Source organism: Kitasatospora sp. NPDC036993 (assembly GCF_055607525.1).
Window position 1 is genome coordinate 1 of sequence record NZ_JBVJRP010000008.1, and the last position, 57671, is coordinate 57671.

Consider the following 57671-nt stretch of genomic DNA (forward strand, 5'->3'; position numbering starts at 1 on the left):
CCCTGGCCAGTCCGGCCAGCCGCTCGAACAGGGCGTCGCTCAGCTCCCGGGCCTCCGACTTCCCCATCCGGCGCAGCTCGGCCACCGTCGGCCTGCGCGGCAGGTCGGGGGGCACGGACTCCCAGTCGGTCGCTTCCCGGTCGATTGTTTCCAGCTGGATGGACACGTGATCGCTCCTGGGCATCGGGGTGACCGGCCACGGACGGCGACGGGCTCGCGCTCGCGCGTCACGGGGCTTCTCCCCCAGGACCTGCGCCCGGCTTCTTCCAGCGAGGCCCCGGCGGCACCCGGGCGGGTGCCGGAGCGGCCGCACCGTTGACACGGTCCGCCGCATAGGGGTTCTACCCGACATACGACATTGAATTCATGTTTCGATCGGTTTGTCGCAGTTCGCGCCGGCAGACCTCAAGGGCGCCCCGCGATGAACGAGCGCCGACCGGCCCACGCACCCGGTCACCGGGCCTGAGGCGGGACGGCGCCGGCAGGACCGACACCCGGCGGCACCGGGATACCCGGCGACACCACGGGTAGGGCTGGAGGCCGGTACTGATCTTCGAGCGGAGGCCTTCGGTGGAACAGCACGGCGCGGACGTGATCGTGGTGGGCGCGGGTGTGGTGGGGAGGTCGGTGGCCTGGGCTCTGGCTTCGGGGCGACCGGGCCTCCGGGTCGTGCTGTCCGGCCGGCAGGGCGCCGGAGCGTCCGAGGCGGCCGGTGGGTCCCCCGGGGTGCCGCCGCCCCGCTACGCGTGCGCCGCGGCGGCGGCCGTGGCGAGCGCGGCCACCTGGGGCTTGCGGATGTCGGAGTGCGCCCCGGAGAACGGCTCGCCCTCCACGTTGTCGATGACGGCGGCGGCGTTCACCCGGTAGAAGGTCCCGGGCACGAAGGCGTAGTCGGTGCCGCCGTCGGCCGCCATCACCCGTTCCTCGGCCGGTGCCACGGCCTGGTACCCGTCCGCGCCCATGCCGTCCCAGCGCCCGGCGACGTCGGCCTCGGAGTCCTGGCGGGCGAGGAAGGAGGCCTTGGGGTACCAGATGCCGACCGCCCAGTCATGGACGCTGAAGGTGGCGACGAGCGGGCCGTGCACCCGGTCCCCGAAGGCGTTCAACGCGCCGGCACTGCCGAAGGGGTTGTCCTGGGCGTGGGCGAAGGACCAGTGCGAGAACGCCCCCTGGATCAGCAGCAGCGAGGCGACCGGGCTGTCGGCGGCCGGGCCGACGCCGGCCAGGGCGAAGGAGACCAGCCGGGCACCGAAGCTGTGGCCGAGCAGGTGCACCCGCACGCCGGGCTCGCGGCCGTGCAGCGCGGCCAGCAGCGGCCCCAGGCCGTTCCGGCCGATGTCGCCGGCCCGGGCCTTCATGACCGAGAACGAGAGCACCCGCAGCGCGTCCTTCGCCCCGTTCACGGCGTTCCCGAACCAGTCGCCGATGCCCTGCGTCGAGGAGCCGGGCGGCGCGCTGCCGAAGGCCTCGGCGGCGGCCTGGTACGACGCCTTCGGATCGGTGTCCAGCAGCAGCGCGGTCTCGCCCGCGTCCTCGAACCGGCCGCCGGCCCCGGGCGGCGGCACCAGGGACCGGATCAACTGCTGGATCCCCACCAGTCGTTGCTCCTTCGCCTGGTCGGTCTCGCCCGGACCGGCCGCCGCCCCCTCGTCGATCAGCCGGCCGATCTCCGTCACCGTCCGCTGCTGTTCGGGGTCGGCGAAGCCGGTGGCCAGTGACGCGGCGATGTCCGCCCCGGAGACGGCCGCCGTTCCGGCGCTGAGGTCCATCACGGCGCCGTCCCCCGCCTGGGGCGCGGCGACGGCCGGCGGCGGGGTCGCCGGCGTGGGCGGGAACCAGAGCGAGGGCCAGAAGACTCCCGCGAACCCCACCGTGCCGAGGCCCGCCGTGCCGCTTCCGGCCTCCCGGATCAGCGGGAACATCGCGCCGTAGAGCTCACGGGCGTGCTGGTCGCTCGTGCCCCACCCGTGGCTGAACACGAACAGCTCCCGCACCCCCTCGGCCGTCACCTCGTCGAGGAAGTCCCCCGCGGCCGGCGCGGTCAGCACCCCCTTCTCGTCGAAGACGAGGTCCCAGACGGGCTCGCCGGTCGGCAGTCGTCTCATCGCACATGGCCTCTCGGAGGGTTTCGATGGTTTTCCGGGTTCTCGGAGGGCCGCCCGCCCGTCCGTCTGTCCGTCTGTCCGTCTGTCCGTCACACGTTCGCCAGCATCCGCATCAGGTCCACCAGGCCCGCCCCCTGCGCGTACCGCTCCCGGCCGAGGTCGGTGGCCGAGGCCGTGAGCAGGCTCTTGACCTGCGACGGCCGGCCGACGAACTCCGGGCGGGCGGAGAGGAAGGCCGCGATCACACCGGAGACGTGCGGCGCCGCCATCGAGGTGCCGGACTGTTCGGCGTACGTCAGCAGGCTCTCCGGCACCGGGTCCCCCGCGGCCGGGGTCAGCCCCGCGGTGGCCCGGACGTCGCCGCTGGCCGCCGAGGCGATCCACTCGCCGGGGGCCACCACGTCGGGCTTCATCCGCCCGTCGAGCGTCGGGCCCTTGCCGGAGGTCCAGGTGACGCCGAACGCGTGCGGCGCCTCCCGGTGGGTGGAGCCGACGGCGATGCAGTCCTCGGTGTGGGCCGGTTCGGTGATCGAGCCCATGACGGCCGAGGTGTTGGCGGTGTCCCTGGACGTGCTCCGGGCGCCGAAGTTGCCCGCGGAGACCACCACGACCACGCCGGAGGCCACCACCTGGCCCACGGCCTGGCAGAGCGGCGACTGGCCCGCGGCGTACTGGTCGGGCCGCCACTCGCAGCCGAGGCTCATGTTGGCGCCGTGCACGCGCAGCACCGCCGGGTCCACGTTGACCTCGGTCCGCAGGTATGTCAGCGCGCGGATGACCGCGCTGGAGGACGTCACGTAGGTGCCCTGGCGGCTGAGCCTCATGACCTTGAGGCTGACCAGTTCGCAGGCCGGCGCCATCCCGGACAGCCGGTCCGCGCCGGCCCTGGCCACGAACCCGCCGTCCCCGGGATCGTCCGGGGTCGCCACCCGCGGTGTCATGCCGTCCGGGGAGCAGCCCGCGATGATGCCGGCGACGTGCGTGCCGTGCCCGCTGTCGTCCACGAGCGGCGACGCCTGGCCCTGGCCGGCCGCTCCGCCGGGTGGCTGCGCCACCGGGTCGTCCGGGTTCACCAGGAAGCTGAAGTCGCGGTGCAGCCGGGCGGTCCGTCCCTGCGGCAGGTCCTCGCCCCGTCCCTCGGCCGCGAGTTCCAGCCGGGAGAAGTGCGGGTGGGTCGCGTCGATGCCGCTGTCGATGACGGCCCACACGATGCCGTCGCCGCGCGCCCCGTAGGCGCGCCAGGCGGCGTCGGCCTTCACGGTGGGTGCCGAGCGGTCGATCTGGGGGTGCAGCGGGTAGTCCGGCCACACCCGGAAGACGGTCGGCGGCCGCCCGCTCCGGGCGGCGGAGCGGCGGTCGTCCTCCACCAGTTCCTGGAGGTCCCCGCGGGACAGGACGGTCTGGTACAGCTTCGGCGCGACCAGTGCGAGCCCCTGCGGCACCTCGGGCTGGACGTGGCTCCCCGAGGTGACCTCCTGCGGCCACCATCCGCGCGACCGTCCCGCGTAGTGCTCCCAGAGCGCGTAGAACTCGTCGCGGACCACCTGGAGCCCGCCGGGATAGCGCAGGTTCAGCTCGATCAGCATCGGCACCTGCTGATCCGGGTCGGCCTCCCCGGTTTCCCGGAGCTCGATCCCCGGCGGGGGCAGGTTGAGGTCGCCCACGATGGGCGACCGGAAGGGGCTCTCCGGCTCGTACGCCATGACCGTTCCCATCTCCCGGGAAGGCGGGGTGGACGGCGCGCCGGCACCGCCACCCCTGCTGCGAGTGTCAGCCGGTCCCCCACCCGCTGCAACTCGCCGGGGCCGTTCCCCCTCGCCCCCGCCGGCGGGCCGGATCCGCCGGCGCGAACTCGTCGCGGCGGCCTTTCACATCGGCGGTGGCGGCCTGCCAGACTGGCGTCAGGGGCCGGTCACGGACGGCCTGCCCGGTGACGGGCGGCCCGGTCAGGGACGGATGGCCACGGCACCCAGGCAGGACGCCTCGATGTCGCTGACCGGCTTGGCGTCCGGCTCGGGGCGCCAGCGGGGGGTGGAGGTGATGCCGGGGTCGAGGAGGTCCCAGCCGGTGAAGAACCGGGCGAACTCGTCGTGGTCGCGGGCGCGGACCGGGTTGCCGTTGTCGCGGTAGGCCCGTTCGATGCGGGCCGCGTCCTCGGGGGCGTAGTCGGGGGTGAGGTGGCTGATCACCAGGGCGGAGCCGCGGGTCGGCAGCGCGCTCTTGAGGGTCTCGGCGATCCGGTGCGCGCCCTCGGGGACGAAGTGGAGCAGGGCGACGAGGCTCAGGGCTATCGGCCGGGTGAAGTCGAGAACGCCGGTGGCGCGGACCGCGTCCAGCAGGGCGTCGGGGTCGCGGACGTCGGCCTGGACGTAGGCGGTGCGCCCTTCGGGGCTGCTGTGCAGGAGGGCCTGGGCGTGGGTGAGGACGATGGGGTCGTTGTCGGCGTAGACGACCCTGGCCCGCGGTTCGACGCGCTGGGCGATCTCGTGGAGGTTGGGCGGGGTCGGGATGCCGGTGCCGATGTCGAGGAACTGGGTGACGCCGCTCTGGGCGAGCGCGCGGGTCGCGCGGTGCATGAACGCCCGGTTGGCGCGGGCCGCGGCCGGTGCCTGCGGGAAGACGGCGAGGGCGTGCCCGGCGGCCTCCCGGTCGGCGGGGAAGTTGGTCGTGCCGTCGAGGAAGTAGTCGTAGATCCGCGCTGAGTGCGGCCGGTGGATGGCGAGGTTGACCTCGGCGCCCGACGGCGTGACGGTGTCGTCGTCGTGCTGCTCTGCTGCCATGCGTTTCCCCCTGCGTCGGCGTGTCGTCATGCCCTCAGGTCGACGCGCACCACGAACCCCCTGGCGCGGTGTTGCGAACCCTGGCGCGGGCCACGGTTCACTATGCCCACACTCCGTCGCGGACAATCAAGAGCGCGGTGACCTGCCCAGCTCAACGCGATGCGTCAAATCTGGAGCCCATGTGGACATTTTCGGTCTGACGTGACTGATCATCACCTGATCAATAGTCATATGTCAGGTCGTATAAGCCTTTTTGTGATCGCCTTCACATCAGGCTTCCCCGAACGATTGGATGTCCGTATGGAGGACGCCCGTTCTCCCTCGCACTCCACCCGCGCCCGACCCCCGGGCCGGACGAGCGCCACCCACGGGGCCGACGAGGAGGACCCTTGACCAGTGACGACGAGTGGGCCGCGGTCCGACCCACGCACCGGTTGTCCTACCGGCCGTTCTGCGACAGCCACGAAGCGACCTGGCGCGGACTGGCCCGGGCACGGCTGCACGACCAGGAACTCGTCGACCAGGCGGTCCGCAGCATCCGCCGGGAGCTGCGGCGGAACTGGGTCTGCGTCCTCAGCCAGCCTGACATCGAGGCCCACGCCTGGATGATCGCGAAGAGGTGCATCGCCGACCGGGAGCTGAGCTGCGGCCAGACCCCGCCCAGGGCGGTCGTCGCGGACTGGATCGTCGCCGTCCGGCGCGCCCAGGTTCAGGCCCGCATCAGCCTGGAGAACCTCGACAACGGCTACGAGGAGCTCTACGCGGCGATCCTGCGTCTGCCGGAGCGCCAGTACGACATGATCGTCCTTCGCTACATGCTGGACATCGACTACCGGATGATCGCCGTCTACCTCGGCATCACCGAGTCCAACGCCCGCACCACCACCAGCCAGGGCCTGGCCAAGCTTCGCCGGTTCCTCGGCGCCGACACCGCCACGGGGGACATGCAGTGACACGGGGACACGACCGCCGGGCAGCCGCCCCATGGGACCGGCACCACGGGTACGACGACGAACCCGACCAGCCGGTCAGGCTGCCCGCCGGCGTGTCCGTTCCGGACCTGCGCCGCCTCGTCCGCGCCCGCGCCCCCCTGGGCGCCGAACACCTCCAGGCCCGCCACGAACTCGACCTCGCCGCGACCCTGATCATCGCCCAGCCCGAGGCCGCCGACTCCCTGAAGGCCCTCACCAACAACCGGCAGCGCATCCACCCCGGTGGCGCGCTCGTCCTGGCCGCGCTGCTCCACCTGACCGGACACGACGACGGCTGCCAGTTCTGGTTGCAGTTCGCCGCCGGCGGCGGCAGCACGACCGCCGCCAGCTGCCTGTCCTTCCTGCACGCCAGCCGCGGCGAGTTCCGCGACTCCGACTACTGGCGCAACCAGGCCGACCAGCTCGCCGCCGAGCCCCGCGACCCGGCCGGGCCGGCCGCGCCCTGGCCGGGCCGGACCCTCCCGGCCGCCGTGTGGGCCGACACCCTCGCCGCCTGCCACGAAGGCCTGACCCTGCGCCTGCCCGCGCGCGTGGCCGCCGTCGTCCACCAGCTGCCCGTCCACTCCGACGACGAGGACCACGGCGAGATCCCCCAGCCCTCCGCCACCCTCGCGGACGACCTCACCCACGCCTCCGGCCACGCCCGGCCCGTCTGAGCCGGCAGCTCCGCGGGCCGCCCGGACGGCCCGCGGAGGGCGGCGCGTCAGACGGCCGGCTTCCCCGCGGAGGCCGGCCCGCCGGTGAGGAGCGCCGTGATCTCCTCGGCGAGGTGCGGGCCGAGTTCGCCCCAGCCCTCCTTGTAGCCGTAGACGCCGGCCAGGGTGCGGGCCTCGTAGTCGCCGTTCAGGATCTCGATGTCGTCGGGCGTGATGAGCGCCGGGTGGGCCACGCCGACGGCCGACGAGACCTTCAGCAGCTCCTTGCGCAGGGTGCGCAGGTAGGCGGCGGCCCGGTCGGCCTTCGAAGCCGGGTCGATCCCGCGGGCCAGCCACGGGTTCTGGGTGGCGATGCCGGTGGGGCACTTGTCGGTGTGGCACTTCTGCGCCTGGATGCAGCCGATCGACAGCATCGCCTCGCGGGCCACGTTGATCATGTCGACGCCCAGGGCGAAGGCGACGGCGGCGTTCTCCGGCAGGCCGAGCTTGCCGGAACCGATGAAGGTCAGGTCGTCCGTCAGCCCCTGCTCGGCGAAGGTGCCGTAGACCCGGGCGAAGCCCATCCGGAACGGCAGCGACACCGAGTCGGCGAACATCCGCGGCGCCGCGCCGGTACCGCCTTCGCCGCCGTCGACGGTCACGAAGTCGACCCCGCGGTCACCGCGCGCCATCAGCGTGGCCAGCTCCTGCCAGAAGCCCGTCTCCCCCACCGCGCTCTTGACCCCGACCGGCAGACCGGTCTCGGTGGCGAGCAGCTCGACGAAGTCGAGCATCGAGTCGACGTCGCCGAACGCGCTGTGCCGCGACGGGGAGGCGCAGTCCTGGCCCACCGGAATGCCCCGGATCCCGGCGATCTCCGGCGTCACCTTCGCACCCGGCAGCATGCCGCCCAGCCCCGGCTTGGCGCCCTGGGAGAGCTTGATCTCTATCGCCTTGACCGGAGCGCCGGCGACGACGTCCTTGAGCTTGTCGAGGTTGAAGCTGCCGTCCTCGTTGCGGCAGCCGAAGTACGCGGTGCCGAGCTGGAGGACGAGGTCACCGCCGTTGCGGTGGTAGGGCGAGAGGCCGCCCTCGCCCGTGTTGTGCATCGTGCCCGCCAGCGCCGCGCCCTTGTTGAGCGCCGTGACGGCCGCGCCGGAGAGCGATCCGAAGCTCATCGCCGAGACGTTCACCACGCTCGCCGGCCGGAAGGCCCCGGCGCGCCCGCGCGGCCCGCCCAGCACCTTGGCCGAGGGCAGCGGGGCCTGCGGGTCGTGCAGGTCCGGCAGGGTGCCGGCGAAGGTGCGCTGCTTCAGGTAGGCGTGCCCCTGGACGTGCTCGACGTCGAGTTCGGTCCCGAACCCGAAGTAGTTGTTCTCCTCCTTCGCCGACGCGTAGATCCAGGTGCGCTGGTCACGGCTGAACGGGCGCTCCTCCGCGTTGGAGGTCACGATGTACTGCCGCAGCTCCGGCCCGATCGTCTCCAGCAGGTACCGGGCGTGCCCGACCACCGGGAAGTTCCGGAGCAGCGCGTGCCTCTTCTGGACGAGGTCGCGGGCAGCCAGCAGTGCCACCGCGGTGGCGGCGGCCGCGCCGATCTTCCGGGCTTGCATGGGCGTTCCTCCTCGGTGCACGGCTCCCTCGCGGGCGAGGGAGCCGTCGTGTCGTGTGGGGCACCGGACGGCGGACGGGCGGGCACCGGCAGACGAGCAGGCGGGCACCGATATCCGTCGAACAATGCGAAATGATGATAGAAGCCCATGTCGACAGGCTTGTCGTCAGGGGACCGGAACAGCCCCACGGTTCGGGACCGGCCACCGGCCGCACACACGGGCGGAGGGCCAAACCCCTGCCGTCACCCCGCCACGGGTGGCACCGTCCGGGAGAGCCACACCCGGATCGCCTCCGCCGTCGTGACCACGTGCTCGTCGAGGACCGAGTAGTGGTCACCCGGCACGTCGCCCGCTCGCAGGTGCAGGGTCGGTACGGTCGTCTCCCCCTGCCAGTCCAGGAAGATCCGCGCGTACGCGCCCAACGCCGCGAGGCCGGGCTCGTCGAGCCTGGTCGCGCTGCGGACCGCCAGCTCGGTGAGCCACTCCTCGTCCCGGACCGGGTGGGTGTCCACCAGCACCACCGCCTGCGCGCCGACCCGTTCGGCGACGGCCTGCGCGACCAGGCCCCCGGTGGAGCGGCCCAGCAGCACCACCGGCCGGCCGAGCCGCCCGATCGAGGCGGCGTGGGCCCGGACGAGGGCCTCCACGTCCTCCGGGACGGGGCCGCCGTCGTAGCCAGGGTGCGGAAGCACCCACAGGCCCGGCAGCTGCCGGGCGAGCAGACCGTACTCCCCGGGCGGGGAGGTGAAGGCGGGGAAGCAGACGACGGCCGGCCCCTCGCCGGTGCCGAGCCGCTGCGGGACGGCGGACGGGAGCGCCGCCGACGACGGCAGCGCCCACGACGCGGAGACGAGCAGGTGCATGGCCTCCCGGGGCCGGCCCAGCTCGCACAGCCTGCGGTACAGGAACGCGAGGCTCCCCGGGAGCGGTGCCGGGCGCAGCTGCTCGGCGAGCGCCCTGGGCGTGGGGGCGTCGAACACCGCCGTGGCGGGCAGGCGCAGGCCCAGCCGTTCCTCCAGCCGGTTGCGCAGCTCGATCGAGGTCAGCGAGTCGAAGCCGAGGTCGGGCATCGGGGTGTCCGGATGCACCTCCGGGTAGCTGAGTACGGCGGCGACTTCGGCGCACACCGTCTCCAGCACGCTCGTCCGCGGCGCCGGTTCCGGCGTGCTCCGCGTCGCCGGCCGGGGCGGGCCGCCGAGCGCGATCGGCACCAGCACCGGCTCGTCGGTGCCCAGCGCGGCCTCCAGGAGTGCCACGCCCTCCGCGGGTGTGAGGGGCACCAGGTCGGGCGGGGCGCTCCGGCCGGCCATCATCCCGACCGTCCACGGGCCCCAGGCCAGGGACAGCGCGGGCAGCCCCAGTCGCCGCCGGTGCCGGGCGAGTTCGTCCAGGTAGCGGTTGGCCGCCGCGTAGTTGGCCTGTCCGCCGTGGCCGAGCACGCCGGACGCCGAGGAGAACAGCACGAAGGCGTCCAGGTCCCGGTGCGCGGTCAGCTCGTGCAGGTGCCGGGCGGCTTCGGCCTTGGGGCGCCAGACCGTCTCCATCCGGGCCGGGGTCATCGACGCCAGGACTCCGTCGTCGAGCACCCCGGCGGTGTGCACGACGGCCCGCAGGTCCTCGATCGAGTCGACCAGCGCGGCCAGCGCCTCCCGGTCGGTGACGTCCAGCCGGGTCTCACCGCTGCGGCTCGCGACCACCACGCGCACCCCCTTGGCCCGCAGGTGGTCGGCGACGGCCCGGCCCAGCGCGCCGCCACCGGTGATCAGGACGGTCCCGCGCCAGGTGAAGGCGCCTCCCGGCACCGGGACCAGATCCGCGCGCTCGGACACCGTCCAGGCCTGCCCGTCGGTCTGAGCCTGCCCGTCGTTCCTGGCTTGCCCGTCGCTCTGGACCTGCCCGTCGTTCCGGGCTTGCCCATCGGTCCTGGCCTGCCCGTCGCCGAGTTCGGCCAGGGTGAACCGGCCTGGGTGCTCGGTCTGCGCGACCCGGACCAGGCCGGCCACCGCCGCCCCGGCCAGGTCTCCCGGCCGGACCAGCACGGTGAGGTGCTCGTGACCGGCCTGCAACTCCCGCAGCGCGAGCGCCAGGGCGGCCGGCGCGTCGCCCGGCAGCACCTCGTGGACCCGGCCGGGCGGCAGGCCCGGAGTCCGCCGCCACTCCGGGCGGAACAGCGTGCCCCGGCCCGTCCCGGTCGCCCGCACGGTGAGGGATTCGACGCACGCCACCGGCCGGCCCGTCTGGTCGGCCACGTCGATCCGGCCGCCGCCGATGCGGACCCGCAGCCCCGTGGCGCCCCGCGTCAGCAGGCGCACTCCGCGCAGGGCGAACGGCACTCCCTCGCCGAGCAGCCGCGCCGGGTGCAGGGCCGCGTCGAACAGGGCCGGGTGCAGCGCGAACCGCCCCGCGTCCGGGAACTCCCCGCGCACCTCGCCGAAGAGCTCGTCGCCGCGGCGCCACATCCGGTACAGCCCGCGGAACGCCGGTCCGTAGTCGGCGTGTTCGACCTCCAGCTCCTCGGCGGCCGGCGGGGGCCAGGCGCCGAGGTCCACGTACGGCGCGGGCCGGGAGTCCAGCCGGCCCTCGGCGCAGCGGACCCCGTTCGCGTGCACCTCGAAGGGGCGCACGCCGGCGGCCTCCGGGCGTACCACGATCTCGACGCGCCGCGTCTCGGGCAGGCGCATCGCCGTGTGCAGGACCAGTTCGTCGACGGTGTCGCAGCCGGCCCGCTCCCCCGCGTACAGGACCAGCTCCAGGATCGCCGTGGCCGGCACGATCGCCGTTCCGTCGACGACGTGGTCGCGCAGCCACACCGGGGTGAGGTCGGCGACGCACACCACCTCGCCGGAGCCGGGCACCACCGTGGTCGACTCGACCAGCGGGTGCTCGACGGTGCGGTCGAGCCAGTAGCGCCGGTGCCGGAAGGCACGGGTGCCCCGCAGCCGGGCCGCCGCCCGCTCGGGGTCGGCGGCGGGGATGACGCCCTCGACGAGCCCGGCGAGCGTGTCGCCCGGACCCAGTTCGACCAGGGCGGCGCCGTCGACCAGGGCCGCCTGCTCGGCGAGGCCGGCCGTCTCCTCCAGGTACCGCGCCCAGTGGTCCGCGCCGTCCTGGCGGGCGCCGACGACCGGGATGAGCGGCGGGTGGTACGTCAGGCTCCGTGCCAGCTCCGCGAACTCCGCCCGGTCGCGGGCGGTGATCAGGGCCGCCGCGTCGGGCAGGGACAGTACGCCCGCCACGTGGGCGGCCGCGATCCGCCCGGTGGCCTGCCCGATCAGCGCGTCCGGGCGGTACCCCCAGGACTCCAGCAGGCGGAACAGCGCCACCTGGTAGGCGAACAGGGCCGCCCGGGCGATGTCCGGCCGGTGCACCAGGTCGGTGTCGACCGCCTCCCGCAGCCCGGGATCCAGCAGGGCGCGGGCCTGGTCGAACGCCGCGGCGAACACCGGGTGCCCGGCGGCCGGGTCCCGTCCCGTCCCGCGCTGCTCCGCCCCCGGCCCCGGGAACAGGAACGCCACCCGGAGCTGCTCGTACTCCTCGACGATCACGTGCGCGTTGGTCCCCGAGATCCCGAAGGCCGACACTCCGGCGCGGCGCGGACGGTCCCGCGCCGGCCAGGGCGTCGGCTCGGTGACCAGCCGGACCGCGCCGGCGGACCAGTCGACGTGCGGGCTGGGCTCGTCGAGGTGGAGCGTGGCGGGCACGGTGCGGTGCCGCATCGCCATCACGCTCTTGATCACGCCCGCGACCCCGGCGGCGGCCTGGGTGTGCCCGAGGTTGGACTTGACGGTGCCGACCAGGACCGGATCCGGCCGGCCCTGGCCGTACGTGGCGAGCAGCGCGGCCGCCTCGATCGGGTCGCCCAGGGCGGTGCCCGTTCCGTGGGCCTCGACCACGTCGACGTCCGCGCCGGTCAGCCCGGCATCGGCCAGGGCCTGCTGGATCACCGCCGCCTGGGCGGGACCGCTGGGCGCCGTGAGGCCGTTCGACGCCCCGTCCTGGTTGACCGCGGAGCCGCGCAGCAGGGCCAGGACCGGGTGGCCGTTGCGCAGTGCGTCGGCCACCCGTTCGAGGACCAGCACTCCCACCCCCTCCGACCAGACGGTGCCGTCGGCGGCGGCGGAGAACGGCTTCACCCGGCCGTCCGGGGCCAGGCCGCGCTGCCGGCTGAACACGACGAAGCTGTCCGGCGTGGCCATGACCGTCGCGCCGCCCGCCAGGGCCAGGTCGCACTGGCCGGCCCGCAGGGAGTCCGCCGCGAGGTGCAGGGAGACCAGTGACGAGGAGCAGGCGGTGTCCAGGGTGAGCGCCGGCCCGTGCAGGCCCAGGCCGTAGGCGATCCGCCCCGAGGCCACGCTTCCGGCGGCGCCCAGGGCGATCTGGGACTGGAGGGGGTGGGCGGTGCCCCGGAAGCGACTGGCGTAGTCGTTGTACATCAGGCCGACGAACACCCCGGTGTTGCTGCCCCGCAGGGATTCGGGCGCGACGCCCGCCCGCTCGACCGCCTCCCAGGCCGTCTCCAGCAGCAGTCGCTGCTGCGGGTCGGTGGCCAGGGCCTCGCGCGGCGACATGCGGAAGAACGGGGCGTCGAAGTCGGCCGCGTCGGTGAGGAAGCCCCCGCGCGTGACGTAGCTGGTGCCGACGTGGTCCGGGTCCGGGTGGAACAGCTCGTCCACGGGCCAGCCCCGGTCGGTGGGGAATCCGGTGATCGTGTCCTGGCCGGCGGCGAGCACCCGCCAGAGGTCCTCGGGGGAGGTGATCCCCCCGGGGTAGCGGCACGCCATGCCCACGATCGCCACCGGTTCGGTGGCCCTGCGGGCGGGCGGCGGGCTCGCGGCGGCGCCGGTGAGGTGGTCCGCCACGGCGCGGGGCGTGGGGTGGTCGAACACCAGGGACGGCGGCAGTGCGACGCCCAGCGCCGCGCCCAGCCGGTCCCGCAGGCGCACGGTGCCGAGCGAGTCCAGGCCGGCTTCGGCGAACGGCTGGTCCGCCCCGGGCGGCCGGCCCGTGATCCCCGCGGCCTCCCGCCGGACCGCGTCGAGCACGTACTGGAACCGGAGCCGTCGCCGGGCCGGTTTGCCCGAGGACGTCTGCGGAATCCGGCTGACCGGGCGGATCCCCTCCGGCACCCGGTGCGGTGGCAGCAGGCGGCGGCAGAAGGCCAGCAGCGCCTCCGGCTCCACGTCGCCCACGACGTAGGCGACCGGCACCTCACCGAGCACCGCGTCGGGCTCGCCCGCCACGACCGCGTCCTCGACGCCCGGGCAGCGGGCCAGCACCTGCTCGATCTCGGCCGGGTGGATGTTCTCGCCGCCCCGGATGATCATTTCGCCGGCCCGCCCGGTCACCACCAGACGGCCGTTCTCCTCGTGGCCGAGGTCCCCGGTGACCTGCCACCGGTCGGCGCCGGGCATCCTCAGCCGGATCTCGCCGTCCACGAACCGGGTCTCGATGCCGGGCAGGACGACGCCGTCGACGGCGACCTTCCCGGACGTCTCGGTGCTGCCGTAGCCGTCGTGCAGCTCTCGGCCGAACCGGCGGCGGAACCTGTCCCGCAGCTCCTCCGGCAGCGGGGCCCCGGCGGACAGGCACCGCTGCGGCAGCGGAGCGCCGGCCTCCAGCAGTTGGGCGAAGATCGTCGGCACTCCGCCCAGGGCCGTGAACGGTGTCCGGCGGAGCAGTTCGGCGGCCCGGTCCGCGGAGAAACGGTCCATCACGTAGGCGCTCGCGCCCAGGGACAGCACGCCCACCAGGCACATCGAGTGCCCGAACGCGTGGAACAGCGGCAGCGGCCACAGCAGGTGGTCGTCGCCGGACATGCCCAGCAGCCCCCGGTAGGCGTGATCGGCCGACCGGAGCCAGGCCTCCGGCGTCGACAGCACGCCCTTCGGGTCCCCGCTGGTCCCCGAGGTGTAGTGGAGCCAGGCGGGCTCGTCCGGTTCCAGGTCGTCACGGGGCCGCGCACCGGCCGACGCGAGCAGCTCGTCCACGGTCACGGTCACCACACCGGCCCCGGCCACCCGCCGGACCTGCGCCAGGTGTTCGCGGTCGGTGACCACCGCTCCGGCGCCGCTGTCCTCCAGCCGGAACCCGAGGTCCTCGTCGGTGCTACGCGGGTCGAGCGGGACGCCGACCGCGGCCGCGCGGCTGACGCCGAGGGTGGCCGTGACGGCGGGCACCCCGCCGGCCAGGTACAGCGCCACCCTGCTGCCGCGCTCGACGCGGAGGTTGCCTGCCACCCCGGCGGTGCGGCGGGCGAGTTCGCCGTAGGTCACCGCGCCGTCGGCGTCGGCGAAGGCGGTCCTGTCCCCGCGGTCCGCCGCGTGACGGAGGATCAGTTCATGCACCTTGCACCTCTGCGGTCGGTCACGGCGGCTGGCCGAAGTCGGGAATCGGGGGTCCTGCTCATGGTCGGCCCCGCGGACCCCCCGCCGGGAACGGCACGGAAGGCCTCCCGCGACAGCCGCTCGGGGCCGGCTCGTTCGCCGCACCCGTCCGGACGCAACCGGCCGCACCGCACGCACCGTTGACACGGCGGAGCACTGACGCCCCATCAGTGCCCACTGTACAGAGCGGCCGGCCGGCAACCGGCCCGGGTGCCGCCGGGCCCTCCGCCGACGGCTCGGGTGGCCGGTCCGGGGCACGGGGCCTGAGCACGAAAACGGCGCCGGCGTGCTCCCGTTCAGCGGATCCGGAGGGCGCTTTCGGTGATGTTGCGGGCCATGCCGCCGAACACCACGGTGTGGAACGGCGCGACGGCCCACCAGTAGGCGTGTCCGGCCAGACCGTGCGGGTGGAACAGCGCCCGCTGCCGGTAGCACGCCCCGTGGCCGCCGTCCGGCGTGACGGAGAGTTCGAGCCAGGCCAGCCCGGGCAGGCGCATCTCGGCCCGCAGGCGGAGCAGCCTGCCGGGTTCGATCTCCTCGACCCGCCAGAAGTCGAGGGAGTCCCCGACCCGCAGCCGGGCCGGGTCGCGGCGGCCCCGGCGCAGTCCGACGCCGCCGACCAGCCGGTCGAGCCGGCCCCGCAGGGCCCAGGCGAGCGGGAAGGAGTACCAGCCGTTGTCCCCGCCGATGCCTTCGATCACCCTCCAGACGTCGGCGGGTGACGCGGTCACGGTGCGCTCCCGGACGTCCTGGTAGAGGCTGCCGCCGGCCCAGTCGGGGTCGGTGGGCAGCGGGTCGCTGGGGACACCGGGCAGCGAGGCGGAGGACCAGCGGGTGGCGACGTCGGCGTCCTTGATCCGGCGCAGGGCGAGCGTGACGGCCTGGTCGAAGCCGGTGAGTCCGGCCGGCGGGTCGGGCACCCAGCGGGCGATGTCGTGCTCGCCGCAGACCACTTCGTGGCGCAGGGACTCGACGAGCGGTCGGGCGATGGAGCCCGGCACCGGGGTCACCAGGCCGACCCAGAGACTGGAGAGGCGGGGCGTGAGGACCGGAACGGGGACGATGAGGCGCCGGCGCAGTCCGGCGATCCGGGCGTAGCGCCGCATCATCTGCTCGTAGGTGAGGACGTCGGGGCCGCCGATGTCGAAGGCCCGGTTCAGCCCGGACGGCAGCTGGGCCGCGCCGACCAGGTAGCGCAGGACGTCCCGGACGGCGATCGGCTGGATCCGGTTGGACACCCAGCGCGGGGTGACCATCGCGGGCAGGCGCTCGGTGAGGTGGCGCAGCATCTCGAAGGAGGCGCTGCCGGACCCGATGATCACCGCGGCGCGCAGTTCGGCCGTGGGGACGCCGCCGGCCCGGAGGATGCGCCCGACCTCGGCGCGGGAGCGCAGGTGCGGTGACAGCTCCGCGGCCGTGTGGTCGGGGACGAGGCCGCCGAGGTAGACGATCCGGGTGACGCCCGCGGCCGCCGCGGCGGCCGCGAAGGCGCGGGCGGCCTCGCGGTCGGTCGCCTCGAACGAGGGCCCGGTGCCGAGCGAGTGGACGAGGTAGTAGGCGACGTCGACGTCGTCGAAGGCCCCGGTGAGGGTGGCGGGGCGGGTGACGTCACCGGTGGCGGTCTCCACCCGGGCCCGCCAGGGCTGGTCGCGCAGCCGCCCTGGGTCCCGTACCAGGCAGCGCACGGCGTGCCCGCGGGCGAGCAGTTCGGGCACCAGGCGGCCGCCGATGTAGCCGGTCGCACCGGTCACCAGGCAGCGCAGCGGGCCGGGCTGCTGCGGATCCATGCCGACTCCTCCTCCGGAAGCCGTGCTCGCGGGCTTCCGCCGGTACCGAAACGACGCCACCAGCATCGCGCAGGACCTTCGGAGCCGGCACCCGGAGCGGACCGGCGGGTGCGCCGGCCCCCGGCCCGCGGGTGAGCGGCGGGGCGGGTTCACCGGTATCGCACATATCACCGAACCCGTGCAGTGATATCAGCACAGTATTTCCATCACCCATTTGGCGGGATCGGCGTTCGAATATCGAAGGCTACGCTTCATTCCTGAGCCCCAGGAAATTTCCTGAGGAAATTTCTCGGGGCGGCCACCAGCATCACCAGGTGTCCGGTCATATTTTTCCGGACTCCAAGAAGTCGAACACGAGAGGGGATGATCGCCATGGCGAACCACTGGAACGGGATGCCGGCCGGTTCGATCGACGCGGTCTGGATCAAGAGCAGCGCGAGCTCGCCGAACGGCCAGTGCGTGGAGGTGGCCGCCACATGGGAGGGGAATGTGGCGGTCCGCAACTCGCGCGACCCGGAAGGTCCCGCGCTGCTGTTCACTCCGGCGGAGTGGGCGGCCTACCTGTCGGGCGCCAAGGCCGGGGAATTCGACCGGATGATTACCGGCTAGTATTCCGACGAGAATAAAGTCGCGAACACGCGGGCCCCGATTGTGAGACGATGAGACCGTTTACTATCTGGTCTTTCTCATCACTGGGGCCCGCGTGTCCGCTTTCAATGCATCCGAGGCATTCAAGGGGTATGTCCCGACCGGCCGGCCGGACGCCGATCCGGAGAAGAATCCCACGGTCGCGGCCGTGGTCGTCAGCGCCAACCTGCGCTCCGCGCGGCTGAGCCTGGGAGCGAAGCAGGGCACCGTCGCAACCGGCGGCAACATGTCGGCCTCGAAGCTGTCCAAGCTCGAACGCGGGCTCGCCCTGCCGCAGCAACGGGACGTCGAGCTCCTGGCCGACCTCTATGACCTGCGCCCCGCGGAGAAGGCGTGGCTCATACTGCTCACCAAGCAGGCCCAGCAGCCGCCGGAGTGGCAGCGGGCGGGCCTCGCCACGCCTCCCCACATGGGCCAGCTTGTCGGACTGGAGCCCGCGGCCGAACGGCTGTGGACGTACGAGGCGGAGCTCATCCCCGGACTGCTCCAGACCGAGGCCTACATGCGGGCCGTGATGGCCTCCAGCCAGCCGCCGCTCGACGCCGGCGAGGTCGAGGAGAGGGTGGAGCTGCGCCTCTACCGGCAGGCGAAGCTCTTCGCCAACCTGCCGGAGTGCATCTTCGTCCTCGACGAGAGCATGCTGCGCCGCCGCTTCGGCAGCCGGGAGACCATGGTCGAGCAGCTGGAGCGCCTGATCGAGGTCGCGGAGAACCCCCTGATCCAGATCCGCGTCCTCCCGCTGGACGGCGAACAGGTCCTCACCGGCGTGTGCTCCATGACGCGTCTGGAGTTCGGCCGGGAGGCCACCGGGCTGCCCTCGGTGATCTACCTGGAGATCGGCGACACCGGCAAGTACTTCGTCAAGGGCGCCGAGCCGGAGCAGAAGGACGCGCCGTCGTTCGAACGGCACAGCACCACCCTGACGCTGCTCCTGGGACGGACCGCGGGCCGCGAGCAGAGCCTGGAGCTGCTGAAGGAGGCCCGGCAGCGGTTCGCCCGCTGACGGGCCTCCCCTCCTCAGGAGATCCGCTGCTCAGCGGACGCGCGCGACCCCGCCGAACTCGACCCACTCCAGGCTCTTCTGCGGTCGGCGCAGATCGGAGTCCGGCCGCCAGTGGGTGACGTCCCCCAGGTACGGCGCGAGGACGGACAGACCGTCGAAGTACCGCCGGACGTCGTGCTTCTCGCGCACCCGCCCCCAGTGGCCGTCCGTACCCTGGTCCATCAGCTCGGTGACCTCGCGCCGGACCCGCTCCTCGTCACTCACGAGCTGGCAGATCACCAGGTAGCTGCCGGGGGCGAGGTGTTCCCGCATCCGCCGGATCATCGCCGCGGGCTCCTCGCGGTCCTTCAGGCAGTGGATCACCGACACGTACAGCGCGGCCACGGGCCGGCCGAAGTCGATGAACCCGCCCTTCGAGGCCTGCTCGACGATCCGCCCGGTGTCGGTCATGCTCGCCTCGATGAACCGGGTGCCGCTGTTCACCTCCAGCGAGGTGCGGCCGTGCGCGATCACGATCGGGTCGATGTCTATGTAGGCGACCCGGGCGCCCTGGTGGACCTCCTGCGCGACCTGGTGCACATTGGGCCTGGTCGGCAGGCCGGACCCGTGGTCGACGAACTGGGTGATGCCGCGTTCGCGTGCCAGGAACCGCACCACGCGTTCCAGGAACCACCGGTTGTTCAGGGCCAGTTCGCGGCTGCTCGGAGCGATCTTCAGAAGGTCCTCGCAGGCCTTCCGATCGGCTTCGAAGTTGAGTTCGCCGCCGAGTAACCAGTCGTACATACGTGCTGCGCTCGGGATGGAGGTGTCAATGGCATGCCCATGCCCACCCTCAGTACCCACGGCGCCCCTTCCGTGGCCGGATCAACCCGGGGTGTTCCCCGGGGAGTTGGGGCCCCATCGTAGGCACGGGCGGGCGGATTCACCACGCCTTCGCATCGGGGGCCGAGGCGTCCGGTGGCGCGCCGTGGCGAACGGGCGCCGGATCTGCGCAGGTCGCACGCCACCTCCCCGCGCCGGAGGGTGTCGCGGCTCCCCCTCAACCGGTGGGCGCCGGGTCGGAAGTGAGTGTCATGTGCGCGCAAGCATGCGAAGTGCGGCGCGCAGCTCCACTTCCACGACGCCTTCGGTGACCCCCATCAACCGGGCCGCCTCCGACGGGTCGAAGCCCAACCGGTAGCGCAGGAGAACCGCGTCGGCGGCGGCCGCGGGAAGCATGGTGTGCAGCCGGTCCCCCGTCCGCCGGCCGGGGGCGGTGCGTCGCGACACGGCATCCCGCAGGAAGGACCAGCACACCGCGGTCGGCTCGGGGCAGCTCAGCACCGCGTCCCACTCGGCCTCGACGTGGCCGAAGGTCCATGCCACCGCCTCCGCGGCGGGCCCGGCGCCGTCCAGCCGCGCCCGCGCGTACCTCCCGTACGGCGACCCGTACAGCTGGACGAAACCCTCGAAGCCGCTGCGCGCCCGCGGACTCCGCACGCGGGCTCCGGATCCCGGTGAACGCACCGTCAGACCCCCCACACCCGTCGGCCCCGGAACCCGGCCGCCCCGGCGCACCGGGGCAGCGCCACCCGGGCCATGCGCGGAGCGGCGAAAACGCCACTCAAACATGCGGCGGCATCGATTACCCCGAACGAGCGCAGAGCCCGGTCCGGCGGGAATTCACTGGTAGCTTGAGCGGAATCCGGGTGCGACGGAATGCGCCGCCGCACGCCGCGGAATAGGTCGAACATGCCTTGTCTCTTCGTTCTCGGTCAGCCGTGTTCGGTCCCGGGCATGGTGGGGCGACCATGCCCGGGGCCTCGCCGGTCGACCGGCATGAACATCAACCTACCGGCGATTCCGGCCCGTACGGCAGTTGAGGCCCAACCGCGCAATTTCCAATTGGCCGCGCGGGGCGATTCGGACCCGGAGGCACCCGGTCCGCTCCGGAGTCGGCAGGCATCGCAGCGTTCCGGTCATATTCTCTTCAAGAATGAAATTCCGGACTCATGCCTTCCCCATCCGGCCGGCCCGATGCGCCGACCGCTCCGCGGGATCGGATCCGCGGGGTCAGATCCGCGTGGACAGCGGCACGGATATCTGCTTCATCCAGGTGCCTGTCGCGAAGTCACGTGCCCTGATGACGACGCGGTCGCGGTGCACGTCCACCTGGAGCCCCTGGTTGAAGTGCCCGGGGACGGTGACCTCGCCGCCCTGGCCGTTGTCGGCGAAACCGGTCTGCACGGCACCGGTGTTGATCACCGAGAAGCCGTCCAGGTTCGCGGTGCCCGGCACGACGCGGCGGACGTACCAGTCCGAGAGGGTCAGGTCCCAGTGGGTGTGGCCGCTGAACAGGAACACGTCGCGGTAGCGCCCGAGGAGGCCGAGGAGGCGGTCCGGCTGGAGGTAGTCGCTCATGTAGATCTTGCCGCGGGTACCGGAGACGGTGTCGGGCAGCGGGTGGTGGGTGATCACCATGACCGGCTTCCGGCGGCGGGCCCAGTACTGGAGGCGGTCCTCCAGCCACTGGAACTGCGCCTCGCTGATCCACACCTCGTCCCACAGGGAGCTGTCGTGGTACTTCATGTAGCGCTCGGTGCCGAGGGTCAGGACCGGGATGCCGCCGAAGGTCGTCTCCGCGTAGATCGCGGACCTCCTGGCGAACCGGTAGAAGCCGCGGAAGAGGGATTCCTCGGTGGTGCCGTTGGGCCAGGTGCTCTGGGCGAGCGTGTTCGGGTCGGCCCACTTGGGGACGTAGAACTCGTGGTTGCCGATGGCCCAGGCCACCTCGCGGGGCTTCGGCCCCTGGTCCAGCACCTTCTGCACGTCGGCGTACTCGAAGTCGTAGCCGCGCGGCGTGATGTCCCCCGCCACGGCCAGGCCCGAGGACTGCGGGTTGGCGGCCTTGATGTCCCTGAGCGCCTGGGCGAAGTCGCCGAGGTCGCCCTGGATGTCGCTGATGACGTTGAACGTGGTCACCAGCCCACCGCCGCCGTCGGCGGGTGCCGCCTCGGCGGTCCCCTGGGCGAGACCTCCGAGCACCAGGGCACCGGCGGTCGCGCCGAGCAGCGATCTGCGTTCCATGGGTCTTTCCTTTCGGCTGTCGCGCGGGATCGAGGCAGCTCGACTCCGCGCTTCGGACCAGACCCGTTATCACTATGCGATCAAGTGGGCGGCCAGGTGAACGGGCACTGTCACGTTGTCGAGGCCGAGCGGTCCTGATGCCCGGTCAGCGTGCCGTACCCCGCCACGAGGTGCCGGCCGGACGCCCGCAGGGCGCGGAGCCGACGGCTCCGCGCCCTGCCCACCGGTCCCCTGACGGCGGGGACGGTGCGGGGTGGTCCGCTCATGAGCGTTTCGAGGAGTCGGACGACGGCCGCCTCCGCTGCAGCCACAGGCCCGTGAGGGACACGGCCACGGTGAGCCCCAGCGCCAGCAGGGCGTCGGCGCGCGAGTCCTGGAGGACGATCATCACCGCGTACAGCCCGAGGAGCGCGAGCAGCGCCGCCCAGGTGAGCCCGGGGAACAGCCAGACGCCGGTACCGGGAAGGGGCCGGCGCCCGTCGGCGCGGTCCCGACGGCCGAGCACCAGGTGTGCCGCGGCGATGCCGATCCAGGTGACGTACACGGTGTCGCCGGTGATGTTGACGAGCCGGCTGAAGGCGCTCGTCGGGTGGACGACCTGGAGGAGCAGGCACAGCGCCGCGAGCGCGGAGGTGAACAGGATCGCCGTGTGCGGCGCCCCGCGCCGGGAGATCCGGGCGAAGACGGACGGCGCGTCACGGTCCCTGGCCAGCGCGAACAGCATCCGGGAGCTGGCGTACACCTGGGAGTTCATCGTGGAGAGCATCGCCGCGAACAGCACGACGTTCAGCACGGTGGACGCGCCGGGCACGCCGAGGTGGTCGAGCGTGGCGGCGAACGGGCTCTCGCCGACGGCCGCGCTGTTCCAGGGCAGGAGCAGGACGACCACGGACAGCGAGCCGAGGTAGAACACGGTGACCCGCCACATGATGGTGCGGGTGCTCTTGCGGATCGCGGCGGCGGCGTCCTCGGCCTCGCCGGCGGCGATGGTCACGATCTCGGTACCGGAGAAGGAGAACATCGCGCCGGAGGTGGCGATCACGACTCCGCTGAGGCCCATCGGAAGGAAGCCGCCCTGGCCCAGCAGGTTCCCGGTGCCCGGCGCCGGCGTGCCCGGCAGCAGGCCGGCGACCGCGACGAGGCCGACGCCGATGAACAGGGCGACCACCGCGACCTTGACCCACACCACCCAGAACTCCATCTCGCCGTAGGCGCGTACGGAGCCGAGGTTGACGGCGGTCACCGTGCCGAGCATCAGCAGGGCGACCAGCCAGACCGGGAGGGCCGGGAGCCAGCCGTGCACGATCTGCCCGGCCGCGATGGATTCGATGCACATGCCCAGCGGCCAGCCGACCCAGTAGATCCAGCCGCTGGCGAACCCGGCCCAGCGGCCGAACGCCAGCCGGCCGTACACCGCGAAGGCGCCGGTGTCGGGGCGGGTCACGGACATCTCGGCGAGCATCCGCATGACGACCACGACGATGGCGGCCGTGAGGGCGTAGGCGATCAGGACGCCCGGGCCCGCCTGCTGGATGCTCACGCCCGAGCCGACGAAGAGCCCGGCGCCGACCGCGCCGCCGATGCTGATCATGGTCATGTGACGGCTGAGCAGGCTCCGCGACAGCTGCGGGCCGCCGCCGGCTCCACCGCTGCCGGCCGCACCGCCGCCGGCAACGTCGCTCGGCGTTCCGGCGCCCGTACGTCCCCTCGTGCCGCTCACGACTCCAGCGCCATTCTCTGCCGGGCGTCCACCTGGGTCAGCAGCGCGCGGAACAGCGGCAGCCGCAGCCCTGAGTCCGGTACCAGCGCCTCCGGGTGCCACTGGACGCCGACGGTCCAGGCCGCCCGCGGGTCGGCGGACAGCTCGACGGCTTCCACGCACCCGTCGTCGGCGCGGGCCGACACCCGCAGCCCGTCGCCCACCCGGTCCACCGCCTGGTGGTGACCGGACGCCACCGCGATCCGGTCGCGCCCGAACGCCCCGGCCAGCGCGCTGCCGGCCGACAGCGCGACCTCGTGGACGGCCCACTCGATCCCGGGCTCCGGGTTGTGCGTGACGGCGGTCGGCGCCATGTCGACGTGGAGGGTCCCGCCGCGGACGATGTTGAGCAGCTGCATGCCGCGGCAGATCCCGAGCATCGGCCGCCGGTGCTCCAGGGCGTGCCGGACCACGGCGGCGTCCAGCAGGTCCTGTGCGGGGTTGACGTCGTACAGCGCCGGGTGGGCGGAATCGGCACCGTACATGGCCGGGTCGACGTCCCCGCCGCCGGGCACCACGAAGCCCGCGCAGCCGGCGAGCCGCTCGTCCAGCGGGCTCTCCTCGGAGTGCGGCTGGAGCAGGACGGGCTCGGCGCCGGCGGCCCTGACCAGGGAGACGATCTCCTCGAAGATGCGGTTCGCCTCACCGATGCGCTCGTCGGCGCCCGGGGCGTCACCGTCGCTGAGGCGTACGGGTATCCCGATCAGGGGTGCCGGGTGGTCGGTGAGGGTCATGGGTTCTCCTGTGAACGGCTTGCCAATGAGATCCGAAATCTAGAAGATAGGTTTCATGGATGGCAAGGGGTGGACTCGACACATCGAGCCGGTGCGTTCGGCGGGGGCCGCGGAGGCCATCGCCCGCCGGCTCGGCGAACTGATCGGCGCGCGGATCCTCGTCGGGGGTGACCGCCTGCCGCCGGAGAAGACCCTGGCCGAGCTGTTCGGGGTCGCCGTGATGACCGTCCGCCACTCGATGGCGGTGCTGCGGGAGGACGGCCTGATCGAGACCCGGCGCGGCCACGGGGCCGGCACCTACGTCGTGCCCGACATCCTCACCCGCATCGGCGAACTGACCGCCCTCCACCCGTACACGCTGGCCGACATCGAGGAGCTGACGGCCTGGCGGATCGCGGTGTCCGGCGAGGCCTCCGCCCGGGCCGCCCTCCGGGCTTCCGAAGCCGGGCTGGCCAGGATGCGCGAACTCGAGTCCGCCGCCGACGTGGCGGTCGCCGACCCGGAGGCCTACCGCACGGCGGACGCCGGACTCCACCTGTACATCGCCGAACTCTCCGGCTCCAGGCGGCTGCTGGAGGCCGAGCAGGGGATCCAGCACGAGCTGACCAGGCTGCTCGCCAACCACCCCGGCGGCACCGGGTCCCGCAGCACCCCCGACCAGCGCCACCGCGCCCTCGCCTCGGCGATCGAGGCCCGCGACCCGGCACGGGCCCGCGAGCAGTTCACGATCCACGCCGAGGCCACCGCCGACCTGTGCCTCCCCTTCGTCCAGCAGCCGCACCGGCCCGCCTGACGCCGGCCGTCGACGACCGCCCCCGTAGAGTTAGCTGAGGCACACCTAAGTCACACAGGCCGTACCCCTTCTCGCCACACCGGCACGGGCGGCCCCCGTCTCCGACGACCGTCGGCGCCGGGGTGTGCCGGTCGAGTGCGTCGGGACGGGGAGAGAGATGGCGAGGGACGGCCAGGAGGCCAGGCGTCCGCACGGCGAGCTGGTCGCGGACGTGCTGGCGGTGTTGTGGGCGGCCGGGGAGCCGATGACGGCCCAGCAGGTCAAGGGCGCGCTGCACCAGGGCCTGGCCCGGACGACGGTGACGACGATCCTCGCCCGCCTGCACGAGAAGGGGACCCTGGAGCGCACCCGGCCGGGGCGTTCCTTCGCCTACGCGCCGGTCTCGGACGCCGCCGGCCTGGCGGCCGGGCGGATGCGCCGGGAACTGGAGAAGGAGCCGGAGCGGGACCTGGTACTGAAGCGGTTCGTGTCCTCGTTGTCCACGGACGACGGGGACGTCCTGCGGCGCCTCCTGATCGAGGCGGTGGCCGAGCCGGCTCCGGCCGAGGGTGCGGCCGCGCTGGAGGCCGAGGCGTGACGCTGCTCCTGGTGATCGTCGCCCTCGCCGTGGTGCTTCCCTGGGGAGCGGCGCCGGCGGCCGGCCGGCTGGCCGGGCTGCTTCCGCCCCGCGAGGCCTCCCTGACGCTCGCGGGAGCGGCGGTGCTGCTCGCGGGCGGCACGGTCGCGGCACTGGTCGGGCTCTTCCATGTGCCGTTCCTGGCGGCGCTGGAGCATCTGCGGCTCGCCCAGGTGACGGCGGACTGGCCGGCGGTGTTGCCGGTGTCCTGCGCCGCCGGGGCCCTGCTCGCCGTGCAGGCGGTCCGGCTGGTGCTGGCCGCCCGCCGGCACCGGGCGCTGCTGTCGCGGGCGTGGGCGCTGACCGGGGAGGGGACGGCCGAGGGCGACGTGCTCGTCGTGCCCGGCGAGGAGGCGGAGGCCTTCGCCCTTCCGCGCCACCGCGGGCGCGCGGGCCGCGTCGTCGTGTCGGAGGGCATGCTCAGGGTCCTCGGACCGTCGGAGCGCGCGGTGCTGCTCGCCCATGAACGGGCCCATCTCCGCGGGCGTCACCACGTGTTCTCGGCCGTCGTCGGCCTGGCCGCCGCGGTGCATCCGGCGCTCGCGCGGCTCGGGCCCGCGCTGGAGTTCCACCTGGAGCGGTGGGCGGACGAGGCCGCCGCCGCGGCGGTGGGAGACCGGAGGGCCGCCGCGACCGCCATCGCCCGGGCCGCGCTGGCCGGGGCGGGTGGGCGCGGCAGCGGACTCCTGTCCGTGAGCACGGGGCCGGTCCCCCGGCGCGTTCAGGCTCTGCTGGAGCCGGAGCCCGCCGGGCCCACGGGGCGCGGGCCGCGTGCGGCCGCGTCCGGTCTCGTCGCCGCGGTGGTGGTGTCGGCCCTGCTGGCGCTCGGCCTCGCCTACGGCCTGCACGAGTACGTGGAGTACGCGGCCAGGAGGATCGTCGGCCACGGACCGGTCTGACGGCGCGGATCTGACGACATCGATGTAGACCAATGATCGGAAGCGTGGGTATGGTGAGCCTCGGCTTGCTTCTTTCGACGCCCGGGGCGTCGCGCTTTTCCGATGATGGGGACACGGTTTGTACGACGGACGGCAGGGATCGTCGAGTCCGTTCGAGCAGTCCGTCTACCTCCTGTCGGAGGCCGGGCGGGCCGTCGACCGTCTGCTGGCGGAGCGGCTGGAACACCGGGGGCTGACCCCGGTCCACCACGCGTTGCTGTCGGCGCTGGCGCAGCTGGGACCGCACGGTCGGCACGATCTCACCACCCGGGTCACGGCGCCCGGGGCCGAGGTGGACCAGGCCCTCGACGACCTCCTGTCGGCACGCCTGCTCCAGTCGATGGTCGTCCACGTCGGCGGTCGGCAGGAGGTTCTGACGATCACCCCCTCGGGCGAGGCCGCCCTGGACGTGCTCCACACCGACGCGTCCGCGACCCAGGACGACCTGCTGGCGCCCCTGACGAAGGGGCAGCGCGCCGAGCTCAACTCCCTTCTCCGGCGCGTGTGCGCGGCCGCCGCCCGCGGCGCCGGGCAACGGCCGCGGCTCCGCGAGGACGACGGTTGGGCACTGACCCGCGGATCCCGGCGCACCTGGGCGCGGGTCCGGGACGGCGTCGGCCCGGCCGACGGACCGGGCGTCGCGACGGCGGGCTGACTCCCCCGCGCGGAGAACTCAGTTCGGCACCGGACTGAGGGCCGCCCGGTGCTTCGTGAGCGGTGCCCCGCCGGCGCCGTCGAGCGCGAGGAGACGGTCCGCGTGGGCCGAGACCAGGGGCAGGTCGTGGCTGACCAGGACGACGGCGAGGCCCTGGTCGGTCCGCAGGCGGCGCAGGAGTTCCATGATGCCGTCGGCGGTGTCGGCGTCGAGGGCGGAGGTGACCTCGTCGCAGAGCAGCACGTCGGGTTCGGCGGCCAGCGCCCGGGCGATGGAGACCCGCTGGCGCTGCCCGCCGGAGAGTTCGTGGGGGCGGCGGTCGGCGTGGCCGGGGGTGAGGCCGACGGCGGTGAGCAGTTCGGCGACGCGGGCGTCGCACCGGTCGGCGGGCCGGGCGAAGTGGAGCTTCAGCGGGCGCGCGAGGGTGGCCCCGACGGTGTGGGCGGGGTTGAGGGCGCCGAGCGGGTTCTGCGGGACGAGCTGGATGCGGCGCCGCTGGTCGCGGGTGCGCCGCCGGTAGGAGGGGGCCAGGGGTGCGCCACCGAGGCTGATGCTTCCGGCCTCGGGGCGGTGGAGGCCGGCGAGGGTGCGCAGCAGGGTGGTCTTGCCGCATCCCGAGGGCCCGGTGATCCCGGTCAGCGTGCCGGGGTGCAGGGTGAGGTCGAGGCCGGAGAGGACCTGCCGGCGGGTCCGGCCGGTGCCGACCCCGGCGTCGAGTGCCTTCACCTCGACGACGGGCTCCGCACCGGCGCGAGCGCGAACCGGCGTGGGCTCCGGGGGTGTTGCCGGCGTGCTCGGGTCCGTGGCCGGGCCAGCGGGCTCCAGTGCGAGCACCTCGTCGGCGCAGCGGGCGACGAAGTCGGAGTCGTGGCTGGTGAGGGCGATGGCGATGGCGTCGCGGTCGGCGAGGTCGCGCAGCAGGTCGGCGATGTCGTCGCGCAGGGCGGCGTCCAGGCCGGCGGTGGGTTCGTCGAGGAGGAGGATCGCGGGCCGGCGGGCGAGGGCGCGGGCGAGGGCGACGCGCCGCTGCTGTCCGCCGGACAGGCTCGCGGTGCGGCGGTGTTCGAGGCCTTCGCCGGCCGGCAGCCGGACGACGCTCAGCAGGTCCGCCACCGGGGTTCGGCGGCGCTGCGGGGAGGTCTCGCCGATGAGCCGGGCGACGCGCATCCGGGGGTTGAGTCCGGAGCCCGGGTCCTGGCCGACGAAGGCGAGCCGGTGGCGGCGCAGCCGGCGCAGTTCCTCGGGCGGGAGGGTGAGGATGTCGTGGCCGAGGACGGTGAGGCTGCCGGCCGCGACGTGCGCGCCCGGGGGGAGGGCGCCGACGAGGGCGCGCAGCAGGGTGGTCTTGCCGGCGCCGGAGGGGCCGGTGACGGCGGTGATGCGGCCCGGGGTGAGGGTGAGCGTGGCGTCGGTGAGCAGCGGGGTGTCCCCGAGGGTGATGGTCAGTCCGGCGGCGCGGGCGGCGGGGTCGGTGGTGCTCACAGCGGGGTCTCCGGGGTGGGCCGGGCGGGGGCGAGGGCTTCGGCGGCGAGGTTGACGCTGATGGCGAGCAGGCCGATGGCGAGGCAGGGGGCGCCGACGGCCCACGGGTTGAGGGTGATGCCGGCGGCGTTCTCGCGGATCATCAGCGCCCAGTCGGCTTCCGGGGGTTGGGGGCCGAGTTGGAGGAAGGCGGCGACGGAGACGATGTAGATGCCTTCGACGAAGCGCAGGCCGAACAGGGCGAGGACGGTGGAGCGCAGGTTGGGCAGGACCTCGTGGACGGTGAGGTGCCAGAGGTTCTCGCCGCCCGCGGCCGCGGCTTCGACGAAGCCGGTGGTGGCGACGGGGGCGGCCGCGGCGGCGACGATCCGTACCGCGTAGGGGATGCCGAGGAGGGTGGCGGCGGCCGCGACGGCCAGGCGGCCGCCGGCGGGCCAGGCCAGGGCGATGAGCATGATGGCGAGGACGGAGGGCAGCAGGATCGTCAGGTCCGCGGCTCGTTCGATCCACCGGCCGAGGGCCGGGCGCAGTACGGCGACGATGCCGACGGCGGTGGCGGCCGCGGTGACGACCAGGGCGATGGCCAGGGCGGTGGCGATCAGGGGTGCGCCGCCGGTCAGGAGGCGGCTGAGGACGTCGCGGCCGAGCTGGTCGCCGCCGAGCGGTGCGTCGCCGCCCGCTTCGGCGTAGGGGAAGGCGACCGGGGCGTCGATCGGGTGCGCGGCGAGGAGCGGTCCGGCGAGGGCGAGGGCGACCAGGACGAGTGCGGGAACCGCGCGGATGAGCACCCGTCGCCTGGTGCGTCGGACGGTGGGCGCGGGGGCCGCTGTCGGGGCGTCGGCGGTCATCGGCGCTCCTCTCCGAGGGTGGTGGTGCGGACGAGGTCGGCGAGCAGCAGGAGCAGGCTGATGGCGGCGCCGGCCGCGGCCACGACTCCGGCGACGAGCGGGGTGTCGCGGTCGGTGATGGCTCCGGCCAGGATGGCGCCAATGCCGGGGTAGTTGAAGAGGGTCTCGACCACGACGGTGCCGCCGAGCAGCATGCCGGCGGAGGTGGCGATGCCGACGGCGACGGCCGGCAGGGCACCGGGGAGCATGTGGTGGCTGAGGACGCGTCGGCGGGGCAGGCCGTCGAGGATGGCGGCCTGGACGTGGGGCAGGGCCGACTGGTCGGCGAGGGCGCCGCGCACGATGCGGGTGTTCCAGCCGATCTGGGGGACCGCCAGGGAGAGCAGCGGCAGGACGATCATGGTCCATGACTCGGGTCTGCCGTCCGGTCCGGTGAGGGTGACGGCGGGCAGCCAGCCGGTCCACTGGGACAGCAGCAGGAGCAGGGCGACGGAGACGACGAACTCCGGCAGGGCGAACGCGGCGGTGGACAGGGCGTCGACGGCGCGGTCGACGCGCCCGCCCGGGCGCAGCGTGGCCCAGCCGCCGAGGGCGAGCGCGCCGACGGTGCTCAGGGCGAGGGCGAGGGCGCCGAGCAGGAGGGTGTTGGGGAAGGGGCCGGCCAGGACGTCGGTGACGTGCTGTCCGCGCGCGGTGGTGCCGAGGTCTCCGGTGGGCAGGCCGGTCATCCAGTCCCGGAACCGCTCGGCGACCGGGCGGTCGAGGCCCATGGCGGTGCGGCGGGCGGTGAGGTCGGCGGCGGTGACGCCCCGGTCGGAGGTCGCGCCGGCGGCGTCGCCGGGCAGCAGCTCGATGGCGGCGAACACCGCCGCGAGCAGGACGACGAGCATGACCAGGCGTCGGGCGGCCTGGCGGGCGGCCCGGCCCGCACCGGGGAGGATGCGGGCCGGGAGGCTGCGGGGCGCGCGGGCGCCCGGTTGGAGCGTGGTCAACGCGCCAGCCAGGTCTTCTCGAGCTGGACGCGGCCGTAGCCGGGGAGCGTGGGCAGGTCGCGGACGGCGGCTCCGGCGAGGTCGATGCCGTCGGCCATGCCCCACAGCAGGTAGCCGGAGCTGGCGAACTCGATCTCCTGGAGCTGGTGCAGCAGCTTGTCGCGCTCGGCGGGGTCGGCGGTGCCCATGGCCTTGCGGTAGGCCTCGTCGAAGCCCGGCTCGTTCCAGCCGGACTCGTTCTGGCCGGCGTCCGAGAGCATCGTCTTGGAGGCGAAGAAGACGACGGAGTCGTTGGTGCCCCAGTAGCTGGTGTAGAGCGTGCCCTTGAGCCAGGTGGCGTCCCAGAACGCCTTGGAGTCCTGCTTCACGACGTTGATCTTCACTCCGGCCTCGCGGGCCTGGGTGGCGAACAGCGTCGCGGACTCCGCCAGGCCGGCGATGTCCTCGGTGGTGACGAGGTCGTACGTCTTCGAGGTGTCGAAGCCGGCGTCGGCGAGCAGTTGCCTGGCCTTGGTCAGGTCCCGGGTGCGCTGCGGGATGTCCTTGGCGAAGGCCGGGTCGCCGGTGCCGAGGATGTCGTTGCCGACGCTGCCGTAACCGGAGAGGACCTGCTTGACCATGGCGTCGCGGTCGACGGCGAGCTTGAGGGCCTCGCGCACCCGTACGTCGGCGAACGGGCCGTCGGCGGTGCGCATGACGATGGGCATCGCCATGTCGTTGGGGCGGCGGACGATCCGGACGTCCTTGCGGGCCTCGGCGGTGCGGGCGGCGACGGCGCCGACGTTGGAGGCGACGTCGATCTGCCCGGCGAGCAGGGCGTTGGCCATGGCCTGGGGGCTTTCGAAGAGGCGCACCTCCACGGCGTCCAGCAGGACCTTGCCGCCGTACCAGGTGTCGTTGCGCACCAGGCGGGCGTTGCCGTCGCGGTACCAGTCGAGCTTGAAGGGGCCGGTGCCCGGGGCGCCGGCGATCGCGTCGTCCTTGGTGTCCTCCTTCATGACGAAGGTGGTCAGGCGGGTCTGTAGCGGCAGGTCGGCGTTGGGGTAGTCGGAGACCAGGACGACGGTCCTGGCGTCCTCGGCCGTGATGCCCTCGGGCTGGATGCCGGGCAGCCGGCTCTTGCCGGCCGGGGTGTTGCGCAGCCGCTTCAGCGACCAGACGACGTCGTCGGCGGTGACCGGGGTGCCGTCGTGGAACGTGGCACCGTCGGCCAGGGTGAAGCGCCAGGTCTTCAGGTCGTCCGACGGCTTCCAGGAGGCGGCCAGGCGGGGAGCGGTGTTGGTCTTGTCCCCGGGTATCGCGAGCGTGTCGTAGATCAGGCTGATGACGAGGTAGTCGCTCTCGTTGGCCTGGGTGCCGTGCGGGTCCCGGGTGACGGCGGAGGCCTTCCCCAGCGCACCGATCTTCAGCGTCCCTCCGGGGCGGGGCTGCTGACCCGTTCCGCCGGAGGCCGCGGGGTCCGTGGTGCCACCCTTGCCGCCGCCGCAGGCGGCGAGCACGCCGATCGCCCCGGCTCCGGCTCCGGCCCACAGCAGCTGTCGTCTGGTGACGCCCACGTTCGATCCTCGTCTCGGTTCCGTGCTCGATTTGCTTAGGGTTACCTACCCTAAATTCGAGCCATGTCGCAAGCCGTCCGGCGGGGCGCGGCCCACTTCCGGCCACGCGCCCCCGACCGCCAACTCGCGTCATGAGCAGGGGCGTTACCCCTGCGCGGCGCGTGCGCCGCCCCCTGGAACAGGGACTACGTAAATGTAGACATCCAGCCGGGTAAGGCTTGCCTAACCTCAAAGTCGTTGTTACGTTTCCTGTCGTCCGGCCGTTCGAGCCGCCCCGGACCACCGCCCCACGCGCAGCTCCCGTCGCCGTCCCGCACCGGCGCGGTGATGCCACGTGCCCGCACCAGTGCTCCTTCTCCTCTCCTGTCCCCGGAAGGTCCCGCCGTGCCCACCTGCCCTGCCCCGGTACGCCGTCTCGACGCCGACGACGTCGCGGAACTCACCACCACCGCCGCCGAGTTGCTGGCCCTCCACGGCTCCGCGACCAGCCCCGCCCTGCTCGCCGACCTGCCCGTGACCTGCGCCCGGCTCGGCGAGCCGCTGCGCCACCGGCTGCGTCCGGTCGACACCCCCGACGGCCTGTTCGTGCTGCGCGGCCTGGAGATCGACGACTCCGGTCTCGGCCCCACGCCCGGCCACTGGTCCACCGTCGGTGACGCCGGCGCGCTCTGGGACGTGGTGCTGCTGCTCGTCTCCACCCTGATGGGCACCCCGATCGCGTGGGACGGCCAGCAGGACGGCCGGTTCGTGCACAACATCGTGCCCTCGCCCGGCCACGAGAGCGAGCAGACCGGCGCCTCCAGCTCCGTCCTGCTCACCCCGCACACCGAGGACGCCTTCCACCCGGGCCGCGCGCACCTGCTGCTGCTGTGCTGCATGCGCAACCACGACGCCATCGCCACCACCGCGGCCGGCGTGCGCCTCGCCGACCTGTCCGACGCCGACGTCGAGCAGCTGAAGCGGCCCGTCGCGCCGATCCTGCCCGACGACGCCTACGAGCAGGCCCGGCAGTTCGGCGGCCGGCCCGCCCCGGTGCCCACCCTGTTCGAGACGCCCGAAGGCCTGACGATGCGCTACGACCCCGCCTACACCCCGCTGGAGGAGACCGACGAGGCATGGCGCGAGGCCTACGGGCACCTCGGTGAGGAACTCGCCCGGGTCTCGGTCGCGGTGAGCCTGGAGCCAGGCGACATCCTGGTCGTCGACAACGACCTCGTCGTCCACGGCCGGGTGCCGTTCCAGGCCCGCTACGACGGCACCGACCGCTGGCTCAAGCGCGCCTCCGTCCGCGTCGGGCAGCGCCCCACCCGCCCGGCCGCCGAGAACGACGAACACGGCTACGGCCAGGCCGCCCTCACCGCCTGGGCCGCCTGAACCACCGCTGCCGCCGCCTCACCACCTCGAAAGGGCACCCTCATGGACCGCGACGACACCACCCTGCGCGTACTGTCCACCAGCGACCTCGCCGGCCTGGACATCAGCCTCGCCGACGTCGTCGACACCGTCGAACAGGCCTACCGCACCCTTGCCGCCGGGCAGTCCGACAACCCGCGCAAACTCACCGTCAAGCCCGCCGACGGCCACTCCGTCTCCTACGCCATGCTCGGCCGCGACGGCGTGCGCAACGTCGTCGCCGTCAAGACCTCGTACAAGCACGGCCTCGACGAGAGCCGCGAGAACCAGCACTACTACACGACGCTGACCATCTACGACGACGTCACCGGCCTGCCCGTCGCCATGATGGACTGCTCCCGCATCGGCTCCCTGCGCACCCCGGCCGTCTCCGCCCTGCTGGCCCGCGAGTGCGCAACCCCCGGCGCGTCCACCGCGCTGGTGATCGGCACCGGCACCCAGGGGCGGCTCGCCCTGCCGTTCCTGCTCACCACCCTGCCCGGGCTGAAGCGCCTCCTGCTGTCCGGCACCCACCCCGACGGCATCGCCGCGGTCCGCACCGAACTCGCCCGGCACTTCCCCGACCGGGAGATCGAACTGGTCACCGACCTGGAGGCCGCCGCCCGCGACGCCGACGTCGTCGTCGCCACCGCCGGCGGACACACCCCGGCCGCCGTCGAGGCCGACTGGCTGCGGCCCGGTGCGGTGGCGATCCTCGTCGGCCACGGCCTGGCTCCCTCCGCCCTCCACCGGGCGGACCGGGTGATCGCCACCAGCGAGGCCCAGATGCGCGTCACCGGCACCGACATGGCCGACGCGGACGGCAGCCTCCCGGCCGTCGACCTGGAGCTGCCCGTCGTCATCTCCGGCGCCTCCCAGGCCCGCACCGCCCCCGGACAGCGGATCTTCGCCTACAACAGCGGACTCGTCGTCACCGACATCGCGCTGGGCCACCGCTTCGCCCAGCTCGCCGCCGGCCAGGGCCTCGGCACCGAGGTGGCGCTGTGGCGCTGACCCTGCCCGCCCACCCCGACCCGCTCGCCGACCGGATCCACGACAGCGGCCTGCTCCACGAACTCGCCCACGGCCTCCGCGGCCCCTTCCACTACCTGCTGCCCGAGCGGTTCGACGCCAACCTCGCCGCGTTCCGCACCGCCCTGGCCGACGCCGGGGTGGAAGGCCGGGTCCACTACGCGAAGAAGGCCAACAAGGCCTCCGTGTACGTCGAGCGCTGCGCCGCGGCCGGCGCCGGAGTCGACGTCGCCTCGCTCGGCGAACTGCGCGACGCCCTCGGCCACGGCGTGCGCGGCGAGGACCTCGTCGTCACCGGCCCCGCCAAGCACCCGGAGCTGCTGCTGGTCGCGGCCCGGCAGGGCGCGCTGATCGCCGTCGACGCCCTCGACGAGCTGGAGCGCCTGCTCCGCCTCGGCGGCGACCGCCCCGTACGGGTCCTGCTGCGCCGGTACCCGCAGGACCAGCCGCGCAGCCGGTTCGGCCTGGACGACGCGCAGTTGCACGAGGCGCTGGAGCGCTGCGCCGCGGCCGGGGACGCCGTACGGATGGAGGGCTTCAGCTTCCACCTCTCCGGCTACGCGATCCAGCCGCGCGCCGACCTCGCCGGGGAACTCGTCGAACTCTGCCTCAAGGCCAGGTCGTCGGGCCTTCCGGCGGACCGGATCAGCATCGGCGGCGGCTTCCCCGTCGACTACGTCGCCGCCGAGGCCTGGGACGCCTTCCTCGCCGGACAGGGGCCCGGGCACTACCACGGCGAGAAGTCCTTCGCCGCGGGCGACTTCTACCCGTACCACTCCCCCGTCGCCGGCGCGGACGCGCTGCGGGCGATCCTCGCCGCCAGCCCCGGCGGCAGTGGTCCGAGCCTCGCCGAGCGGCTGCGGCAAGCCGGCGTGCTGCTCCTGCTGGAGCCCGGCCGCGCCCTGCTGGACCGCGCCGGGTCGTCGGTGTTCCCCGTCCAGGGGGTCAAGGACCGCGCCGGGTACGGGATCGTCACCGTGGACGGCACCAGCCTCAGCCTGTCCGAGCAGTGGTTCAACAGCGAGTACCTGCCCGATCCGGTCCTGCTCCGCGACCGCGGCGAAGGTACCGGACACACGGAACAGCCGTACCCGGCCTGCGTGGGCGGGGCCAGCTGCCTGGACTCCGACCTGCTGACCTGGCGCAAGATCGCCTTCCCCGCCCGGCCCCGGGTCGGCGACCTGCTCGTCTACCCCAACACCGCCGGCTACCAGATGGACTCCAACGAGTCCCCCTTCCACGAACTCCCGCTGCCGCCGAAGGTCGTCATCGACCACCACGGCGACCGCCCGCGCTGGCACCTCGACCGCTGACCCCCGCCCCGCCGTCCCACGGAGCCCCACCATGACCGACGCCCTGAACCGCCCCCCGGTGGTCAGCCGGATTTCCGACCTCATCGGCTACACCCCGCTGTTCGAACTCGCCCGCGCCGACAACGGCGCCCGGCTGCTCCTCAAGCTGGAGATGTTCAACCCCACCGGCAGCGCCAAGATCCGGATGGCCCGCCAGATGGTCCTCGAAGCCGAGGAGCGCGGCGAACTGCGCGAGGGCGGCCACATCATCGAGTCCACCTCCGGCAACACCGGCCTGGGCCTGGCCGTGGTCGCCGCCGAACGCGGCTACCGCTTCACCGCCGTCGTCGACAACCACGCCGCCGCCGACAAACTGCGCGGCATGAAGGCGATGGGCACCGAACTCGTCTACGTCGACGCCGACACCGACGGCGAGGAACTCCACACCGCGGCCCGCGAGGAACTCGCCGAGGAGATGGCCCGCGGCAAGGACAACACCGTCTTCACCGAGCAGCACAACAACCCCGGCAACGCCGTCGGGTACTACGCCGTCGGCCGCGAGATCGCCCAGGCCCTCGACAACCGGGTCGACGTGCTGATCGGCGCGGTCGGCACCGGCGGCGGCCTGTGCGGGACCGCCCGCGAACTCAGGAAGTCCGTGCCCGGCGTCGCCGTCGTGGGCGTCGAACCGAAGGGCTCGATCGCCTTCGGCCCGCCCGCCCACGACTACTACCAGTCCGGCACCGGCACCCCCGAGGGCGCCACCATCGGCCTGCTCGTCGACTACGACCTCATCGACGAGGGCGTGAAGGTCGGCGACGTCGAGGCCTTCGCGACCGCCCGCGTCGTCGCCCGCCGCACCGGCCTGCTCATCGGCGGCTCCGCCGGGGGCGTCGTCCACGAGGCGCTGAACCGCCTGAGGACCCTGGCGCCGGATGCCGTTATGGTCGCCTTCGTCAACGACGGTGGCGAGAAGTACCTGGACACCGTCTTCAACGACGACTGGATGAACGCCCGGGCACTGCTCGACGAGGCCGTGGAGGCCGACATCGACGAGTCGCTCGCCAAACTCCGCAGGCCCTGACTTCCGAGAAACGTGACACCCACGATGCAGCAGCTAGCCACCCTCGTCCGCGACAGCCGCGCCCTCGCCGCGCTGGCCGTCCCGCTCGCCCTCACCCAGCTCGCCCAGGTCGCCCTCACCACCACCGACACCATCATGATGGGCGTCCTCGGCACGGAGGCCCTGGCGGCCGGCGGCCTCGCCCTGGTCGTCTTCAACCAGCTGCGGACCATGGGCGTCGGCCTCGTCACCTCCGTCGGCAACCAGGTCGCGGCCGCCGCGGCCCGGGCCGAACGGGCCCAGGGCTCCGAGAGGGCCGAGGGCACCGGCGACGACGACGTACGGGGCCTGGTGCGGGCGGCGATGGCGGTCGCCACGCTCGCCGGCCTCGCCGGAGCCGTCCTGATGGTCCTCATCGGCCAGGCCGCGACCCTGCTCGGCCAGGACGCCGCCGTCGCCCACCGCGCCCAGGGCATGCTCGCCGCACTGGCGCCGGGCCTGCTGCCCTGCCTCTGGTTCCAGGCGATCCGTCAGTTCACCGTCGGCATGCGCCGCCCCCAGGCCCTGCTGCGGATCACCATCGCCTCCGTCGCCGTCAACGCGGGGCTCAACTGGATCTTCATCCACGGCACCTGGGGCCTGCCGAAGCTCGGACTCACCGGCATCGGCGTCGCCACCAGCAGCGTCTACCTGCTGTCCTTCCTCGCCCTCCTCGGCTCCGCCCGCCGCGACCCGCAGCTGGCGCCGCTGCTGAGCCTGGACTTCTGGCGCGCCGACGCGGCCACCGTGCGCCGCCTGCTCGGCCTCGGCACCCCGATCGCCGCCACCTACGGCTCCGAGGCCGGGTTCTTCTCCGTCACCGCCCTGTTCGCCGGCAGCTTCGGCGCCGCCGCGCTCGCCGCCCACACCGCCGTCAACCAGCTGATCTACATCGTCTTCCAGGTCGCCGTCGGCCTCTCCCACGCGGCGTCCATCAACGTCAGCCGGGAACTCGCCCTCGGCGAGTACACCGCCGCCCGCCGGATCAAGAACACCGCCCTCGCCTGCGGAGCGGTCGTCACCACCCTCGTCGGCATCGCCTACCTCGCCCTCCCCGACCTCGTCCTGCGGCCCTACTTCGACGCCGGCTCGGCGGCCGACCGGCAGGGCCTGGAGATCGCCACCGGTCTGCTGGCCGTCGTCGCCGTCCTCCAGTTCTTCGACTGCGCCCAGAACATCGGCGTCGGACTGCTGCGCGGCCTCGACGACACCAGGAGCGGCTTCCGCATCACCCTGATCGGCTACTGGCTCGTCGGCCTGCCCGCCGCCTGGCTGCTCGCCTACCCGCTCGGCGGCGAGACCCGCGGCCTCTGGCTCGGCCTGCTCATCGGCCTCGCCACCACCGCCGTCCTCCTGCTGCGCCGCTACGGCCTCGCCCTCACCGCCAGGGCCGCCGCCGTGCCCGAAGCGGCCGTGGCGGGCTGAGCCGGCCCGACCACGGCAGCGGCGCGGCCCCCGAGGGAGCCGCGCCGCCGTCATGTCAGGCCGCTGTCACGTCACTCCGCCGGCAGTCGCGGCGTGCGCGGCGGCACCGTCCGCCGGCTGCCGGTCGCCTCGAAGGCCGCGGCGAGGGTCAGCAGGGCGTTGTCGTCGTAGGCGCGGCCCGCGAAGGTCAGTCCGACGGGCATGCCGGTGTCCGTCATGGTGCCCATCGGCACGGTGACCGTCGGGACGCCGAGGTGGCGGGGCACCAGGTTGCCGTTGGCGACCCAGACGCCGTTGCGCCAGCCGAGGTCGGCGGACGCCTCGGAGACGTCCATGTCCGCCGGGCCGACGTCGGCGACCGCGGGGAACACCACCGCGTCCAGCCGCAGGCCGTCCATCCAGAGCTCCAGGTCGACCCGGCGGGTCTCCTCCAGCCCGCGCAGTCCCTGTTCGAGGTGCGGCATGTCGGTGAAGGACGCGTACGGACGCTCGCGCACGAGGCGCGGGTAGTCGCCGATCGTGTCGTCGAAGCCCTCGTAGCGGTCCGGGAGTTCACCCTCCTGCTTGGGGAAGACGCGGTCGCCGTCGACCTCGGCCAGGCCGGCCAGCTCCGGGTCGCCGTTGGCGCGCAGGAAGTCGTCCCACGCCCAGGCGGACAGGTCCTCGATCTCGACGGTGAGGAAGTCGCGGCCGACCAGCCCGCGGGTGAACAGCGAGGGCGCGCCGGGGCGGTCGGACTCGTAGTTGGTCACGACGGGGAAGTCGACCTCGACCACCTCGGCGCCGGCCGCCTCCAGGTCCCGGCGGGCGGCTTCCCACAGGGCGATCACCGAGGGGCGGGTGTCGATCCGCTGACCGGTCTGGCCGCCGATGCCGCCGTCGGGGTTGGTGCCGGCGTCGGGGTCGGCGTTGATGTACATCGCGGGGACGCCGACGCGCTTGCCGGCGAGGGCGGCGCGTGCGCCCTGCGCGTCGGCCGGGGCGAGCGCCGGGTACGAGGCGGGGCGCACCTGCGACGCCGCGGGAATCGGCACCCACGGCTGGGCGCGCCACAGGTCACCGCGCGTCTGCGGGTCGTCGGCGACGACGACGTCGAGCAGTTCGAACAGGTCGGCCATGGTGCGGGTGTGCGGGACCACGACGTCCATCGTCGGCACCAGCGGCCAGTTGCCGCGCACCGAGATGACGCCGCGGCTGGGCGTGTAGGCGCACAGCGCGTTGTTGGAGGCGGGTGCCCGGCCCGACGACCAGGTCTCCTCGCCGAGGCCGAACGCGCCGAACGAGGCGGCCGTCGCGGTGCCCGAGCCGTTGGAGGAGCCGGAGCCGTAGGCGCTGGTGAGCCAGTCGGCGCTGTACGGGCTCTCCGCGCGGCCGTACACGCCGCGCTGCATGCCGCCGTTGGCCATCGGCGGCATGTTGGTCAGGCCGATGAGGACGGCCCCGCCCGCGCGCAGCCGCTCGACGGCGAAGGCGTCGCGCTGGGCGACGAGGTGCTCGAAGGCCGGCGAACCGGCCGCGGCCGTCAACCCCTTCGCGAGGTAGCTGTCCTTGGCGGTGTACGGGATGCCGTCCAGCGGACCGAGGGTCTCGCCGCGCGCGCGGCGGGCGTCGGAGGCCTCCGCCTCGGCGCGGGCGTCCGGATTCATCACGACCATCGCGTTGAGCGCGGTGGCGGTGCCGGGCCGGTCGTAGGCGGCGATCCGCGCGAGGTAGGCGTCGAGCAGCCCGACCGCGGTGGCCTCGCCCTTCTCCAGCGCCGCGCGCAGGTCGGCGATACCGGTCTCCACAACATCGAATCCGCGCGTCATGCGGGTGTCTCCTGGATGGTCGGGTCGGACAGTGCGGACCGCCGGGCTTCGGGCCGATCGCGCGCGCCGTCATGCCACTCAGCCGCATTGACTAGATTTTCAGTCTAGACTACCGATCTAGGACCACGGAACCGAGACGAGGCCATGCCGACGCCAGAGCCCCAGCCCACCCGGCCACAGCCCCTCCCCCCGCCGGACGGCACGCCCGGACCCGCGGCGGACACCGGGCCGCGTACCGCCCCCCGGCCCGCCCGGACCCCGGCCGACCGGAAGCGCCGGCCCAGCGGCGACGAGGCACGGGGAAGGGCGATGCGGGCGGCCATCAGCGCCATCGCCGAGAAGGGCGCCGCGGGCGTACGGATGTCGGACATCGCCGCGCGGGCCGGCATGAGCACCGGCCACATCCTCTACCACTTCGGCAGGAAGGACCGCCTGCTGCTCGAAGTCCTCGTCTGGAGCGAGGCGGACCTCGGCGCCCGGTACCAGCAGGCCGCCGACCGGGCCGCCTCCCCCGCGGAGAAGCTGGCCCTGTTCGTCCGCTTCTACCTGCCCCGTCACCAGGGCGACGAACGCTACGCCCTGTGGACTCAGGTCCTGGCCCAGCACCACGACGACGAGGGGCGGCACCTGCTCACCGAGCTGTCCGACGTCTGGGAGGAGCGCCTGGAAGCCGTCCTCCTCGAAGGCCGGGCCTCGGGACGGTTCGCCGACGTGGACACCGCCGAGTTCACCATCAGGGCGGTGGCCATGCTCAACGGGCTCTCCGGCGACATCATGTTCGGACGGCCGCGCTGGCAGCAGGCCTCCGCGGACGCGTTCGCCCTGGCCGCCCTCGAACGCGAACTGCGCCCGCCCGCCCGGCTGTGACGGCGCGCCCCGCTGCCGCGGTCCGCTGGTCCGCCGCACGGACGCGCATCCGCCGGCGCCACGTCAGGGACGACCGCGGACCTCGCCCGCGCAGCCGGCCAGCGGGTTGGGAACGGACACGAAGCGGGATTCCGTGCCGCCCAGGTCGAGCCAGCGGGAGAGCAGGCTGGCCTTGCCCGGGACCGTGGCCGCGCCGAGGAGCGCGGTGATCTCCGGGACGCCGCGCTCCCGGTCGCATCTCTCGAACTCCCGCCGCGCGAGCGGCCACAGCACGCCCGCCGTCCCCGGGAAGCGGTGCGCGAGGGTGCCGGCGATCTCGCCGAGGTTGTTGACGACGAGGCAGTACACCAGGCGCTGCCAGGCCGCCTCACGGGGCGTCTCGGGGACGACCCTGGCGCCCTCGGTGTCGCGGAAGACGGCCTGGACGGGAACGCCGTCCGCGTCCACGCCGACGAGGGTGTTCTGGAGGTGGCACTCGACCACCACGCCGTAACGGGCGTACGCCTCCAGGACGGGCGGGACGACGTGGCCCAGGTACGCCGACCACCAGCGCAGCGGATCGGTGACGCGGTCGAGCGGGTTGCCGTCGAAGCGCTCGGCGAGCGCGGCGGCCAGCACCGCGGTGGCGCCCGGCAGGAGGTGCCCGTCCAGGCCGTCCCTGACCACGACCGGGAAGGTCTCCTCGAGACCGCGGACCGTACGGTGCCCGGGTTCGCTCAACCAGGCCGCCGGACCGTCCATCGCCGCGAAGGCGGCGGCGGCCAGCGGGTCCCTGCGGCGCCCCTGGCGCAGGTCGTGCAGCCACAGCCGCCGGACGTCGTTGGTGATCCACACCTCCAGGCTCAACTTCAGGAACAGGTCGGCCGGTCCGGGGCCCTCAGGCCTCCCCGGGACGTGGACGGTGCGCACCGACGACGTCGCCCGGGCCTGCCAGGCAGTGGCACCCAGCCGGACGAGACGGCCCCGGGCGAAGGCCGCGCGCACCGCGGGCAGCCGGCGGCTGAGCGCGAACTGCCAGGGATGGACGGGCAGCGGACGGAACCCGGGCGGAGCCTGGCCCAGGGAGTCGAGGACGCGGGTGTCGCCCTCGTCGATCACCGCGTCCGTCGAGACGCCGAGCAGGACGAGCGGGAAGCGGGCGTACGCCTCCGGGGCGTAGCGGAGCCAGGCGGCGGGCGGACCGCCGCCACTGCGTGCCTTGGGAGCCGGGTGGCAGGGGTGGCCCATGACGAGGGCCTGTTCGGAACGCAGCCACAGGTCGTCGGGCGGGGTGGCGCGGGCCCGGGCCGCGAGGACGGCCTCCAGGGCCGCGCGGCTGGCGGTCGCCTCGGTGACGAGCGCGGGGTTGGCACGCCCGGTGGTGGCCCGCATCTCCTGTGCGGCGAGATCGACGAGCCCGGCGTGGCGCAGCGGCCGCCAGCCCGTGCCGGTCCACAGTTCCGGCGAGGAGGGCCGGTGACGGGTGCGGACCCGGAGCAGCCGTCCGCTGGCGTGCAGGCGGTGGACGGTGTGGCCGGCGGGTGTGCTCCCCGCCGGTTCGGCGGCTTCACGCAGGAGGCAGTTGAGCAGAGGCGTGACGGACAGCGCGTCGGCTGCCCGGGCGAAGTCCCGCATGGGCCGCCACCCTACGTGGAACGAGCTGGGTGTGGTGGGAGATCGGGTGTGCGGCAGCGCCGCCGAGCGGCGGCTGGCAGAGCAACTGGGCGACATCCACCCGGAGCGGGTCGATGCCTACCTGGCCGCTCTGCCCGGGGCGCGGGCCGCCGTGCTGGCACGGCTGTGGCGGGGGCTGGTCCACGAGCCGCTGCCCTGGGTCGTGCGGCGGACCACCGGGCGCGACGGCGTCGGGCTGGAGCTGGCGGACGGGCGGCGCCTGCACGGTCCGCCGTCGGACCCGTGGGCGACGGGAACGGCGATCGCCCGCGTCGAACTGGACGGCCGCCCGTTCGACCACCCGGGCCGGTTGCTGACGGCGCTGGCCCTGCCCGGCGGCGGGCGGCTGGCCGCCGAACTCGATCACAGCGCCGCCTCGATGGCGCTCTCGCGCACGGCCCCTCGGCTCGCCGGCCCGCCGGCGGCGCCGTGGCAGTGGGAGCAGCGGTCACCGGACGGGCACCCGTACCACCCCGCCTGCCGGTCCCGTCCGGGCTTCTCGGCCGCCGAGCAGCTGGCGTACGCGCCGGAACACCGGCCGGTGGTGGGGCTGCGGCTCACGCCGGTGGCCGACGCCGTGCTGCGCGGCCCGTGGCCGGCGGATCTGCGCGACGGCCGGGTCACGCTGATCCCGGTTCACCCGTGGCAGGCCGAGCACACCCTGACCGGACGGACCCTGCTGCCCGGGCCGCGGGCCCACCCGCTGCTCTCCCTGCGGACGCTCGACCTGGGAGGGGACGTACACGTCAAGACGGCGCTGAGCACCCGGCTCACCTCCGCGGTGCGGGACATCTCCGCCCACTCGGTGGAGCACGCGCTGACCACCTCCGAGGTCGTCGAGCGTGCCGCGGCCCGGCTGGGCGGCCGGCTGCACATCGCGCGGACCCTGGCGGCGGCGGGCGCCGGCACACCGGACCTGGCGGCGGTGCTGCGGCAGTCGCCGTACACGTACGCCGGGGCGCGGGAGCAGGTGGTCCCGGTGGCGGAGCTGCCCGCGTTCTTCGCGCCGCTCACCCCCGGCGAGCGGTGGAGCCGGATCACCGGGTTCGCGCGGCTGGCCGTGGGGGTCTGCCTGGACATGCTCGACCTGGGGGTGGCCCTGGGGGCTCACGGGCAGAACCTCCTCGCCGTCCTCGACGAGGAGGGGCGAGCCCGGCGGCTGGTCTACCGCGACCTCGCCGACATCCGCGTCAGCCCCACCCGGCTGCTCCGCCACCGGCTTCCGTCGCCGCCGAGCGGCCGACTCGTGGACGACGACCGGCTCGGCCTGCGCCGCCAGGCCTTCGGCTGCCTGGTCACGGGCTCGCTGGGCTCGCTGGCCGGCAGCGCCGCCGCCCTGGGCGCGCTCCTCGAAGCCGCCACCCGGGACCTCCCCGCGACTCCCGACCTGCGGGCCCTGGTGGCGGATCCGGTGCCGGCCAAGGCGCTCACCCTGATGCGGCTGGCCCCGGACGGTGTCCGCTGGGCCCTGCTGCCGAACCCGGCCCGGAACGGCTGAATCCGCCGGAAGCAGCCGTCCACGGACAGCGCCCGGATCCGGTCACCCGCTCCGTTCGGCTCCCCCGCGGGCCGCCGGAACCGGGGACCGGCATCCACGACTCGGCCGCCCGGCCGCCGGGGACGGGGTGCGATCGGCCCCCGGGCCCCCGGGCCGCCGTGGCGGGGCAGCCGGATGCGCCGGGCCGGACCCACGGGAATAATCGATTCGTGGACGACATGCCGGCGCGCACGCCCGTCGCTCCCGACGGCCGGCTGGGGAAGGCCGCCGAGCACCCCGGTTTCAGCGACACACCAAGCCCGAACACGAGCACTGGATGACCAGCGGGTTCGTCGACGGCGACAGCCTGCCCGCGATGGTCCGCTGGGGTGCGACCGCCGAGAACTTCTGGCGGCTGCCCGTCGACCCCGCCTCGCTGCGCGCCGACCGGCTCGACGAGACCCGCGACGTCATCAGCTCCCTCCTGACCGGGCGCGACGCCACCGCCCTGGGCGAAGCGGTCAAGCGCGCCGACCTGAACACCACCTCGGGCCTGTTCGAGATCCTCACCCTGGCGGACGGGCGCTACCAGGCCTCGCTGCCGCTCAGCGCGATCGGCCCGGCCGGCGTCGCGGGCGTCGCCACCGTGGTGCTGTTCCTGGCCGCCGTGCTCACCACCGACCGGCGCGCCGCCGAGATCCGGCTGCTGCTGGCCCGCGGCGGCTCCCGCGCCGGGGTGCTGCGCCGGCTGCTCGCCGAGGGTGCGGTCGTCGTCCTGCCCGCCGCCGTGCTCGGCACGGCCCTCGCCCTGGTGCTGCTGCCCACCCCGCGGTGGGAACGCGCGGTGCTGTCGGCCCTGGTCGCGACCCTGATCGCGCTGCTGGCCCTTCCGGTCCGCGCGGCCCTGCTGCGGACCCGTCAGCGGCAGGCCGGCGGACGGCGCCGACTCGTCGGCGAACTCACCGTCGTGGCGCTCACCGTCGCGGCCGTGGCGGAGGTCCGGCGCCGGGGCGTCGGCCACCCCGGGGCCGGGGTGGACCCGCTGCTGGTCGCTGCGCCGCTCCTGCTCGCCGTCACCGGCGGGCTGTCGCTGGCCCGGATCGAGCCGGTGCTGGTCGGCCGGCTGGCCACCCTGGCCGGCCGGGGCCGCGGCCTGATCGGCTTCCTCGGCCTCAGCCGGGCGGCCCGCGACGGCTCGGGCCGCCGCAAGCCCTCCGTGCTGCCGCTGCTCGCCCTGCTGATCGCCGTCACCACGACCGGCTTCGGCGCCACCGTGCGGGACAACAGCGGGGCCCCGCCGGTCGGCCTGGCCAGGCTGATCGCGGGCAACGCCACGGCCGGCGGCAAGGACGCCCACGGCCTGCCCGCCGGATACACCGTGCACAGCAGCCGGGAGGCCGCCGCCGCACTCGGCGACGACCCGCTGCAGCACGCCGCCGGGCGGCTGTTCCGGTACGCGGCCGCCGCCGGAGCCGGATACGCCCTGCTCGCCGTGCCGCTGACGCTGTTCCGGGCCGCGGCCGACCGCACGGCCCTGCTCGCCCGGCTGCGCACCATGGGCCTGCGGCCCCGGCAGGGGCTGGCGCTGATCCTCACCGAGGCGCTGCCGCAGACCCTGGCGGCGGCCGTCGGCGGCGGCCTGGTCGCGGCCGCGGCGGTCGCCCTGCTGGGCGGCGCGTTCGACATCTCGTCGCTGGTCGGCGCCAGGGTCGGGGAGGTCGTCACCCCCACGCTGCTGCCGGTGCTGCTGCCCACCGCGGGCCTGGCCCTGCTGGTCGGGCTCGGGGTGGTGGTGGAGACACTGGTCGCCGGCCGGCGTCAGGTCGCCACCGAACTGCGGGCCGGGGAGGAGTCGTGACGGTGCCGCGGCTCCGCGGGCGAGGGAATGGAGTGCGGGCCCCCGGGCCGATGGCGCCGGTCACCAGGTGACGGGCAGTGCGTGGAGGCCGTAGACCTCGTTGTTGACGCGGTAGGGCACGTCCTCGGCGGGACACGCGAGCGCGAGGCCGGGCAGCCGCCGCAGCAGCGCGGGCACCGCGATCCGCAGTTCGATGCGGGCCAGTGGTGCGCCGAGGCAGTGGTGCGGGCCGTATCCGAAGGTCACGTGCGACACGGGTGTGCGTGCGATGTCGAAGCGGTCCATCCCGGCGCCGAGCGCCGGGTCGCGGTTGGCCACCGGCAGTTGGCAGACGACCTGCTCGCCGGCCTTGACCGGCACGCCGCCGATCTCGGTGTCCCACCGCGCGGTCCTGGCCAGCGCGGTGCTGGACACGGACAGGTACCGCAACAGCTCCTCGACGGCGGCGTCGATCACCGGATCGCCCTCCGGAGCGTCGCGCAACCGGTCGGCCTGTTCCGGGTGCGACAGCAGGGCGAGCACGCCCAGGCCGATCGTGTTGGACACGGTCACGTGGCCGGCCAGCAGCAACAACTCGACGACACCGGCCAGTTCGGAGTCCGACACCGCGCCGCCGTGCTCCCGGACGAGCATGCCGATCATCCCGTCGTCCGGGCTGCGCCGTTTCTCCGCGACCAGGGAGGCCACGTACGCGTGCGATTCCCGGCCGGCCGCGAGCCGTTCCTCCATGGGGAGTCCGAGATCCAGCGTGATGCGGGACCAGCGGTGGAACTCCCCCTGATCGGGGTCGGGGACGCCGAGCATCGCGCAGATCACCCCGAGCGGCAGCGGCAGGGCGAAGTCGTCCATCAGGTCCGCCGTCCGGCCGCGCGACTCCATGGCGTCGATCAGCTCGTCGACCAGGGTGCCGATCATCGGCTCCAGGGCGCGGATCCGCCTTCCGGTGAACTCCGGCGTCAGGACGTGGCGCAGCCGGGTGTGCTCCGGCGCGTCCATGTTGAGGAGCTCGTTCGGCAGGACCGGAGCGCGCTCCGGGTCGTGCATCGCGAACGTCTCGTGGTCGGCCAGCACGCGCCGCACGTCGGCGTGCCGGGTGACGAGCCAGAACTCACCGTCCCGGTGCAGCCAGAAGTCCTGGACGCGCCGGACCGGTTGGTCCCCTCGCTGGGCCTCGCCCAGGGCCGGGCCAGGGTCGAGCCCGTCACGACGGTAGAAGATCGAGACCGGCGGCACTTCCTGCTCACTCATGGAACCTCCCGTGATCACCCGATACCCACTTCCTGATACCCAGGTGCCCGTGCCGCTGCGCGCTTCGGCCGCGATCCCGTGCAGCGTGCAGGCGCGCGGAGGCCTCCTGCGCGCCCCCTCCCACGGACCGGAGCCGCCCCCCTTCCCCTCTGCTCCCCCGCTGGGTAGCGAACCGCGACCAGCCGGCCCGGACGCGGTTCAGTCGTTCGTCGCGAGCGGGCGGGTCCGCAGCAGGGCCCGGGCCGGCAGGGCCGTCGCGACGAGGCAGAGCACCACGGCCGCGGCGGCCAGCGACAGGGCGGTGCCCGGCGGGACGTACGGCGCGGTACCGGCGAGGCCCCGGGCGATCGGCACCAGGGTGATCCAGGCGATCGCGCTGCCCAGCAGCAGCCCGGCCGCGGCCACCAGCAGGGCCTCCCAGCGCATCATGCCGCGCACCTGGCGGCGGGTGGCGCCCACGAGGCGCAGCAGAGCCACCTCGCGGCGGCGGTCCAGGGCGGTCATCACCAGCGTGTTGGCGGCGGTGATCGCCGCGAAGCCGCCGAGCACGCCCGCCATCACGGAGTTCGCCCAGTCGCCGGCCTCGCGCCTGCGGTCGGCCTGGGCGACGTATCCGGCGCGGTCGGCGACGGTGAGTCCGGCGGCCGTGGCGGTGGCGTTGGCAGTGGCAGTTGCGGCGGCGGCGGTGGTCTCGGCGGGGAGCTTCGCCAACCGGGCGGCGATGTCGGCGCGGTCGGCACCGGGGGCGTCCGCGACCAGGACCTGGCTGTCGTAGGCCACGCCGGCGTGTGCGGCGACGGCCGCCCTGGGCAGCACCAACTGGCCGAAGGCGAGGCCGCGTTCGTAGGTGGCGACGACCGTCAGCCGGGCCTGGGTGCCGTCGCCGAGCCAGAACGAGGCGTGGTCACCGGTCTTCAGGCCGAGCTTGTCGGCGAGGGCCGTGTCGAGGGCGACGGTGTCGGTGCCCCGGGCGAGGTCGGCGAGCGAACCGGTCCTCACCGCCAGGTCGAGGACCCGGGGCAGCTTCGCCGGGTCGCCGGAGACGCCGAGGACGTTGGCGGAGCGGAGCTTGCCGTCGGAGCGGTAGACGGCGCCGCTGCGCAGCACGCCCACGGCGGCGTCGACGCCGGGCACCCGGGCGGCCTGTTCGGCGATGCTGGCGGGCAGGCCGGGGCCGGTGGAGCCGAGCACGTGGTCGGCGGTGATGCCGTCGCGCACCTGCTCGCCGGCGGCGTGCTGGACGGTGCTCTGGATGAACAGCATGGTGCCGCAGAAGGCGGTCACCATCGCGATGGGCGTGAGCGCGGACGTCAGCCGGCGGGCGTTGGCGCGGGCGTTGTCGGCGGCCAGCGAGCCGCTGGTGCCGCCGGCGCCCGCCCGCAGCGGCAGGCCGAGTACCCCGGTGGCGGCTCGGGCCACCCACGGGCCGAGCAGGGCGATGGCCACCAGGAAGCACATGACCACGCCGAGCGCGGTGTTGGCGGCGTTCTCGCCGCTCAGGCCGGCCGCGACCACGGTCAGCACCAGGCCGCCGGCGATGGCCAGCACGCCGAGGACGGTTCGCACCACGCCCGCTCGTCCCACCGCCACCGACGCCTCGCCGAGTGCCTGGCCGGGACGCAGGTTGGAGGGCCGTCGGGCGGCGAGGTAGCCGGCGGCGAGTGCGGCGAGCAGGCAGGTGGCGACAGCGACGAGCGCGGGGAGCGGGCCGACGTCCAGTTCGACGCCCTTCGGGACGGCGCCGCGCGAGGCGAGGCCGTCGAACCACCAACGGGCCAGCGCCACGCCCAGGATGAGGCCGATCACCCCGGCGATGGGGGCCACCAGCACCGCCTCCGTGGCGATGGTGCGGCGGATCTGGCGGGGCGTCGCGCCGACGGCGCGCAGCAGGGCGAACTCGCGGGCCCGCTGGCCGATGGCCAGCGCGATGGTGGACACCACGACGAAGACGGCCGTCATGGTCGCGGTACCGCCGAAGGAGCCGCCGATCGCGATGAGCAGGGTCCGGCCGTCCCCGAGCGCCGGCTGCTCGACGGAGCCCCGGGCGTCGCCGGTGACCACCCTGATCCCGGTGGGGGAAGCCCCGCCGGCCGTCCGGTCGGCGGTGTCGCGCAGCGCGTCGCGCAGTTGCCGGGCGAGGTCCGTGGCGCTGACGCCTTCGCCCGGCTGGACGGCGATGGCGTCGACGCGGCCGGGGTGCCCGGAGAGCCGGCCGGCCGTGTCGTCGGCGAACCAGGCGGTGGGGCCGGCGCTCTGCGGCGCGGCCAGGCCGGAGATCCGGTAGCTGCCGCTGCCACCGGGCGCGACCAGGCTCAGGCTCGCGCCCGGGGCGAGGTGGGCGTCGCGCGCGGTGGCGGCGTCGAGGACGACCTCGCCGTCGGCGGGCGCGCGGCCCTCGACCAGGGTGTCCGCGCCGCCGGCGATGCCGAGCGCCGCGTACCCGCGCCCCGTCAGGCCCGGCGTCGCCGGACCCGGCTGGAGCGGGAAGGCGGAGTCCGCCCGAGCCGCCGCCACACCGGGCTGCGCGGCGATGCGCCGGGCCAGTGCGGCATCCACGCGGGCCCGGTCGGAGACGGGCCGGTCGACGGTCTTCTCCTTCTTCTTGTTGACCTGGCGGACGAACTCGATGTCCGGGTTGGCCGCGACGACCACCGGCGCGTCCGCGTAGCGGACCGGAGGCACGGTGGCGGTGATGCCGGTCTGCAGCATGGTGCCGCAGGCCATGATGACCGCCGCGCCGAAGAGCAGGGCGATGAAGGTGCCCGCGAAGGAGGCGGGCCGGAAGCGCACCGAGGCGCGCGCGAGTCCGTTGCTCACGCCGCCGTCTCCACCCCGGTGGTGGCGAGCGTGACCATCCGGTCGGCGACGGACTGCGGATCGGGGTGGTGCAACTCCCCCGCCAGGGCGCCGTCGGCCAGGAAGACCACACGGTCGGCGAACGAGGCCGCCACCGGATCGTGCGTCACCATGACCACCGTCGCGCCCGTCGTGTCCACCGCTCGCCGTACCGCCCGCGACTCGATCGCGGCCCTGGTCTGGCCGGGGGGCTCGGTCGGCCCGTACTCGGAACGGTCGTGGCGGCGTGCCATGGTGGGCCTTCCCTCGCGGATCGTCGCTGGTCGTCGACGTGACCCAGGCTAGGAACGGCGGGCGGCCCGAACCATGGAGGCTACCGGCGGAAGAGGGGTGGGGTTATCCCCACCCGGGCACTCGCCCGCCGTCCCCCGGCCGGACGGAGGCGCGGACGGACGCGCCGGTGGCCCGGTCCGGGCCACCGGCGCCGCGCTCAGGCTTCCCGGGCGCGCAGTTCGTCCAGGGTCCGGTCCAGGTTGGCGCGGGTCGCCTCGGTCGCGGCGTCGGGATCGCCCGCGGCGATCGCTTCGACCAGGGCGTGGTGTGCGCGGGTGATGATCTCCTCCTCCGCACCGACGTGCAGGTGGTCGTCGGCCACCACGAAGCAGGCCGCCTGGCGCAGCGCGTCGACGAAGGAGTCGAAGAGGCGGGTGAGCACCGGGTTGCGGGCGGCCCGTACGACCAGGCGGTGCAGTTCCAGGTCCGCCTCGACGAACGCGACCCGGTCGGCGGCCGCGTCACGGGCGGCCAGCGCCGTCCGCAACGCGGCCACGTCCTCCTCGGTGCGCCGCCGTGCGGCCAGCCGGCCGGCCTCGGCCTCCAGCGCCGCACGGACCTCGTACACGTCGTGGGCTTCCGAGCGGCGCAGTTCCCGGTCGAACTCCGACACCGGGGAGGCCGCCGCGACATAGGTGCCCGAGCCCTGCCGGGAGTGCAGTTGACCGTCGGCGATGAGCACCCGCACCGCCTCGCGCGAGGTGGTGCGGCCGACGCCCAGCAACCGGCTCAGTTCGACCTCGTTGGGGAGCTTCTCCCCCACCGGCCACTCCCCCGTGCCGACCAGCCGGCGCAGCTCGGCGACGGCCTCCTCGACCAATGAGCGATGGCGTACCGGGCGAACAGTCATGGCACGACCCTACCGTCCTGCCGACGGCGTCCTTTCGCTCCGTCGCAGCTCAGCCGACGGGTCCGCCGACGGGTCCGCCGACCGGCTCGGGCAGCGGCCCCGGCTCCGACTCCGGCAGCACCCGGTCGCGCAGGCGCAGGGCGCAGCCGAGTGCGACGGCGAGGACGCCGAGGACCAGGGCGAGCACCGAGCGCAGGCCGTGCGCGTCGGCCAGGCGGCCGAGCAGCGGCGCGGCGAGGCCGCCCACCGACATGGCGAGCCCCAGGGTGAGCCCGCTGGCGGTACCCGGCCGGGTGGGCAGGTAGTCCTGGGCGAGCGTCACCTGCGGGGCGAAGGGCAGGAACATGGCCAGCCCGAACGCCACGGCGCCGGCCACGGCGACCGCGCTGGAGGGTGCGAAGGCCACGACGGCGAGGGCGGGGACGGCCAGCAGGTACCCGGCGCGGATCGGGGTGAGCCGTCCGTGCCGGTCGCCCAGCCAGCCGCCGAGCAGGGTGCCGGCCGCTCCGGCCAGGGTGAGCAGGGTGAGTGCGGTGGCGCCGAGTCCGGTCGAGCCGTGCAGGTCGCGCTGGATGTGCAGGGCGAGCATCGAGGTGACCGTCACGTAGGGGACGGACCAGCCGACGGTCGTGGCGGCCAGGCGTCCGAAGGCCCGCCAGTCGTCCCGGTGCGTGCTCGCGGTCGCGGCCCGGGCGGTCGGCGGGGTCGCCGGGGCCGGGCCCCGGTGGCGCCGCCACCGGCCCTGCACGGCCCAGAGCGCGGCCGTCACCAGGGCCGGGACGGCGAGCAGCCAGCCTCCCGCGAGGCCGTACGAACCGACGACGAGGGTGACCAGGGCCGGTGCCAGTGAGGCGCCCAGCGTGCCGCCGACCGAGAAGAGGCTCATCGCCCGTTGGGACTGTCCGCCGGCGGCCCTGGCCTCGCTGGTGGCGGCCGGGTGGTAGGCGGCGATGCCGATGCCGGCCAGGGCGGCGCAGAGCCAGGTGAGCGGATAGCTTCCGGCGAGTGCGGCGCCGGTGATCCCGGCCGCGGCGGTGAGGAAGCCGACCGGGATGAGCCAGCTGCACCGGTGGCGGTCGACCAGCAGGCCGAACAGCGGCTGGACCACACTGGACAGGCCGCTCGCGGCCAGGGCGATGCCGGAGACGGCGGTGTAGCTGTAGTGCCGATGGGACATCAGGAACGGCAGCAGTGCGGGGACGGCGCCCTGGTAGAGGTCGTTGACGATGTGGGTGCCGGTCAGGAAGGCCAGCCTGCCGCGCTTCACCGGGTGCTCCCCTCGGGCCGGGCCGCCGCCCGACCGCCCCGCGCCGGCGCGGACGCCTGCCGGGCCCGCTCCAGGACGGACGCCTGCCGGGCGGCGTGGTGGTGCCAGGGCCGGGCCCGTTCCAGCTGGGCGCCGAGGGAGAGCAGCAGGCCCTCCTGGTGGAGCCGGGCGGTCAGCATCACGCCGATCGGCAGTCCGTCAGGCGTCCAGTGCAGCGGCAGGCTGATCGACGGCCGGCCGGTGAGGTTCGCCAGCGGGGTGCGCGGGGTGACGGCGAGCATCCGGGCGTACGTGCGTTCCGGGGCGTCCGGATCGGTCAGCGACCCGACCGGCAGCGGCGGCCGGTCCGTGGTCGGGCTCAGCACCGCGTCGAAGCGGTCGTAGCGGTGGCAGACCGCGCGGGCGGTGGCGGCCAGGGAGGTCATCGCCGTGTACAGCCGGGCCCCGCTGTGCCCGCCGCCCTCGGCGCGCAGCCAGCGGGTCAGCGGCAGCAGCCGCTCCTCGCGCTCCGGCGGGACGGGCACCGCGGCGGCCAGGACGCTCCACAGCACGGTGAAGTCCGGCAGGTACTCGCCCGGGTCGAACGGCGGTGCCTCCTCGACCCGGTGGCCGAGGTCGGTGAGCAGGTCGGCGGTGCGGCGGCAGGCGAGTGCGGCCTCGGGGTGCCAGCCGTCGGTCCGCGGCATGACCCCGATCCGCAGCGGGCCGGGTTCGCGTCCGGCGCGGGACCGGAAGTGGCCGGCGGGCGCGGCGGGCAGGGTACTGCCGTCACCGGGGACGCTCCCCGCCATCGCGTCCAGCAGCAGGGCGGTGTCCGGCACCGTCCTGGCGAGTGGACCGGCGGTGGCCAGCCCGAAGGCGTCCGTCCCGGGTGCCGGGGTCACCCGGCCCCGGCTGGGCTTGAGGCCGACGACCCCGCAGGCCGCGGCCGGGATGCGGATCGAACCGCCGCCGTCGCTGCCCAGGGCCCCGGCCGCCAGCCCGGCCGCGACCGAGGCGGCCGCACCGCCGCTGGAGCCACCGGCACCGCGGCCGGGGTCGTACGGGCTGCGCGCGGTGGCGTACGCCGTCTCGGTGTAGCAGGAGCAGCCGAACTCGGCCGCCGTGGTGGTTCCCAGCAGCACGGCACCGGCCGCCCGGAGTTCGCCGACCACGGCGGCGTCCGCCGGGGCGATCCGGTCGTCGAAGGCCGCGGAGCCCGCGGTGAAGGGCAGCCCGGCGACCGGCCAGGTGTCCTTCACCGACAGCGGCACGCCGAGCAGCGGCGGCAGCCCGGCGCCGTCGTCCGCCCCGCCGGTGGCCAGCCGGGCCTCGGCCGCACGGGCGGCCCGGCGGGCGCCGGACGCGTCGACCGTGCGGTAGGCGCCCAGCAGGCCGTCGGACTCCTCGATGCGGCGCAGGTGGTGGTCGACCAGTTCGGTCGGCGAGACGGTGCGTCGCCGGACGGCCGCGGCCTGTTCGGCCAGCGTCAGTTCATGGAGGTCGGTCATGAGTCGGTTACTCCTCAGGTCATCAGGTCCTCTGAGGACTTCACCTTAGGGGAGGCCCCGGACGGGTGGCAAGGCAAGCCTTACCCGAGCCGGCCCGCTCGCGGGCACCATCCCGTGGAGCGTTTCGACGCCCGGACGGCCACCCTCCGTCACGCGAAATTCACAAACCGGGGTCTACTCGCATAGACAACGGTGGGCCATCCTGGTGCGATGCCGGCGCTCGAAGCCCGCCCCTCGTTCCCCGGGAACCGCGGATGGCCGCGCCGGACGGATCGGTCGGCCCTCGCGCCGGAGCACTGCCGCGTCACAGCACTGCGTACGACCCCTTCGTCCGGGCCGGTTCCACAGGCCCGGCGCCGGACTGCCCGCCCTCCCGCCGAGGCGCGGCAGGAGAGCGGGAGTCCAGTCGGAGGCACACCATCCTCACCGGGAGATGCAGATGAAGCCACGCACCGCAGCAACCCTCGTCGCCCTGACCGTGGCCGGCCTCGCCTTCTCGGCGCCCACGGCCGGCGCCAGCGGTACCAAGCTGTCGCAGTCGGCGGCCGCCGGTCAGTTCAGCAGCGCCGGCATCACGTGGAGCTCCAGCGGGGGCTGCACCACCAGGTCCAACTCCACCTGCACCTCGTTCGACCAGATCAACTCGGGCACGGTCAGCGCCGTGATCACCCTCAAGCAGGCCAGCGGCTGTTCCATCAACATCACCGGCGGGACCGAGGTGGGCCACGCCTCCGGCACCTACAGCCACTACAACGGCTACAAGGTCGACATCGCCCGCAGCTCCTGCGTCGACAACTACATCCAGAACAGCTTCACCTACATCGGCCTCCGGGGCGACGGCTACCCGCAGTGGAAGGCCGCGTCAGGCAACCTGTACTGCAACGAGGGCAGCCACTGGGACATCCTCATCTACTGACGTGCCGCCGGTCCCGGGTGCCGCCTCCCCGAGCGGCGGCACCCTGGGTTGCGCACCTGGCCGCCATCGACGCGGGCGAACTCGACCTGACACTCGCGCCGCTGATCTCGGCCTGGGGACGCCGTCCGGCACTCGGTTAGGCGCGGCTCCGGGCGTCGCCCGAGGTGACGTGCGGGGCGGCCGGGGCCGTCGGGGTCCCCGGTGACGTTCAGCGGACGGTGACCTGGATGCTCTTGGAGATGTCGCACCGGTCCCCCGCGTACCTCGGTACGCCGGCCTGGCAACCCCCTCTGCCGAACACCCACGTCAGTGTGGTGGTTCCGGGCGCCAGGGCACTGAAGGTCAGGTCGAACTCGGAGCCGCAGCCTGCCGCGGGCGGGTCCGTGGGGCAGGGGCTGATGACGAAGTCCGGGCCGGGCCGCAGCACGCCGGCGTCGCCCGCCGAGTCGAGGTGCCAGCTCTTCGGCCGGGCGCCCCCGGTCGTCCTGACGCCGAGCTGCTGTCCGACCGCCAGGGTCACCGTGCTGGGCGGGTACGGAGTGGTGGCGCTCCCCGCCTCGGTGGGGAGGGGCACCTCCACCTGTGGCCGGGTGGCGGTGGCGACCGTGGTGCCGGCCGGGCCGGATTCGGACCACCAGCCGTCGAGGTAGGAGCCGAGCAGCAGGGCGGCGGCCAGGAGCGCCGCCCCGGCGGTGATGACGGTTCGGCGCATCAGTTGCCCTCTTCGCGGACTCGGCGACGCATGGTGATCAGCAGCGCGACCTCGGCCAGCCAGCGGGCGAACAGGACCTCGCGCCCGAGGTCCGCCCCGCCGGCCGCGCCCGCGCGCAGCCAGTCACGGACCAGCTCGCCCGCTTCCCGGCCGATCACCGGCTCGGGCAGGTCGAGCGCCCCGGCGAAGCCGCCGGCGCGGACGTACTGAGCCAGGACGCCCAGCGGCTCGGGGCCGATGTGCAGCGCCTCGGCCTGGTACGAGGCGGCGATCGCCGCCTCGCCGAAGAGCACCCGGCGCGGGGCCTGCTGCGCCTTCTACAGGTCCGCGACCTTGCTCATCGGGCCTGCGCCGGGGTCAGCGAGGCGGCGAGCTGCGATTCCACGGCACGGTAGTTGGCGCTGGTGGCCGTCATCTTCTGGACCAGTTCCGCCACGGCGCGCTGGGTGACGTGCAGTTCCTGGTCCCAGTTGGTGTCGAAGCCCGCCCACGCCAGGTCCACACCGAACTCGCCGAAGTCGGCGGACTGGTAGAGCTTCTGCGCGGTGTAGGCCTGGTTGGCCGAGGCAAGGTCGGTTGCGACGTTGCCGAGTGCCGTGTTCACGTGGTCCAGCGCGTCGGGCTGGACGGTGTACCCCACCAGTTCGGGCATCGGCTGCTCTCCCCCAAGAAGCTCCACGGCTCGCCATGATCGGACGAGCACGGTCGACGAGCATAGACGCTGCGGAGGGGGTGCCGGTTGCGGAGCCGGTCCGGCCGGTCCGGCCGGCCGGGCGCGGCGGTGCGGCGGCCCGAGCCGGCGGGTGACTGCGGGCCCGGGCCGCCGGACGTGCGCCGGGACGTGCGCCGGAAGCGGCCCGGTACGGCGAGGATCAGTACTGCGTGGTGATGGTGACGCCGCTGAACTCCGTTGCGCCGTACAGGCTGATGGAACAGCTCGATCCGGCGCCACCCTCCCGGTTGACCTGTGACAGCGAAGTCGGGAAGGACGGGGCAGGCTGCTGGCGCTCGCAGAGCGTCATACTGCACGTCGTGGATCGCGAAGACCTGATTGGTGCCCTCGAACGGCATGAGACTGATGCCGCCGGCTATGCTGCCGTGGCCCTGCGCGCTGGAGCTTCGTTCCGGGTGTGGGCCGAATCGACGGTGCCGGCCAGTCAGCTTCTCGGCATCTGGGCATGGCGGGCCCAGTGCATGGCGGAGGACGGCGTCGTCACCTACAAGGACTTCGAACGGGGATTGCCCGACCTTCGGCGTGCGGGTGACGCCCCGGTCGCCTTGGGGCGAGTAGATATCGCCGGAGACTCGCACTTGGTCTTCCTGGCCGCCGATCTGAGCTCATACGTCGCCGTGCTCTAGCGCTACGAGCGCGTTGGCCAGGGCGTTTCCCAACTTCGCTGTCACAGAATGAGGTTGTCCCAACTTCGGTGACAACCGTCCCAACTTCGCTGTCACGGATCACCGGTTCCGGGCTCCGGCGTTCAGCCGGGCCCGGGCGTTCGGCCGCCGGCGAGCGTCGAAGCCCGGTGGGAGCGGCTCCCCGCGGACCTCCCGCTCAGTGCAGGACGTCGAGGACGTTGTCGGCGTCGTTGACGAAGTAGACGGCGTCGCCGTCGAGGTCCAGTGAGAGGCCGAACAGCGCGCCCGCGCCGGGCGGTGTGCCCTCGTTGTTGATCGGCTTGACCGCCACCTGCCTGCCGGCCGGGGTGGTCTCGACGATGTCGCCGTCCCCGCCGTTGACCGTCAGGATGTCGCCGCGGGGCGTGAGGGCCATCCCCAGCGGGCCGTTGAGGGCGCCTCCCGATGTGATGACCCGCCCGATCCCGGCGCTGTCCTGCCGGGTCAGCGCGTGCGGGATCGCGGTGATCCGGCTGAGCACCGTGTCGGCGACGAACAGCGTGCCGTCGTGTCCCAGGCCGACGCCGGTCGGGCCGACCACCAGGGCCGCCGGGTCCGTCCGCTCGGGGAAGCCCGACCCGATCTCGGTGGTGGCCACCCGCTGCGGCAGGCCGCCCTCCTCGGTACACAGGGTGATCCGCAGGACGCTCCCCTGGTCGACCTGCGCGCCACCGCCGGCGACCGTCCCGTTGAGGACGTTGGTCACGAACAGTTCGCTGCGCTCGCCGGAGCTGACGGCGGTCATGTCCCACGGCCCGTTGATGCCGTCCCCGACGATGGTCTCGCGGACCGTGCCCTGCTTGTCGAGCACCAGCAGGCAGCCGGCCTGGGCGGTGTCGGACGTGCCGTCGGCGGTGGGGAGGCTGCCGACCACGACCCATCCGCCGGGCAGGACCGTCAGCGCCGTGGTGAGCCCGACCCCGCCGGGGCAGGGGCCGGGCAGGTTGTCCGGGTCGATGGTGGCGAACGTGGTCCGGGTCCCGTCCGGGGTGATCTGGACCAGCGTCGTGCCCCGGCCCTGCTCACCCGCGGGCGGGTTCGCCGCGTTGTTGAAGTTGCTGACCAGGACGTTTCCGCGGCGCAGGTCGCCGGTGCTCTCCTGGATCGTGAACACGCCGTACGGGTTGACGTCGCCGTTCTCGGGGACGGTGGAGGCGATGGTGGACAGGGTGTTCAGCCGGTCCAGGAACGGCCGCTCGCCGGCCCCCGCCGGGGACGCGGCGGCGGTCGGAGCGAGGGTGAGCGCGGCGGTCACCAGCACGCTCGAACATGCCCGAAGCTTCATCTGTACTGCCTTCCGGAAGACGGGCCGGACCGGTCGTCCCGACCCGCGGACGTGGTCCGTGTGGCCCCCCCCGGACCGCCACGCT

At 74.0% G+C, this 57671-nt stretch carries 44 protein-coding genes and 2 pseudogenes; 19 read left to right on the top strand and 27 right to left on the bottom strand.

Annotated features, from left to right (window positions below):
• Positions 1 to 600: 600 nt before the first annotated feature.
• A pseudogene (locus tag ACZ7C5_RS18215) lies at positions 601 to 729 on the top strand (L-2-hydroxyglutarate oxidase); the annotation flags it as partial.
• An 11-nt stretch (positions 730 to 740) separates the two neighbouring features.
• Here ACZ7C5_RS18215 and ACZ7C5_RS18220 read toward each other — a convergent pair.
• From ACZ7C5_RS18220 to ACZ7C5_RS18230, 3 genes are all read right to left on the bottom strand, one after another.
• Positions 741 to 2105, bottom strand: coding sequence for a hypothetical protein (locus ACZ7C5_RS18220; RefSeq protein ID WP_401082606.1), 1365 nt, complete (start codon positions 2103 to 2105; stop codon positions 741 to 743).
• An 89-nt stretch (positions 2106 to 2194) separates the two neighbouring features.
• Positions 2195 to 3808, bottom strand: a complete 1614-nt coding sequence (locus ACZ7C5_RS18225) for a S8 family serine peptidase (protein ID WP_401082609.1) — start codon at positions 3806 to 3808, stop codon at positions 2195 to 2197.
• 243 nt (positions 3809 to 4051) lie between these two features.
• Positions 4052 to 4885, bottom strand: coding sequence for an SAM-dependent methyltransferase (locus tag ACZ7C5_RS18230; RefSeq protein ID WP_401082611.1), 834 nt, complete (start codon positions 4883 to 4885; stop codon positions 4052 to 4054).
• Positions 4886 to 5274: 389 nt separating this feature from the next.
• Between ACZ7C5_RS18230 and ACZ7C5_RS18235 the strand changes: the two genes are divergently transcribed.
• Together ACZ7C5_RS18235 and ACZ7C5_RS18240 are read left to right on the top strand one after the other, a co-directional pair.
• Positions 5275 to 5838, top strand: a complete 564-nt coding sequence (locus ACZ7C5_RS18235) for an RNA polymerase sigma factor (protein ID WP_401082614.1) — start codon at positions 5275 to 5277, stop codon at positions 5836 to 5838.
• A 92-nt stretch (positions 5839 to 5930) separates the two neighbouring features.
• Positions 5931 to 6533, top strand: coding sequence for a hypothetical protein (locus tag ACZ7C5_RS18240; protein ID WP_401082617.1), 603 nt, complete (start codon positions 5931 to 5933; stop codon positions 6531 to 6533).
• A gap of 47 nt (positions 6534 to 6580) precedes the next feature.
• Here the strand turns inward: ACZ7C5_RS18240 and ACZ7C5_RS18245 are convergent, their stop codons facing one another.
• The 3 genes from ACZ7C5_RS18245 to ACZ7C5_RS18255 form a co-directional block, all read right to left on the bottom strand.
• Entirely contained in the window at positions 6581 to 8125 is a 1545-nt protein-coding gene (locus tag ACZ7C5_RS18245; protein WP_470322948.1) for an FMN-binding glutamate synthase family protein, read from the bottom strand.
• Between the two features lie 242 nt (positions 8126 to 8367).
• A complete protein-coding gene (locus ACZ7C5_RS18250) occupies positions 8368 to 14469 on the bottom strand; it encodes a beta-ketoacyl synthase N-terminal-like domain-containing protein (RefSeq protein WP_470322949.1) in 6102 nt (2033 codons plus the stop codon).
• Positions 14470 to 14804: 335 nt separating this feature from the next.
• Positions 14805 to 16295 carry an SDR family oxidoreductase gene (locus ACZ7C5_RS18255; RefSeq protein ID WP_470322950.1) on the bottom strand — a complete coding sequence of 497 codons (1491 nt, stop codon included), beginning with the start codon at positions 16293 to 16295 and terminating at the stop codon, positions 14805 to 14807.
• 372 nt (positions 16296 to 16667) lie between these two features.
• Here ACZ7C5_RS18255 and ACZ7C5_RS18260 point away from each other — a divergent pair, with 372 nt between their 5' ends.
• Both ACZ7C5_RS18260 and ACZ7C5_RS18265 read left to right on the top strand, forming a co-directional pair.
• Positions 16668 to 16904, top strand: coding sequence for a DUF397 domain-containing protein (locus ACZ7C5_RS18260; protein ID WP_401082629.1), 237 nt, complete (start codon positions 16668 to 16670; stop codon positions 16902 to 16904).
• Between the two features lie 187 nt (positions 16905 to 17091).
• Positions 17092 to 17946: a helix-turn-helix domain-containing protein gene (locus ACZ7C5_RS18265; RefSeq protein WP_401082632.1), complete on the top strand. Its 855-nt coding sequence runs from the start codon at positions 17092 to 17094 to the stop codon at positions 17944 to 17946.
• Positions 17947 to 17976: 30 nt separating this feature from the next.
• Here the strand turns inward: ACZ7C5_RS18265 and ACZ7C5_RS18270 are convergent, their stop codons facing one another.
• From ACZ7C5_RS18270 to ACZ7C5_RS18290, 5 genes are all read right to left on the bottom strand, one after another.
• Positions 17977 to 18789 (bottom strand): SAM-dependent methyltransferase, encoded by an 813-nt coding sequence (locus tag ACZ7C5_RS18270; protein ID WP_401082635.1) that lies wholly within the window; start codon positions 18787 to 18789, stop codon positions 17977 to 17979.
• A 228-nt stretch (positions 18790 to 19017) separates the two neighbouring features.
• The gene (locus tag ACZ7C5_RS18275; protein WP_470322951.1) at positions 19018 to 19425 is read right to left on the bottom strand and encodes a sigma factor-like helix-turn-helix DNA-binding protein; all 408 of its coding nucleotides are present in this window, start codon (positions 19423 to 19425) and stop codon (positions 19018 to 19020) included.
• Positions 19426 to 19998: 573 nt separating this feature from the next.
• Entirely contained in the window at positions 19999 to 21012 is a 1014-nt protein-coding gene (locus tag ACZ7C5_RS18280; RefSeq protein ID WP_401082640.1) for a metallophosphoesterase family protein, read from the bottom strand.
• Positions 21013 to 21274: 262 nt separating this feature from the next.
• Positions 21275 to 22609, bottom strand: coding sequence for an amino acid permease (locus tag ACZ7C5_RS18285; RefSeq protein WP_401082643.1), 1335 nt, complete (start codon positions 22607 to 22609; stop codon positions 21275 to 21277).
• Between the two features lie 119 nt (positions 22610 to 22728).
• On the bottom strand, positions 22729 to 23505 hold the full coding sequence (locus ACZ7C5_RS18290; RefSeq protein WP_401082646.1) for a gamma-glutamyl-gamma-aminobutyrate hydrolase family protein: 777 nt from the start codon (positions 23503 to 23505) through the stop codon (positions 22729 to 22731).
• 55 nt (positions 23506 to 23560) lie between these two features.
• On the opposite strand from ACZ7C5_RS18290, the gene ACZ7C5_RS18295 reads away from it, so the two are divergent.
• From ACZ7C5_RS18295 to ACZ7C5_RS18310, 4 genes are all read left to right on the top strand, one after another.
• Positions 23561 to 24298: a FadR/GntR family transcriptional regulator gene (locus ACZ7C5_RS18295; protein ID WP_470322952.1), complete on the top strand. Its 738-nt coding sequence runs from the start codon at positions 23561 to 23563 to the stop codon at positions 24296 to 24298.
• A gap of 157 nt (positions 24299 to 24455) precedes the next feature.
• Positions 24456 to 24875: a BlaI/MecI/CopY family transcriptional regulator gene (locus ACZ7C5_RS18300; RefSeq protein WP_401082652.1), complete on the top strand. Its 420-nt coding sequence runs from the start codon at positions 24456 to 24458 to the stop codon at positions 24873 to 24875.
• The gene (locus tag ACZ7C5_RS18305) at positions 24872 to 25813 is read left to right on the top strand and encodes a M56 family metallopeptidase (RefSeq protein ID WP_401082655.1); all 942 of its coding nucleotides are present in this window, start codon (positions 24872 to 24874) and stop codon (positions 25811 to 25813) included. The genes ACZ7C5_RS18300 and ACZ7C5_RS18305 overlap by 4 nt, the downstream gene beginning before the upstream one ends.
• 118 nt (positions 25814 to 25931) lie before the next feature.
• Positions 25932 to 26507 (top strand): MarR family winged helix-turn-helix transcriptional regulator, encoded by a 576-nt coding sequence (locus ACZ7C5_RS18310; protein ID WP_401082657.1) that lies wholly within the window; start codon positions 25932 to 25934, stop codon positions 26505 to 26507.
• Between the two features lie 18 nt (positions 26508 to 26525).
• On the opposite strand, the gene ACZ7C5_RS18315 is transcribed toward ACZ7C5_RS18310, so the two are convergent.
• Genes ACZ7C5_RS18315 through ACZ7C5_RS18330 form a run of 4 tightly spaced genes read right to left on the bottom strand, consistent with a single transcriptional unit; the run spans position 26526 to position 31385 of the window.
• Positions 26526 to 27989, bottom strand: a complete 1464-nt coding sequence (locus tag ACZ7C5_RS18315) for an ABC transporter ATP-binding protein (protein WP_401082660.1) — start codon at positions 27987 to 27989, stop codon at positions 26526 to 26528.
• Complete coding sequence (locus tag ACZ7C5_RS18320; RefSeq protein ID WP_401082663.1) at positions 27986 to 28837, bottom strand: ABC transporter permease subunit; 852 nt, start codon at positions 28835 to 28837, stop codon at positions 27986 to 27988. The genes ACZ7C5_RS18315 and ACZ7C5_RS18320 overlap by 4 nt, the downstream gene beginning before the upstream one ends.
• Complete coding sequence (locus ACZ7C5_RS18325; RefSeq protein ID WP_401082666.1) at positions 28834 to 29829, bottom strand: ABC transporter permease; 996 nt, start codon at positions 29827 to 29829, stop codon at positions 28834 to 28836. The genes ACZ7C5_RS18320 and ACZ7C5_RS18325 overlap by 4 nt, the downstream gene beginning before the upstream one ends.
• Positions 29826 to 31385, bottom strand: a complete 1560-nt coding sequence (locus ACZ7C5_RS18330) for an ABC transporter substrate-binding protein (RefSeq protein ID WP_470322953.1) — start codon at positions 31383 to 31385, stop codon at positions 29826 to 29828. The genes ACZ7C5_RS18325 and ACZ7C5_RS18330 overlap by 4 nt, the downstream gene beginning before the upstream one ends.
• Before the next feature lie 384 nt (positions 31386 to 31769).
• On the opposite strand from ACZ7C5_RS18330, the gene ACZ7C5_RS18335 reads away from it, so the two are divergent.
• The 5 genes from ACZ7C5_RS18335 to ACZ7C5_RS18355 are packed head-to-tail and all read left to right on the top strand — an operon-like array spanning position 31770 to position 37628.
• Positions 31770 to 32759: a TauD/TfdA family dioxygenase gene (locus ACZ7C5_RS18335; RefSeq protein ID WP_470322954.1), complete on the top strand. Its 990-nt coding sequence runs from the start codon at positions 31770 to 31772 to the stop codon at positions 32757 to 32759.
• Positions 32760 to 32801: 42 nt separating this feature from the next.
• Positions 32802 to 33791, top strand: coding sequence for an ornithine cyclodeaminase family protein (locus ACZ7C5_RS18340; RefSeq protein WP_470322955.1), 990 nt, complete (start codon positions 32802 to 32804; stop codon positions 33789 to 33791).
• On the top strand, positions 33782 to 35122 hold the full coding sequence (locus ACZ7C5_RS18345) for a type III PLP-dependent enzyme domain-containing protein (protein WP_470322956.1): 1341 nt from the start codon (positions 33782 to 33784) through the stop codon (positions 35120 to 35122). Before ACZ7C5_RS18340 ends, ACZ7C5_RS18345 begins: the two co-directional genes overlap by 10 nt.
• A 31-nt stretch (positions 35123 to 35153) precedes the next feature.
• A complete protein-coding gene (locus ACZ7C5_RS18350; protein ID WP_401082680.1) occupies positions 35154 to 36185 on the top strand; it encodes a cysteine synthase family protein in 1032 nt (343 codons plus the stop codon).
• A 24-nt stretch (positions 36186 to 36209) separates the two neighbouring features.
• Positions 36210 to 37628 (top strand): MATE family efflux transporter, encoded by a 1419-nt coding sequence (locus ACZ7C5_RS18355; protein WP_401082683.1) that lies wholly within the window; start codon positions 36210 to 36212, stop codon positions 37626 to 37628.
• A 71-nt stretch (positions 37629 to 37699) separates the two neighbouring features.
• On the opposite strand, the gene ACZ7C5_RS18360 is transcribed toward ACZ7C5_RS18355, so the two are convergent.
• The gene (locus ACZ7C5_RS18360; RefSeq protein ID WP_470322957.1) at positions 37700 to 39436 is read right to left on the bottom strand and encodes an amidase; all 1737 of its coding nucleotides are present in this window, start codon (positions 39434 to 39436) and stop codon (positions 37700 to 37702) included.
• 309 nt (positions 39437 to 39745) lie between these two features.
• Between ACZ7C5_RS18360 and ACZ7C5_RS18365 the strand changes: the two genes are divergently transcribed.
• On the top strand, positions 39746 to 40303 hold the full coding sequence (locus ACZ7C5_RS18365; protein ID WP_470322958.1) for a TetR/AcrR family transcriptional regulator: 558 nt from the start codon (positions 39746 to 39748) through the stop codon (positions 40301 to 40303).
• Between the two features lie 63 nt (positions 40304 to 40366).
• On the opposite strand, the gene ACZ7C5_RS18370 is transcribed toward ACZ7C5_RS18365, so the two are convergent.
• Positions 40367 to 41917: an IucA/IucC family protein gene (locus ACZ7C5_RS18370; protein ID WP_401082691.1), complete on the bottom strand. Its 1551-nt coding sequence runs from the start codon at positions 41915 to 41917 to the stop codon at positions 40367 to 40369.
• Here ACZ7C5_RS18370 and ACZ7C5_RS18375 point away from each other — a divergent pair.
• Both ACZ7C5_RS18375 and ACZ7C5_RS18380 read left to right on the top strand, forming a co-directional pair.
• Positions 41916 to 43454 carry an IucA/IucC family protein gene (locus tag ACZ7C5_RS18375; RefSeq protein WP_470322959.1) on the top strand — a complete coding sequence of 513 codons (1539 nt, stop codon included), beginning with the start codon at positions 41916 to 41918 and terminating at the stop codon, positions 43452 to 43454. The genes ACZ7C5_RS18370 and ACZ7C5_RS18375 overlap by 2 nt on opposite strands.
• A gap of 316 nt (positions 43455 to 43770) precedes the next feature.
• Complete coding sequence (locus tag ACZ7C5_RS18380) at positions 43771 to 45291, top strand: hypothetical protein (protein WP_470322960.1); 1521 nt, start codon at positions 43771 to 43773, stop codon at positions 45289 to 45291.
• 60 nt (positions 45292 to 45351) lie between these two features.
• On the opposite strand, the gene ACZ7C5_RS18385 is transcribed toward ACZ7C5_RS18380, so the two are convergent.
• The 6 genes and pseudogenes from ACZ7C5_RS18385 to ACZ7C5_RS18410 form a co-directional block, all read right to left on the bottom strand.
• Positions 45352 to 46539, bottom strand: coding sequence for a cytochrome P450 (locus tag ACZ7C5_RS18385; RefSeq protein WP_470322961.1), 1188 nt, complete (start codon positions 46537 to 46539; stop codon positions 45352 to 45354).
• Between the two features lie 198 nt (positions 46540 to 46737).
• A complete protein-coding gene (locus tag ACZ7C5_RS18390; protein WP_470322962.1) occupies positions 46738 to 49356 on the bottom strand; it encodes an ABC transporter permease in 2619 nt (872 codons plus the stop codon).
• A pseudogene (locus tag ACZ7C5_RS18395) lies at positions 49353 to 49589 on the bottom strand (ABC transporter ATP-binding protein); the annotation flags it as partial. The pseudogene ACZ7C5_RS18395 and the gene ACZ7C5_RS18390, both read right to left, overlap by 4 nt.
• Before the next feature lie 236 nt (positions 49590 to 49825).
• Positions 49826 to 50518 carry a FadR/GntR family transcriptional regulator gene (locus tag ACZ7C5_RS18400; protein WP_470322963.1) on the bottom strand — a complete coding sequence of 231 codons (693 nt, stop codon included), beginning with the start codon at positions 50516 to 50518 and terminating at the stop codon, positions 49826 to 49828.
• A gap of 49 nt (positions 50519 to 50567) precedes the next feature.
• Positions 50568 to 51785 carry an MFS transporter gene (locus ACZ7C5_RS18405; RefSeq protein ID WP_470322964.1) on the bottom strand — a complete coding sequence of 406 codons (1218 nt, stop codon included), beginning with the start codon at positions 51783 to 51785 and terminating at the stop codon, positions 50568 to 50570.
• Positions 51782 to 53275 carry an amidase gene (locus tag ACZ7C5_RS18410; protein ID WP_470322965.1) on the bottom strand — a complete coding sequence of 498 codons (1494 nt, stop codon included), beginning with the start codon at positions 53273 to 53275 and terminating at the stop codon, positions 51782 to 51784. The genes ACZ7C5_RS18405 and ACZ7C5_RS18410 overlap by 4 nt, the downstream gene beginning before the upstream one ends.
• A gap of 433 nt (positions 53276 to 53708) precedes the next feature.
• Here ACZ7C5_RS18410 and ACZ7C5_RS18415 point away from each other — a divergent pair, with 433 nt between their 5' ends.
• Positions 53709 to 54191, top strand: a complete 483-nt coding sequence (locus tag ACZ7C5_RS18415; protein ID WP_401082713.1) for a hypothetical protein — start codon at positions 53709 to 53711, stop codon at positions 54189 to 54191.
• A 208-nt stretch (positions 54192 to 54399) separates the two neighbouring features.
• Here ACZ7C5_RS18415 and ACZ7C5_RS18420 read toward each other — a convergent pair whose 3' ends face one another.
• From ACZ7C5_RS18420 to ACZ7C5_RS18430, 3 genes are read right to left on the bottom strand one after another with little or no spacing between them, the layout of a single operon-like run.
• Complete coding sequence (locus tag ACZ7C5_RS18420; protein ID WP_470322966.1) at positions 54400 to 54903, bottom strand: hypothetical protein; 504 nt, start codon at positions 54901 to 54903, stop codon at positions 54400 to 54402.
• Positions 54903 to 55196 carry a hypothetical protein gene (locus ACZ7C5_RS18425; RefSeq protein WP_470322967.1) on the bottom strand — a complete coding sequence of 98 codons (294 nt, stop codon included), beginning with the start codon at positions 55194 to 55196 and terminating at the stop codon, positions 54903 to 54905. Before ACZ7C5_RS18425 ends, ACZ7C5_RS18420 begins: the two co-directional genes overlap by 1 nt.
• 44 nt (positions 55197 to 55240) lie before the next feature.
• Positions 55241 to 55555 (bottom strand): type VII secretion target, encoded by a 315-nt coding sequence (locus ACZ7C5_RS18430; RefSeq protein WP_188301427.1) that lies wholly within the window; start codon positions 55553 to 55555, stop codon positions 55241 to 55243.
• A gap of 230 nt (positions 55556 to 55785) precedes the next feature.
• Between ACZ7C5_RS18430 and ACZ7C5_RS18435 the strand changes: the two genes are divergently transcribed.
• A complete protein-coding gene (locus ACZ7C5_RS18435) occupies positions 55786 to 56262 on the top strand; it encodes a hypothetical protein (RefSeq protein ID WP_470322968.1) in 477 nt (158 codons plus the stop codon).
• A 196-nt stretch (positions 56263 to 56458) separates the two neighbouring features.
• Here the strand turns inward: ACZ7C5_RS18435 and ACZ7C5_RS18440 are convergent, their stop codons facing one another.
• Complete coding sequence (locus tag ACZ7C5_RS18440; protein WP_470322969.1) at positions 56459 to 57586, bottom strand: NHL repeat-containing protein; 1128 nt, start codon at positions 57584 to 57586, stop codon at positions 56459 to 56461.
• Positions 57587 to 57671: the final 85 nt, after the last annotated feature.

Bases quoted from the DNA above. Each gene is read 5' to 3' on its own strand.
- ACZ7C5_RS18220 (WP_401082606.1), bottom strand. From the start codon at position 2,105: ATGAGACGACTGCCGACCGGCGAGCCCGTCTGGGACCTCGTCTTCGAC.
- ACZ7C5_RS18225 (WP_401082609.1), bottom strand. From the start codon at position 3,808: ATGGCGTACGAGCCGGAGAGCCCCTTCCGGTCGCCCATCGTGGGCGAC.
- ACZ7C5_RS18230 (WP_401082611.1), bottom strand. From the start codon at position 4,885: ATGGCAGCAGAGCAGCACGACGACGACACCGTCACGCCGTCGGGCGCC.
- ACZ7C5_RS18245 (WP_470322948.1), bottom strand. From the start codon at position 8,125: ATGCAAGCCCGGAAGATCGGCGCGGCCGCCGCCACCGCGGTGGCACTG.
- ACZ7C5_RS18255 (WP_470322950.1), bottom strand. From the start codon at position 16,295: ATGGATCCGCAGCAGCCCGGCCCGCTGCGCTGCCTGGTGACCGGTGCG.
- ACZ7C5_RS18260 (WP_401082629.1), top strand. From the start codon at position 16,668: ATGGCGAACCACTGGAACGGGATGCCGGCCGGTTCGATCGACGCGGTC.
- ACZ7C5_RS18280 (WP_401082640.1), bottom strand. From the start codon at position 21,012: ATGGAACGCAGATCGCTGCTCGGCGCGACCGCCGGTGCCCTGGTGCTC.
- ACZ7C5_RS18285 (WP_401082643.1), bottom strand. From the start codon at position 22,609: ATGACCATGATCAGCATCGGCGGCGCGGTCGGCGCCGGGCTCTTCGTC.
- ACZ7C5_RS18290 (WP_401082646.1), bottom strand. From the start codon at position 23,505: ATGACCCTCACCGACCACCCGGCACCCCTGATCGGGATACCCGTACGC.
- ACZ7C5_RS18295 (WP_470322952.1), top strand. From the start codon at position 23,561: ATGGATGGCAAGGGGTGGACTCGACACATCGAGCCGGTGCGTTCGGCG.
- ACZ7C5_RS18300 (WP_401082652.1), top strand. From the start codon at position 24,456: ATGGCGAGGGACGGCCAGGAGGCCAGGCGTCCGCACGGCGAGCTGGTC.
- ACZ7C5_RS18320 (WP_401082663.1), bottom strand. From the start codon at position 28,837: ATGACCGCCGACGCCCCGACAGCGGCCCCCGCGCCCACCGTCCGACGC.
- ACZ7C5_RS18340 (WP_470322955.1), top strand. From the start codon at position 32,802: ATGGACCGCGACGACACCACCCTGCGCGTACTGTCCACCAGCGACCTC.
- ACZ7C5_RS18350 (WP_401082680.1), top strand. From the start codon at position 35,154: ATGACCGACGCCCTGAACCGCCCCCCGGTGGTCAGCCGGATTTCCGAC.
- ACZ7C5_RS18355 (WP_401082683.1), top strand. From the start codon at position 36,210: ATGCAGCAGCTAGCCACCCTCGTCCGCGACAGCCGCGCCCTCGCCGCG.
- ACZ7C5_RS18360 (WP_470322957.1), bottom strand. From the start codon at position 39,436: ATGACGCGCGGATTCGATGTTGTGGAGACCGGTATCGCCGACCTGCGC.
- ACZ7C5_RS18365 (WP_470322958.1), top strand. From the start codon at position 39,746: ATGCGGGCGGCCATCAGCGCCATCGCCGAGAAGGGCGCCGCGGGCGTA.
- ACZ7C5_RS18375 (WP_470322959.1), top strand. From the start codon at position 41,916: ATGGGCCGCCACCCTACGTGGAACGAGCTGGGTGTGGTGGGAGATCGG.
- ACZ7C5_RS18370 (WP_401082691.1), bottom strand. From the start codon at position 41,917: ATGCGGGACTTCGCCCGGGCAGCCGACGCGCTGTCCGTCACGCCTCTG.
- ACZ7C5_RS18380 (WP_470322960.1), top strand. From the start codon at position 43,771: ATGACCAGCGGGTTCGTCGACGGCGACAGCCTGCCCGCGATGGTCCGC.
- ACZ7C5_RS18385 (WP_470322961.1), bottom strand. From the start codon at position 46,539: ATGAGTGAGCAGGAAGTGCCGCCGGTCTCGATCTTCTACCGTCGTGAC.
- ACZ7C5_RS18400 (WP_470322963.1), bottom strand. From the start codon at position 50,518: ATGACTGTTCGCCCGGTACGCCATCGCTCATTGGTCGAGGAGGCCGTC.
- ACZ7C5_RS18410 (WP_470322965.1), bottom strand. From the start codon at position 53,275: ATGACCGACCTCCATGAACTGACGCTGGCCGAACAGGCCGCGGCCGTC.
- ACZ7C5_RS18415 (WP_401082713.1), top strand. From the start codon at position 53,709: ATGCAGATGAAGCCACGCACCGCAGCAACCCTCGTCGCCCTGACCGTG.
- ACZ7C5_RS18420 (WP_470322966.1), bottom strand. From the start codon at position 54,903: ATGCGCCGAACCGTCATCACCGCCGGGGCGGCGCTCCTGGCCGCCGCC.
- ACZ7C5_RS18430 (WP_188301427.1), bottom strand. From the start codon at position 55,555: ATGCCCGAACTGGTGGGGTACACCGTCCAGCCCGACGCGCTGGACCAC.
- ACZ7C5_RS18440 (WP_470322969.1), bottom strand. From the start codon at position 57,586: ATGAAGCTTCGGGCATGTTCGAGCGTGCTGGTGACCGCCGCGCTCACC.